This is a genomic window from Arthrobacter sp. AOP36-C1-22 (assembly GCF_052377515.1).
Classification (GTDB): domain Bacteria; phylum Actinomycetota; class Actinomycetes; order Actinomycetales; family Micrococcaceae; genus Arthrobacter_H.
This window is the reverse complement of the sequence record NZ_JBQSWW010000003.1, coordinates 112,775-168,083: the sequence shown is the minus strand read 5'-3', so window position 1 is coordinate 168,083 and position 55,309 is coordinate 112,775. Positions and strand designations below refer to the sequence as shown.

Below are 55,309 nucleotides of genomic sequence, written 5' to 3'. Positions count from 1 at the left end.
TGCCCAAGACCAAGAGCTCGGCGGACTCCGAGATTTCCACCAGAGTTTTGGCGGGGTGCCCACGTTCCGTGCGTTGAAGCACTCCGGAATCTGCGCCGACGGCTTCTTGAACTGCTTCGTTGAGGACCTTGCTGGTGCGTTCCTCAACTTGTGCGCCGGTCTCTGGGTAGGTGGCCATATTCCCGAAGGCCAACGGAAGTTCCCAGACCGCCACAGCGTAGACCGGAAGGTCGAAGCGCTTCCCATACTCCACGGCCCACTGAAGAGCTGCCTTGGAGTCGTTGGAGCCATCGATGCCGACGACTACTGGTTTGGTTGCCATGTGTTCGTTCACCACCTCCGGTGTGCTCCAAGCACACCTTCGAAGATCACGGTCGCTGTTGCAGAGGACGTGCCGGATGGCAGGACCGTTTCGTCCACCTGAGGCCAGCTTAGCAGCGGGTACGGAGGGGTCAGCCGGCTGCTGGAGGAGCGTCCTGTGGTGAGAGTTCGGTGCCCGGAAGGAGGCCTTCCATCGGTTCGCTCTCCAGCTCGACTTCTTGGGAAGTCACCCAGTGGGTGGGTCCGTTGGAGCCGGCGGGGTATTCCTCCATCGGGACCTCGTCGTTCGACCAGGCGGCCAATACCGGCTCGATGATCCGCCAGCATTGTTCGGCGGTGTCATCACGAACCGACAGCGTCGGGTCCCCGGCCAGTACGCCCGCCAAGACTTCACCGTAGGGCAGCAGGTCGGGGGTGTTGAGCTGGGCTGAAAGACCGACACGGTCCAGGTTGTACATGTCCCCGGGGCCATTGACGTCTAGCTCGAGTTGAAGGATGTCCGGGCCGAAACCGATGCGCAGGCGGGTGGGGGAGTCGTTGCCGGTGAAGCCTTGCGGTAGGTGGGCGACCGGTTTGAAGGTGATGACGGCTTCCTTGCGGGGTTGGGCCAGGGCCTTTCCCGAACGCAGGATGAACGGTACGCCAGACCAGCGGGAGTTGTTGATCTCGACTTCGATCTCCGCCAGGGTTTCGGTGTTGTTGGTCCGATCCACACCGTCTTCGGAGGTGTAGTCAGGCACATGGTGTCCGCGGCTCGTCCCAGCGGTGTAGCGGGCACGCCGGGTGCTTTTGGTGTAGTCGGTGGGGACCTTCGTCGCCCGAAGGACCGAACCGATGTGGTCGCGTAGATCCCGTTCGCCCAAAGTGGCGGGGGCGTTGAGGGTCAGCAGGGCCAAGATCTGCAAGAGGTGTGACTGGATCATGTCCCGTAGGGCACCGGCATGGTCGTAGTATCCTGCCCTGGACTCCAGGGCCAGGTCTTCGTCGTAGAAGATCTCCATCTTCGCCACGTGTTCGCTGCTGAACAGCGGTTCTAGGAAGCGGTTGGCGAAGCGTAGGCCCAGGATGTTGAAGACCGTGGCCTTGCCGCGGAAGTGGTCCACACGCTGGATGGATTCCTCGGGCACCAGGCGGGTGAGTGTCTTGGTCAGGGCGTGGGCTGATTCGGCGCTGGAACCGAAGGGCTTCTCCATGACCAGCGAGGTACCCTCGGGGACTTCTTCCGGTGTCAGGACTTCGCAGGCTTTCTGACTGACCGTCGGGGGAAGCGCGAAATACAGGGCGATCGGGCCCTCGCACGTGGCCAGTAGTTTGCCGAGTTCGCCCGGTGCGGTGACGTCGAGGGCCGTGTACGTCGTCTGCCGGGCAATGCGGTCCAAATGTGCGGCACCGTCTCCGGAAGCCTTCGTCCGTGCGTCGGCGAAGGCCTCGGTGACGCGGTTGGACCAATCTTTGGGGGTGAAATCCGGGGAGCCGGCCCCGGCGAGGATCAAGTCAGGCTGATCTCCCTTGGAGATGAGGGCAGCCAGACCGGGCAGCAGCAATCTCCCGGTCAGGTCCCCTGAGGCGCCGAGGATGAGTAACGTCTTGACATGGGATTTCTTTGCTTCACTCACCTGCCTAGCTTGCCACCATTGCGCCCACCGTGTCTGCCCCCGCTGGCCGATACCGTTGGGCACGTTGGACCTTGGTAACCTTGGTAGTCGAGTCCAGCGGGGTTTCCCGCAGCCACCCACACGAAAGTAGTTCAGCTCACGTGTTCAATTCTCTCTCCGACCGGCTGACAGCGACCTTCAAGGGCCTGCGCGGCAAGGGACGCCTTTCCGAAGCCGATGTCGACGGGACCGTCCGGGAGATCCGGCGCGCCCTACTCGACGCCGATGTCGCCGTCCCGGTGGTGCGTGCCTTCACCGCCCAGGTCAAGGAACGTGCGCTGGGCGCCGAGGTCAGCGGTGCGCTGAATCCGGGCCAGCAGATCATCAAGATCGTCAACGAGGAACTGGTGGGCATCCTCGGCGGAGAGACCCGCCGGCTGAACCTGGCCAAGGTTCCACCGACGGTCATCATGCTGGCGGGCCTGCAAGGCGCCGGTAAGACGACGCTGGCGGGCAAGCTGGCCAAGTACCTCAAGGCCCAGGGGCACACCCCGCTGTTGGTGGCTTGTGACCTGCAGCGGCCCAACGCCGTCAAACAGCTCCAAGTCAACGGCGAACGCGCAGGCGTCCCGGTTTACGCCCCACACCCCGGTGTCTCCTCCGAATTCGAGGAGGCCACCGGGGACCCGGTCGTCGTCGCCCGCAACGGTGTCTCCGAGGGACGACAGAAGCAGCACGACGTGGTCATCGTCGATACCGCCGGTCGGCTGGGTGTCGATGAGGAGCTGATGCAGCAGGCTGCCGACATCCGCTCGGCAGTGAATCCGCATGAGGTCCTGTTCGTCATCGACGCGATGATCGGCCAGGACGCTGTCAACACGGCCCAGGCCTTCAACGAAGGCGTCGGCGTTACCGGTGTCGTGCTCTCCAAGCTCGATGGCGATGCCCGCGGTGGCGCCGCTCTCTCCGTTGCCTCAGTGACCGGCAAGCCGATCATGTTCGCCTCCACCGGTGAGAACCTCAGTGACTTCGAGGTCTTCCACCCGGACCGGATGGCCAGCCGCATCCTGGACATGGGCGACATGATGACGCTCATCGAACAGGCTGAGCAGAACTGGGATAAGGGCGAAGCCGAACGGATGGCGCAGAAGTTCGCCGACCGTGAGGACTTCACTCTGGACGACTTCCTGTCGCAGATGCAGCAAATCAAAAAAATGGGCTCCATGAAGAAAATGCTCTCCATGATGCCCGGAGCCGCCATCTCCAAACAGCAGCTCGAGCAATTCGACGAGCGTCAGATCGACAGGATCGAAGCCATCGTCCGCTCGATGACCCAGCACGAACGCGTGGCGCCGAAGATCATCAACGGTTCTCGTCGAGCCCGTATCGCCAAGGGTTCAGGCGTGAGCGTTTCCGAGGTCAACCAGATGCTCGAGCGCTTTGGTGAAGCACAAAAGATGATGAAGCGCATGGCCGCTGGCGGTGGGATGCCGGGCATGCCAGGTGGTGGTGGCCGGGGTGGTGCCAAGAAGGGCAAGGGCTCGAATAAGAAGAAGCAGAAGTTCGGTAACCCGGCCAAGGCCGCCCAGGCGGAGTTGGATTCCAAGAACCGCAAGTCGGCTGCTCCGTCGGCCCCGACGGGTGCCTCCTTCGGGCAGCAGGGCGGGCAGGACTTCAATCCCTCGGACCTGAACTTGCCCAAGGGCTTTGATAAGTTCCTAGGCAAATAGGTCGGCGGCGGTAGCGGCTGATGACTGTTGTGCAGGGACTTGACGGATTCCTCGGCGCCCGGTGGAAACATCAGGCCTATGCTTCGACATTGGTACGGCGCTCCGATGGCGCCGTCCTGACCGTCAAGGACGCCGTGGGGGTTAATGAGTCCCGTTACGGCGAAGACTCGGAGCCGGACTGGGTGCTACCGACCGCCCAGGTCAGGTCAGGGGCGACACCGCGCGGGGCTGCCGCCTCGATCCTGGCCCGGATGGCTTTGGAACCCTCGATGGGCCGGATGCTGGTCCATGATTTCCGCCCCGCTACCGGAGGAGCGCACTCGGCCGGGGGGAATGACACGGGCCAAGAGTTCTTCGTGTACGACGGGGGCACCTGGGTCACCGATGTGGAACGCTTCACCGCCGACGGCGGGCTGCTCCAGGTTAGATTCTGCCCGCTGGATCAACTTCCGGTCCTGTTGCCACCCGGGGACGCGGAACGCGCCGCAGCCGGTGTCCGTGCCCTGGAGCTCGGGGGAGTGACCGAACTCGAGCACGGCAGGGACATGACCCCGCGCCATGTGCCGGGCAATCGGCAGCCTCCGCGCGGCCTCATGCCCGAGTTGCCGGCGACCGCGCCGGTGCCCGGACTGCGTCAAGGGCGAGGATAGGCAATATCCGGGGCAGGCCGGAGGGATGGAAGTCGTCCACGGCGGTTGAGGCCCTAGTAGATCTGTAGCGACTCGGGTGAGGACGGAGGAGTGAACAGCTGATCGAGGGTGGCTAGATCCTCGGTCGTGAGTTCCAGTTCGAGTGCACTGGCGTTTTCGATGACGCGCTCCGCGTGGGACGTCTTGGGGATGGGGATGACCTGGTCCTGGGCCGATAGCCACGACAGGGCGATCTGTCCCGCCGTGGCCCCGCGCTCCCGGGCGAAATCCGTGAGCCCTGCATGGTGGGCCAAGTCGCCCCGGTCGAAGGGAGAATAGGCCATCATGCCGAGTCCCTTTTGCTGCAGCCACGGCAGGAGATCCCATTCGATGCCACGCTGGTTGAGGTTGTAGAGCAGCTGCTGGACCTGGGTCTGACCGCCCCCGGGCAGTGCATGGAAATACTGCATTTCCTCGAGGTCGAGGTTGCTGACGCCGAACTGGTCGATCTTGCCGGCATCCACGAGATGGTCGAAGCCCTCGAGTGTCTCCTCGAACGGGGCCGGCCCGACACCGTGGAGCAGGTAGAGATCAAGATGGTCGGTGCCCAGGCGTTCCAGGCTCTTCTCGCAGGCTGCGATGGTTTCTGCGCGGTTGGAGCCGGGCAGGACCTTGCTGACCAGGAACACGTCGTCACGGTAGCCGGAAATGGCCTCCCCGACGAGGTCCTCCGAACGACCGCCGCCATACATCTCCGCGGTATCGATCAGTGTCAGACCACATTCGATCCCCGCACGCAGCGCGGCGATCTCTTGGGGGCGTCGGGTATGGTCGTCGCCGAGGAACCAGGTGCCTTGGCCCATCGCCGGCATGGTCGATCCATTGGGCAGTTGAATGGTTCGCATGAGTGGTCCTTTCGTACGGGCCTTCGTCGGAGGAAACCATTCAACGCTACCGTCCGTCGCCGGAATCCGGCCTCCTGCGCAGCGAAATATTGCGGCACCGAATCGGCGGCTCGCCGGATCCCGGAGGGGAGTCGCGCCGACCTGCGGGATCTGGCATAATGGCAAGGTACTCGATCGACGTGGCCCCTCTCTCCGCGTTAGCATCTTGTCCTCAGACCCCACGCAGTATGACCCGCCCCACGGGTGCAGAAACATGGGATCGCACATGTATCAGATACAGGAGTGACCACTACAGTGGCCGTTAAGATTCGACTCAAGCGTCTCGGCAAAAAGGGCGCACCGTCATACCGCATCGTCATCATGGACGGCCGCGCCAAGCGCGACGGCTACGCCATCGAAGAGGTCGGCAAGTACCAGCCCACCGAGGAACCCTCGTTCATCGAGGTCAACTCCGAGCGTGTCGGCTACTGGCTCTCCGTCGGCGCCCAGCCGACCGAGCAGGTTGCCGCACTGCTGAAGATCACCGGTGACTGGCAGAAGCACAAGGGCATCGAGGGCCAGGAAGGCACCTTGAAGACCAAGGCGGAGAAGGAAGCGTTCGTCGCTCCCGAGAAGTCTTCGGTCATCCTGCCCGAGGCCATCACCAAGAAGGCCGACAAGGCCGAAGAGGCACCCGCCGAGGAAGCCGACGCCGAGAAGGCAGAAGCCACCGAGGCCGAGTAAAAATGCTCGTTGAAGCTCTCGACCACCTGGTCCGCGGCATCGTCGACTCCCCGGAGGACGTCGCCGTGGAACAGAAGGCCAACCGCCGGGGCGACACCCTCGAGGTCCGGGTCAACCCCGACGATCTCGGGCGGGTCATCGGCCGTCAGGGACGTACCGCCCGTGCACTGCGCACCGTGGTTGCGGCACTGTCGGACGGCGAACCCGTTCGCGTCGACGTCGTCGACACCGACCGACGCCGCTAGGCCCGGTCGCAGAGTTTCACCCCGCCGGCCCCGCACCGTTCACCGGTGCGGGGCCGCGCGCTTTAATCACATCGTAGGATCGTTGCAGAACGTCCCCGTCTCAAGGAGTCACCATGCGCCTCCAGGTCGCACGCATCGGCAAACCCCATGGCATCCGTGGGGAGGTCACCGTCCAGCTCATGACCGACGACCCCGACGCACGGTTCGAACCGGGCACCGTCTTCGACGTTGAATCCTCCCCGGTCAAGAAGCTGACCGTTGAAGGAGCGCGCTGGAACAAGGAAATCCTGCTGGTGGCCTTCGACGAGGTCCCGGACCGCAACAACGCCGAAACGATGCGCGGATCGCTCCTCTTCCTTGAAACCGCGGAACTCGAAGAAGACGATGACGACGCCTGGTACGAACACGAGCTCGTCGGGCTGAGTGCCCGCATCGGCACCGAGATCGTCGGCAAGGTCACCGGCCTGCGCACCAACGACGCCCAGGACCTGCTGATCATCGAAGACACCGAGGGCGCCGAAGTCCTCGTCCCCTTCGTTGAAGCCATCGTCCCCGAGGTCGACCTCCAGGCCGGCCATATACGACTCACCCCGCCGGAGGGTCTCTTCACGCTCAACCGCGCCCAGGGCGCCGAGGACGGTCAGGCCTAACCACATGCGCATCGACGTCGTCAGCATCTTCCCCGAATACCTGCAGGCACTGGACATCTCGCTGATCGGCAAGGCCCGGCGCGAGGCACTGCTCGACGTGCGCATCCACGATCTACGCGATCACACCCACGACCGCCACCGGACCGTCGACGACACCCCCTACGGTGGCGGGGCGGGCATGGTGATGAAGCCCGGTCCTTGGGCCGAAGCACTGTCGGCGATCGCCGGTGCCGACACCGACACCCGGCCCGCGGACATCGGACGCCCGCTGCTGCTGATCCCGTCCCCGGCGGGGGAGGTCTTCACCCAGGCCATGGCCCGGGAGCTCTCCGAACGTGACCATCTGGTCTTCGCCTGTGGGCGGTACGAAGGCATCGACGAACGGGTCTACGAATTTGCCGCCGAACACTATGAGGTCCGCCCGGTCAGCCTCGGGGACTATGTCCTGAACGGGGGGGAGGTCGCCGTGCTGGCGATGGTGGAGGCCATCGGGCGTCTGGTGCCCGGGGTGGTGGGCAACCCCGAATCCCTGGTGGAGGAATCCCACTCCGACGGACTGCTCGAATACCCCGTCTACACCAAACCGGCCAGCTGGGAGGGCCGCGAGGTCCCCGAGGTGCTGCTCAATGGCAACCACGGCCTCATCGGCCGCACCCGCCGTGCCTGGCAGCTCGAGCGCACCGCCGCACGGCGCCCGGACCTGATCCGGGCATTGGACCCCGGGACCCTGAACCGCCGCGACCGCGACACCCTCTGGCATGCCGGTTTCATGCTCGAGGACGGCCGCGTCGTGGAGAAGCCCGAGGCCTAGCACCACCGGGGCCCCGCCCCACGGAATGGATCGGCGCGGGATTAACCCCTGCACGGATGCGTGTGGCAAAATAGGAGCTTGCGTCTACTGGGTGCGCCCCTGCCACAGGGGGAGCGCGTCAACAGTCAGAGCGCCGGACGGCACAGACGTGCCGGCCGGTTCACCACATTCCGTCCCAGCGGTTTCCGCGTCCCTCGTGGCGCGGCCGTGAGGACGTGTCGAAGGTGGGTGACCTGTGGCATCCGCCCAAGGAGAAGCACCAGATGCATATTCTCGACTCAGTCAACGCAGCCTCGCTGCGTAACGACGTCCCGGACTTCCGGGCCGGTGACACCCTCAAGGTGCACGTGAACATCGTTGAAGGCAAGAACACCCGTGTTCAGGTCTTCCAGGGCTACGTCGTGGGCCGTCAGGGCTCCGGCGTCGCCGAGACGTTCACCGTGCGCAAGGTGACCTTCGGTGTCGGCGTGGAGCGTACCTTCCCGGTGCACTCCCCGATCGTCGACAAGATCGAGCGTGTCTCCCGCGGTGACGTGCGTCGCGCGAAGCTGTACTACATGCGCGATCGCCACGGCAAGGCCGCACGCATCAAGGAAAAGCGCGAGTTCGGCTCCAAGTAGAGCCGTGCGTCGGGACGAATCCGTCCCGTCCATGATCGTGAACAGACACTCCGTCCCGCACGCTTCGCCGAGCGGGCGGAGCAGGCGCCGGTCCCGTTTTCGGGGCTGGCGCCTTGTCGTGGGTGCACTGCTGCTGGCCGCCGTGGCGGCGATCATCGTGCGGGCCACCCTGGTGGACTTCTACTACATCGGCTCCGACTCCATGGAGACCACCCTGGAACCCGGCGAGGGGCTGCTGGTGAACCGGACCGCCTACCAGGGCCACCCGCCCCAGCGCGGGGACGTCCTGGTCTTCGACGGGCGCGGATCCCTGTTGCCCTACCAACGGCCCAGCCCCCTGGACGACGTCCTGCGGGCTCTACGGGTCACCGGCGACGACACGGCCTTCGTCAAACGTGTCATCGCCGTCGGCGGGGACACCATAAGCTGTTGTGACGAGGACGGACGACTACTGCTCAACGACGAACCACTGCACGAGCCGTACCTGTTCGAGGGGCAGGCGCCCAGCGAGCAGGAGTTCACCGCCGTCGTCCCGGAGGGCAGGATCTGGGTCATGGGCGACCACCGCTCGGTTTCGGCCGATTCCCGCTCCCTGCTGGGGGCCCCCGGGGGAGGAATGATCCCCGAGGACCGGGTCATCGGACGGGTCGAACGGATCATCTGGCCCCTGGACGCGGCGCGACATATCGATCGAAAGGCACCAAGTGAGTGAGCAGCAGGGGGTTGGCCCGGCCGAGGACGACGGCGGTGGCCCCGCCCAGCGTCCCCGGAACCCCCTCTGGGGGTGGGTCCGCGAATTCCTCATCGTGGTCGGCATCGCCCTGGTGCTCTCCTTCGTGGTCAAGACGTTCTTCTTCCGCGCCTTCTACATCCCCTCGGGATCGATGGAACAGACCCTGGAGATCAACGACAGGATCTTCGTGAACCTGCTGATCCCCGGCCCCTTCGACCTGGAGCGCGGGGACGTCGTGGTCTTCAGCGACGACCTGGGCTGGCTGGGGGAGGCCCCGGAAACGCCCACCAACCCGCTGACCGAGGTCATGACCTTCGTCGGACTGGTCCCCAACACCGCCGACCAACATCTGGTCAAACGCCTCATCGGGCTTCCGGGGGACACCGTGGAATGCTGCAATGCCGACGGGAAGCTGCTGGTCAACGGCGTGCCCATCACCGAGCCCTACCTCTATCCCGGGGCCGCCCCCTCCGAGGAGACCTTCAAGGTCACTGTGCCCGAGGGCAAGGCCTGGGTCATGGGTGACCACCGCAACGCCTCCGCCGATTCACGGTTCCACCCCGACATCCAGGACGGGTTCATCGACCTGGACTCCGTGGAAGGCAAGGCGGTGCTGCGTGCCTGGCCACTGGACCGGTTCGGAACCATCGACGGACACCACGAGGTCTTCGCCGACGTCCCCACTGAAACCGGGAAGTAGCTCATGGCAGCCCGCCCCCGGACCCCCGCCCCGACCCTTCAGACCGAACTGGAACTGGCCGCCTCGGTGGGCGCCGACCGCAGGGCGCTGATCGGCGGCTGCGACGAGGTCGGCCGCGGGGCCCTGGCGGGACCGGTGAGCGTGGGCCTGGTCGTCATCGACCCCGCCGACGCCGAACTGCTCGAGGACGTCAGGGACTCGAAGCTGCTCAAGGTGGCCACCCGCGAAGCTCTCGTGCCGGTCATCCGTGACTGGGCCGCCGGCTGGGGGGTCGGCCACGCGGCGGCGGACGAGATCGACGCCCTGGGTATCGTGGGCGCCCTCCGTCTGGCCGGGAACCGCGCCTGGGCCGATCTTGCCGCTCCCGCCCGACCGCACGCCGTCCTGCTGGACGGCAACCATGACTGGCTCTCGGCCCCCGGCCAACCGGCACTGCCCGGAGCAGGCGCGGGAGCAGCATCGCCCTCCTACCCCTTCGACGCCTCCGGCACCCCGGTGAGCACCCGGATCAAGGGCGATCTGCAATGCCTGTCGGTGGCCGCGGCATCGATCCTGGCCAAAGTGGAACGGGACACCCTCATGGCCACCTATGATGAACTGGAACCCCACTACGGATGGGCGATCAACAAGGGCTATGGCACGGCATCCCACCGCCAGGCCATCGGGGAGCACGGTGCCACCGACTACCACCGTCGCAGCTGGCGGCTCACGACACCGGCGGCAACCCGCTAGAGACAGGGAGGAACCATGAGCGCCGACGATCTCGAGAACTACGAGACGGATATGGAGCTGCAGCTCTACCGCGAGTACCGCGATGTGGTGAACCTGTTCACCTATGTCGTGGAGACCGAACGACGGTTCTATCTGGCCAACGAGGTCGACCTGCAGATCCGGTCGGCCGATGGGGAAGTCTATTTCGACGTCACCCTCAAGGACGCCTGGGTCTGGGATGTCTACCGTTCGGCCCGGTTCGTGAAGAACGTCCGGGTCATCACGTTCAAGGACGTCAACGTCGAGGAACTGGCCGAAACCGGAGAACTGACCACCAAGGACGCCGGCCTGGGCGAGTAGGCCGCCGCCATGGAAGACAACCCCACCCCCGACCCCTCCGATCCGGGGCACCCCGCACCCCGGCTGCTCAGCTGGGACGACGACGGAACCCCCCGCACCGCCCGCTGGTACGGCACCGGCCCCGTCCCCACCCGGATACAGGTCGTCGACGATACGTTGAAGGCTGCGGACGCCTACCGGCTGGCCACCCGGGGCACCACGATGCTCTGGAGCGGCGACTACCATAACGCCCGCCAACTGCTCAGCGCGCTGGGCCGCCGGATCCCCGGCGCCCGCCCCGCGAAACGGTCCGCGGGCCAGAAGGCAGAATCCGGGCCCGACGTCGGAGCCGACTTCTACCGGCACCGCCAGGCCCGCTCCCGCCGCTCGCGCCTGCTGGCCTCCATCCTGGTCCCGCTGACCCCCGGCCCCGCGGTGGACTTGCGCCGGGCCCCGGATATCGTCCAGGCCTGGACGCACGCCCACGGCCGGCTCCCCGAGGCCGCCGTCGTCCCGCTGCAGGACCTGTTGGGGGTGCTGGGCGCCGACCAGTGGAGGATCCGCGGAGTGACCGTGCCCGCACTCCAGGACACCATCCACCCGCACTACGGCGCCTTCGCCCCGGTGCGCGGGGAATACCTGGACCTGGTCGCGGAGCAACCGTTGCCCGAGACCACCACGGCCTTCGACATCGGCACCGGGACCGGGGTGATCGCCGCGATCCTCGCCCGACGCGGCATCAACCACGTCATCGCCACCGACCTTTCCGACCGGGCCATCGCCTGCGCCGGGGAGAACCTGGCCCGGCTCGGGGTCGGCGACATCGTCGAGCTGGAACAGACCGATATGTTCCCGGCCGGCCGCCGGGCAGGACTGGTGGTGTGTAATCCGCCCTGGTTGCCCGGCAGTGCCAACACCCTGCTGGATCAGGCGGTCTACGACCCCAAATCCCGGATGCTCCGTGCTTTCCTAACCGGGCTGCTTGCCCATCTGGAGCCCGGGGGAGAAGGCTGGTTGGTGATCTCGGATCTGGCCGAGCAGTTGGGACTGCGCAGCCGCGACGAGCTGTTGGGCTGGATCGCCGACGCCGGACTGCGGGTGGCCGGGCGCCGCGACGTGAAACCCACCCATCGTCGCGCCGTGGACCCCGACGACCCGTTCCATTCCGCCCGCTCAGCCGAAATCACGTCCCTCTGGCGGCTCACTCCCGCTTAGCACCGAGTGCTTGGGTGCCCCGCATCGGCTGTGATGTCTGCACTGCGGTTGCCAAGGATTTGAGGCATCTCCTGAGCCTTCTTTGCTCCGGCCGGGGTCTGCTATCCGGTGAACTCGTGATCAGGGAAGAGCTGTTCGCGTCCCCTGATGGAGGAAAACAAATCGGGCTCCATCGGAAGGTCATCGGGACCGTGCACCAGGACGGATACGACTCCCGTCGCCTCCATGACCACGGCTCCGACCTGGTCGTACCGGGTGACGCCTGCCTCGCGAAGCTTCCCCCGCAGATCATTCTGTGTAACTTGGGCCATCGCGAGATGTTCGGGTATGAAGCGGCCGCCCTTCATCAACAGCAAGGGGCCACTGTCCACGACCCGATCCGCCCCGCGGATGCGTCGCACCTGAGCGAGCAGCCACTGGATGGCGAATAAGACGGCGAGCCCTACGGCACCAGACAACAGCGACGTACTGGTCGTCACCGCGGTCGTTGCCATGATCGAGCCGAAGGCCACTGTGGCAGCCATATCGAAGTTGGTCATTTCGGAGAAGGATCTCAGGCCCGCCAAGCGGGAAAATACGATCAAGGCAACGTAAATGCCGATTGTGGCAATGGCAACCAGGAGGAGCGTCTGCCACGACGCACCCAGAGCGTTCATGAACATTGAAGACACCTTTCAAGGGAAAGCTTAGGTAAAAAATATGGTCGGCTGCACGATGCCGCCCAATAAGTTGTGGGGGAATCATCAGGAGGGGTGGGCAGGAATTGACGATCGCGGGTAGTGGACACCATCCCACCCGTGGCAAAGAAACGCCGCGGGGAGACTCGCCGATCAAGCCCAGGGGCACCTATATGATCCTACCGTCCAGCTGATCTACGAGCCTGGACTCGCAGTCTTTAATAACGGCAGAGAGGATTCGGACGCCCTCCGGGTGGCCGATCGTGCCCGCGGGTGACGTGCGTCCGCCAATCACCGGCCAGGGGAACCCCTCCACAGCCCGAAGGAGTGCTCACGGGTCCACAGTCGGATACCGGTCCGAGCTACGCACTGCCGTAGCCGCGGAGAGTGGAGGCGGAGGTGGCAGATGGGACATAACCAGGAATTGGGTCGACGCGGGGAACTGCTGGCCGCGCAGTACCTGACCGGGCGGGGGATCAGCGTGCTGGCCCGCAACTGGCGGTGCCCCCTCGGGGAAATCGACCTCGTGGCGGACGACGCCGGCACGCTGGTGGCCGTGGAGGTCAAGACCCGTTCGGGGCTGGGCTTCGGGCATCCCGCCGAGGCGGTGGATGCGGTGAAGCTGCGCCGGCTGCACCGTCTGGCCAGCGCCTGGTGCCGGACGGCGGGCCAACCGGGTCGACGCCGCCGCGTCGATGTCATCGCGATCGTCGCCGCCCCGGGCCAGGAACCCCGGATCGCCTACTTCAAGGAAGTCACCCCGTGAGCCTGGGACGGGCCAGCGGGGTGTCACTGGTCGGGCTGAACGGGCACATCATCGATGTCGAAGCCGATATCGGGGGAGGGCTGCCGGGCTTCATCCTGCTGGGACTGCCGGACGCCTCCTTGATCGAAGCCCGCGACCGGATCCGCTCCGCCGCCCGCAACTCGGGCGTTCCCCTGTGTCCGCGGCGCATCACCGTGAACCTGGTCCCTGCCTCGCTGCCCAAACGGGGGTCCTCCTTCGACCTGGCAATCGTCGTCGCGGCACTTGCTGCCGCCGGGGAGATCGAGAATCCACCCGAGGTCGTCCATCTGGCGGAACTTGGCCTGGATGGCACCCTGCGTCCGGTCGCCGGGGTCCTCCCGGCGGTGATGGCGGCCGTGCGGGCCGGGCGACCCCGGGTGGTCGTCGCCGAAGCCAATGCCGCCGAGGCCCGGTTGGTCCCCGGTGCCCGGATCAGCGCCTACCGCCATCTGGGTGAAGTCCTCTCCGACTACGGCTGCCTCGATACCGTGGTTCCCCCCAGGAATGAGGCCCAGGTCGTCACACCGGCCGCCGCCACGGACTACGTCAGCGAACCCGCGCAGCGAGCCGACCTCAGCGACGTGATTGGGCAGCCGCTGGCCCGTTTCGCTCTGGAGGTCGCCGCGGCCGGCGGACACCATCTGTTGCTCGTGGGCCCGCCCGGCGCAGGCAAGACGATGCTGGCCGAACGGCTGCCCGGTCTGCTGCCCGACCTGGATCCGGTCGAAGGGATGGAGGCCACTGCCATCCACTCACTGCATCGCGGCACCGCAGGGCTGGACCACCTGCTGCGCAGGCCGCCCTTTGAGAGTCCACACCACACCGCGAGCCAGGTAGCCCTCATTGGGGGTGGGGTGGGACTCCCGCGGCCCGGGGCCGCGTCCCGGGCCCACCGTGGGGTCCTGTTCCTGGACGAGGCACCGGAATTCAGCGCCAAGTCGCTCGACGGGCTACGCCAACCGCTCGAATCGGGATATATCACGTTGCACCGTGCCGCCGGCATGGCCACCTACCCCGCCCGTTTCCAACTGGTGCTGGCGGCCAACCCGTGCCCCTGCGGGCAGAACACGGGCAAGGCGCTGGACTGTCGGTGCACGCCCACCCAGCGCCGCCGCTACTTCGACCGGCTCTCCGGCCCGCTGCTGGATCGGATCGACCTGCAGATCGAGGTCCCTCGCGTGAACACGGTCCAGCTGGGCACCGGTCGCGGTGAGGAAACCTCCGCCGTCGTCGCGGGGCGGGTCTCCGCGGCCCGTCAGGTCCAACGCAGCAGGCTCCGGGCCCTGGGGTTCCGTCGCAACGCGGATCTTCCCGGAACGGTACTGCGGCACGAGCTGGCCCTGCCCCGGCATGTCACCGCCACGGCCGACCGACAGGTCGAACGCGGCCTGCTCACGGCCCGGGGGTATCACCGGGTCCTGCGGTTGGGCTGGACCATCAGCGATCTGGGCGGGCAGGAATGCCCGCGGCAAGGGGACATCGAAGTCGCCTTGCAACTACGCCACCACGCACGAGGAGGAAGACCATGAGCATCGACGCGGAAATACTCGTCGCCCGCGCCGGATTGGCGCGTCTGATGGAACCCAACGACCTGACCGGAACCGCCCTGGTGGCGGTGAGTGGTCCGGTCGAGGCGTACCGGCTGATCACCACCACCGCCGGCAAGGCTCCGGCCGCCGAACAACAAGCCGTGGCTGAACTCCTCGGTGGGGACGCCGGAACGCGGGGCGCCCACCGGCTCGACGCGGGACTGGAGCGGTGGAGGCCACGGGTGGACGCCCAGGGCCCGCCCCGGGATCTCGAGACCATCCGTCGATTCGGTGGGGGTCTGCTCGTCCCCGAGGATCCTGCGTGGCCGGGACAACTGGATGACCTGGGTCTGGGGGCGCCCCTATGCCTGTGGTGGCGGGGCTCGGTCCCTCCCCAGGAGTTGCCGGCCACGGACGCGCTCATGGCCGTGGTGGGAAGCCGGGATGCCACGGAGTACGGCAGACAGGTGGGCAGCCAGATCGTCTCCGAGCTCTTCACCAGGGGAGTCACCATCGTCTCCGGCGGCGCCTACGGCATCGACGCACGCGCCCACGAAGCCGCACTCCAGGTCGAACATCACGGGCAGGCGCCGCCGACGTTGGCCATCATGGCCGGGGGACTGGACCGCTTCTATCCCGCCGGCAACGACGAACTACTGCGCCGGGTCGAAGCCAACGGGCTGTTGTTCGCCGAGGTCCCCCCGGGGACGGCGCCGACCCGTTGGCGCTTCCTGCAACGCAACAGGTTGCTCGCTGCGCTCTGTGGGGCGACCCTCGTGGTCGAAGCACGGTGGCGCTCGGGCGCCTTGACCACGGCCCGGCGTGCCAGTGAGCTCGGCCGGGACGTCGGCGCGGTCCCCGGTTCGGTGTTCTCCGCCAATTCGGCAGGCTGCCACCGGCTCCTGCGGGAGGGCTCTGCCATCCCCGTCACCGACGCCGCCGAAGCCATCGAACTGGTCGGCCTGCCGACGGGGGCCCCGACGACCAGCGGACCCTGGCACGGGAACGGATCCACGGCGGCGGATACCAGGCCCCATGACGGCTTGGATATCCAAGACCTGCTGCTCATGGATGCCCTGCCCATCCGCCAGCCGGCGACCCCGGATAAGTTGTCCACGGTCTCCGGCCTGGGCATCGGTGCCGTCCTGGGCGGACTCAGCCGACTGCAGGCCCGCGGGCTCGCCGAATCCAGTACCGATGGCTGGCGACGCCGCCGTGGAGGCTGAACCAATCCTCTCCAAATCGCGCCCTGTCCTCTCCGGACCGCGGCGTGGCAGTACCGGTTACGGGACAATCCAATCCACACTGAGAGTATGAGTAGCAGGCCCGATTCCGCGGACCCCGCAGCGGCACAGCCGCCTGCCGGGGCCGGGGACGCGAGCCGTCTTCCTGCCGGGTACGAAGCGGCACTGGATCGCTTCGAGCGGTATCTGGCATGGGAACGTTCCCGGAGCGAGCACACCCGCAGGGCCTACCTGGGGGATGTCACCTCACTGCTCGAATTCGCTGCCAGCGAGCACGGTCTCAAGGCCTTGGCGGAAATCGATCTGGCCGTTCTGCGCCTCTGGCTGGGACAGCACCAGGCCAGTGGCAAGGCCCCGGCCACCCTGGCCCGACACGCGGCATCGGTGCGGACGTTCATGGGGTGGGCCCTGCGGGAGGAACTGATCGCCACGGACCCCTCGCTCCGGCTGAAGTCTCCCAAGAACGCCAAACGGCTCCCGCACGTCCTCCAAGGCACCCAGATGCACCGGCTGCTCGACGACGAACCGGCGGCGGACCCCGAAGCGACGCCGGCGCCTGTGACCACGCCACGCCAGCAGGCGGTGGCCGACCGTAACCGGGCCATACTCGAATTGCTGTATGCCACGGGGATCCGTGTGGGGGAACTGACCGGACTGGATGTCGATGACATCGATCACGACCGGCGAACCCTGAGGGTACTAGGCAAAGGCGATAAGGAACGCACGGTTCCCTTCGGACAGCCGGCCCACCAGGCCCTGAGCGACTGGATCAGCCGCGGTCGGACACGGTTGGCGATCGATAAATCCGGCCCCGCCTTGTTCCTGGGGGAACGAGGGGCACGCATGGGAGCCCGCCAAGTCAGGTCCATGGTCCAACGGGCCCTGGAAGGACTCGGCGACACCGCTGCCCGGGGGCCCCACGCCCTACGCCACACCGCAGCAACCCACCTGCTCGATGGCGGTGCCGACCTGCGTACCGTCCAGGAACTGCTCGGACATAGTTCCCTGGCCACCACCCAGCTCTACACCCACGTCTCGGTGGATCGGCTGCGCAACAGCTACCAGCAGGCCCACCCACGGGCCTGAGGCGTCCGAACGGGACCAAAACGTGCCCTTGGGCAGGTCACGGTGGAGATTCGGCGAATAATCGGGCACAATGAAATCAGGCAGCATGTGCTGGCCTCCAAGAGTGACTGTGGTCGTTGGGGAAGACGTACCAACAGGAACTGGAGGATGGCATGTCTGTACCCATGACCCGGGGCGTACTCTTCGTACACTCAGCCCCGACAGCGTTGTGCCCGCATATCGAGTGGGCCATCGGGTCCGTCGTCGATGAGCGCACGGACCTCAGCTGGGTGCCGCAATCCGCCGCGCCCGGAATGTACCGCACGGAGATCCACTGGTCAGGTGCCCAAGGCACCGGCGCGCAATTGGCCTCCGCCCTGCGTGGCTGGGCCCACCTGCGGTACGAGGTCACCGAGGAACCCAGCCGGGGCGTCGACGGAAGCCGTTGGTCCCACACTCCAGAACTGGGCATCTTCCATGCCGCCACCGATTCCGCCGGCAACATCATGGTCGGCGAGGACCGGATCCGCTTCGCCTATGAGCAAGGTGCCGGGGACCCTGCCGCGGTGTACCAGGAACTCTCGTTGGCACTGGGCGAGGCGTGGGACGAGGAACTCGACCCCTTCCGCCACGCCACCGAAGGTGCCCCGGTCCGCTGGCTGCACCAGGTCGGTTGAGCCCCTGCCCTGTGCTCGGGTCCACCGTTCTTTCGATCATCCTGCCGACCAGTTCCCGGCAGCAATGATTCAGGAGAGTATGTCCATAGTCGATCTAGCAGTCAGTCGACTTCTCTAATAGTTAATTGTTGATATTAAAAACCAAGGCCCGCACCAACTGGTGCGGGCCTTGGTGTGGTGGGTGACGTCGTTAGACGCTGCGGATCGCCACCACGGCGTTGTGGCCGCCGAAACCGAAGGAGTTGTTCAGCGCCACGATCTGCCCGGAGGGCAGCTCGCGCGGACTGCCGGTGACGACATCGAGCGGGATCTCGGGATCCTGGTTTTCCAGGTTGATGGTCACCGGCGCCTTGCGCTCCTGCACGGCAAGGACGCTCAGCACGGATTCAACGGCACCGGAGGCACCGAGCAGGTGACCCATCTGCGACTTCGTCGCCGAAACACAGACCTCATCGAGGCGGTTGCCCAAGGCGGCCCGCAGGGCCGTGTACTCGGGCTTGTCGCCCACCGGGGTGGAGGTGGCGTGCGCGTTGACGTGCACCACGTCCTCGGGCTGGATGAGGCCATCGAACATGGCCGCCTTCAGCGCCCGGGTGGCGCCGAGGCCTTCGGGGTCGGGTGCGGTGATGTGGTAGGCATCGGCAGTGACCGAGGTGCCGGCCAGCTCCGCATAGATGTGGGCGCCACGAGCCAATGCGTGCTCCTCTGCCTCGAGGACCAGCGCGCCGGCGCCCTCACCCATGACGAAACCATCGCGGTCGATGTCATAGGGGCGTGAGGCATGCTCGGGATCGTCGTTGCGCTTGGACAGCGCCTGCATGGCGGAGAAGGAGGCCATCGGCATCGGGTGGATGGCCGCTTCGGCGCCACCACACATCACGACATCCGCCTTGCCCGAACGGATCAGTTCCAGCCCCATATGCATGGCCTCGGTACCCGAGGCGCAGGCCGAGACCGGGGTGTGGGCGCCGGCGCGTGCCCCGAGATCGAGGCTGACGGCGGCCGCCGGCCCGTTGGGCATCAGCATGGGAACGGTCATGGGCAGCACCCGGCGCGGTCCCTTTTCCTTCAGCGTGTCCCAGGCGTCAAGCAGGGTCCATACCCCACCGATTCCGGTGGCGAAGGTGACGGCGAGGCGGTCGTGGTCGACATCCTCGATCCCCGAGTCCTTCCAGGCTTCCCGCGAGGCGACGACGCCGAACTGGGTGGAGGGATCCATGCGTTTGAGCTCGACCCGGGACAGGACATCCGCAGCCGGAGTAGAGGCCTTCGCGGCGAAGTGGACCGGCAGGGAATACTTCTCGACCCAATCGGCGGTCAAAGTGTGGGCGCCGGATACACCCTTGAGGGCGTTGGCCCAGAGGGTGGGGACGTCCCCACCGATCGGCGTCGTTGCGCCGAGGCCGGTGATTACTACTTTGCGAGCCATCAACATACTCTCTGTGCTGGATTGCTGGTGGCGTGGAGCAGGTTGCTCCACGCCCGAGTGGTGGGTGGGGTGGTCCGCCGACCTCGGTGGACCACCCCGAAGACCATGGCTTCCCGGCGAGGATCGCCTTCAGCGGCGCCCGCGGGAAGAACCGGAATCGATCAGGCCTGGGCGTTCGCGATGAAGTTCACGGCGTCGCCGACGGTCTTGAGGTTCTTGACTTCCTCGTCCGGGATCTTCACATCGAACTTCTCTTCGGCATTGACGACGATGGTCATCATGGAGATGGAGTCGATGTCGAGGTCGTCCGTGAACGACTTGTCCATCTGGACTGCGTCGGTGGCCAAACCGGTCTCTTCGTTGACGATCTCGGCGAGGCCGGCCAGGATTTCTTCGTTGCTAGCCATGAGGCTCCCTTTCTTTTGTGCCGGGACTCTCCCGACGATTTTTCCCGTCCGGCGGACGGTGAACTTAGTGATGTCCGGTCAATAGCCTAGGGCAGGACGATGACCTGGGCACCGAAGACGAGGCCCGCGCCGAACCCGATTTGCAGGGCCAGGGTTCCCGAGAGCTCGGGGCGTTCCTGCAGCATGCGGTGCATGGCCAACGGAATCGAGGCGGCGGAGGTGTTTCCGGTATCGGCGATATCCCGGGCGACGGCGACGGTGTCGGGCAGTTTGAGCTGCTTGACCATCTCGTCGATGATGCGCATGTTCGCCTGGTGGGGGAGGAAGACCGAGAGGTCCTCGGCGCTGATCCCGGCGGCATCCATGGCGCGTTTGGCTTCCTTGGCCATGCCCCAGACGGCCCAGCGGAAGACGGTCTGGCCGTCCTGGCGCAGCGTGGGCCACAGCTTGGCTTCGGTGCTGGCGACCAGGGCGTCACCCTGGGGGTCCTCTTCGGCCTGGACGGCGACATCGCGCAGGTCCAGCATGGAGTGGGTCATGCCGATGGCATCCCATTTTCCGCCGTCCGAACCCCAGACCGACGGGCCGATGCCCGGTGTCTCGGAAGGGCCGACGACCACCGCGCCGGCGCCGTCGCCCAGCAGGAAGGAAATGGTGCGCTCGTGGTTGTCGATGATGTCCGAGAGCTTCTCGGCTCCGACGACCAGGACGTACTCGGCGGCACCGGATTTCACCAGTGCATCGGCCTGGGCCACGCCGTAGCAGTAGCCGGCGCAGGCGGCGGAGATGTCGAAGGCCGGGGCCGGGGTGGCGTCGAGGCGGTGGGCCAAGGCGGAGGCCGCCGAAGGGGTGGCATAAGGGGAGGTCACCGTGGAGATGATGACCCCGCCGAGCTGGGAGCCCTCGATGCCGGCATTCTCCAGCGCCTGGCGTGAAGCGGTCTCGGCCAGATCGACCAGGGAGGTGTCGGCGTCGGCCCGGCGACGGGTGATGATGCCGGTACGCTTCTGGATCCACTCATCGGAGGAATCGATCCACTGGCAGACGTCTTCATTGGTGACGACGACGTCGCCACGGGCGGCGCCCACCCCCATGATGCGGGTGTACTCCCGCGGCGTGTTCTGGGAAAGTACTGCGCTCACGTTAGTTCCTGTCCTCTGCGGTGGCCGTCCGGCCATGTTCGTTGATGAATTCGCGGGCTGCCTCGAGGTCCTCGGGGGACTTCAGGGCCATCGTGGGCAGTCCCTTCAGACCGCGACGGGCCAGACCGACCAGGGTCCCTGCCGGGGGCAGTTCCAGCAGGCCGGTGACCCCCTGGGCGGCCATGGTCTCCATGCACAGGTCCCAACGGACCGGACGGGACACCTGGGCGACCAGGCTGGAGAGGTTGGCTTCGCCGTCGGCGACCACCGCACCGTCGTAGTTGCTCAGCAGGGACACCGACGGGGCTGCGGGGTGCAGGGAAGGGACCAGATCCTGGAGGATGCCCGCTGCGGGGGCCATGTGTTTGGTGTGGAAGGCGCCGGCGACCTTCAGCGGCATCACGCGGGCCTTGGTAGGCGGTGAGGCGACCAGGGCGTCGATCTGCTCCCAGGTCCCTGCCGCGACGGTCTGTCCGCCGCCGTTGGCGTTGGCTGCCGTCAGCCCGAAGGCGGCCAACGTGGCGGCCACCTCCTCGGGGTCGCCGCCGAGGACCGCGGCCATCCCGGTGGGGGTCACGGCGGCGGCGTCGGCCATGGCGTTGGCCCGTTCACGGACGAAGGTCATGGCGTCGGCCTCGGGCAGGGCCCCGGCCAGTGCGGTGGCGGTGATCTCACCGACGGAGTGTCCGGCCAGGATGGTGGAGGCGGGCAACTGGCCGAGGCCCGAATCACCCAGCAGGGCGCGGGCCGCGATCAGGCCGGCGGCGACGATGAGCGGCTGGGCCACTGCCGTGTCCTTGATGGTTGCCTCGTCGGAGACGGTTCCGTGGGCCACGAGGTCGCGGCCGGTCAGCTCGGAGAGCCGGGCGAGATGGTCGGCGACGCCGGGCACCTCGAGCCAGGGTTCGAGGAATCCGGGGGTCTGGGAGCCCTGTCCTGGGCACACGATAGCTAGCACTGTTCCAGCTTTCCAAAGATCGGGGACATGACGGGTGTCTTGCGGCACGAAGCTGCGCAAAGGGCTTTAGAGGAATCCTACAACGACTCGCTCGCTTCCAGGCGTCCCACCACGAGGGCCGTCTGCAGGACGAAGGCCTCCCGGGGGACCAACGGGTCCCATCCCGAGACGTCGCAGACCCGCTTCAGGCGGTACCTGACGGTGTTGGCATGGACGAAGAGTTCACGGGCCGTCCCTTCCAGTGAATGGCCCAGGGCCAAATAGCTGGACAGGGTCTCCACGAGGCCGTTTCCGGCCTTGACGAGGGGCTTGTGGATGTCGTTGATCAGGGCGGTGCGGGCCGCGACGTCACCGTTCATCACCCGTTCGGGCCAGAGGTCGTCGGCGGCCACCGGACGGGGGGCCAGCGGCCAGGCCCGGGCGGCGGCGATGCCCTCGAAGGCGGCATGGGCGCTGGCCGCGGCGTCGCGCAGGCTGGCGGCCTCCGGGCCGTAGACGATGGGACCCGGGCCGAAGTATTCGGCGAGCCGGGAGAACGTGGTTTCCAGTTCACGCACCCCGCCGAGCATGAGGATCAGCCGGTCGCCCTGGATGCCTACGAGGCAGTCCTTGGCGACCCGCTGGCCGGCCCGGCGCAGGTCACCGACGAAGGTGGCGCCGGCGTCCTCGGGGGAGCTGCCGACGATGACGTGGATCCCCGACTGCGAGGTCCAGCCGACCGCGGCAATACGCGAGCGCAGGGCGTCGGGGCTCTCCCCGCGCAGCACGGCGTCCACGACCAGGGCCTCCAGCCGACTGTCCCAGGCCCCGCGTGATTCGGCGGCCCGGGCATAGACATCCGCCGCGGCGAAAGCCACTTCGCGCGAATAACGCAGCACGGCCTCACGTAGCTGCATCTGTTCGGAATCGGGGGCCAGCTCGGGGACCTGGTTCTCCACGACCTCCACGATGGTGCGGATCAGCTGCAGGGCCTTCTGCAGGGAGATGGAGCGGGTGAGCTCGGTGGGGGCGGTGCCGAAGACATCGGTGAGCACCCACTGCGGGGAACTGGGACGTTCATACCAGGAGACGAAGGAGGCGATGCCCTTCTGTGCGACCAGGCCCAGTGCGGCCCTCTCCTGCGGGCGCAGACCCCGGTACCAGGGCAGCGACTGGTCCAGGTGCTTCAGGGCGACCGTGGAGAGGATTCCCAGATGGGACTTCAGCCGCTTCAGCGTTTCCGGGCTGGCCTTGGGCTGACGCACGGGGCGGATGCGGGGGGATCCGGTGCCCGGACGTTCGTCTGTCATGGCTCCACCCTACGCACAGGTGGCCCGTGGCTCCATTTTGGAGGAACACTACAAAAGAAGAAGTCCCCCGGACACCTGCCTGGGCAGGTGTCCGGGGGACTGCCGGGACCGGGAACGATGGCGGGGAGGTCCTCGCCATCGTCCTCGGTGGCCGGGGGTTAGGAATCGCCCCCGGCGGTGCCGGAGGTACCGGCGTTCACATCGTCGAGCTGGTATTTCGTGAAGGCCTTGGCCGAGGTGTCCTTTTCGACCTCGCCCCGGCGTTCGAGCATTTCCAGGGTCCTGACGACCATCGAGTGGGCGTCGATCCTGAAGAAGCGACGGGCCGCGGCACGGGTGTCCGAGAAGCCGAAGCCGTCGGCCCCCAGGGTCGCGAACTCGTTGGGGACGAACTGGCGGATCTGGTCCGGCACGGCCTTCATGAAGTCCGTGACCGCGACGACGGGCCCGGTGGCCCCGGCCAGCTTCTGCGTCACGTAGGGGACGCGCGGTTCGCTGCCCGGGTTCATGAACGCCTCCTCCTCGGCATCCAGCCCGTCACGGCGCAGCTCGTTCCAGCTGGTCACAGACCAGACATCGGCGGAGACGCCCCACTCCTCGGCGAGGATCTGCTGGGCCTCCAGGGCCCAGGGCACCGAGACGCCCGACGCCAGCAACTGGGCCCGCGGGCCGTCGACCTTGGCGGGGGAGAGCAGGTAGATGCCCTTGAGCAGCCCCTCCACATCCAGGTCCTCGGGCTCGGCAGGCTGCAGCATCGGCTCGTTGTACAAGGTGATGTAGTACATGACGTTGGGGTCTTCGTGCTCGCCCCCGTACATGCGCTTGAGCCCGTCCTTCATGATGTGCCCGATCTCGTAGCCGTAGGCCGGATCGTAGGAGACCACTGCGGGATTGGTTGCGGCCAGGACGGGGGAGTGCCCGTCGGCGTGCTGCAGCCCCTCGCCGGTCAGCGTGGTGCGCCCGGCGGTGGCGCCCAGCACGAAGCCGCGCGTCATCTGGTCCCCGGCAGCCCAGAAGAAGTCTCCGGAGCGCTGGAAACCGAACATCGAGTAGAAGATGTAGATCGGGATCAGTGGTTCGCCATGCGTGGCGTAGGAGGTTCCCGCGGCGGTCAGTGCCGCCACGGAGCCGGACTCGTTGATGCCGGTATGCAGGATCTGCCCCTGCGGGGATTCCTTATAGGCCAGGATCAGGTCACGGTCCACCGACAGGTAGTTCTGCCCCTTGGGGTTGTAGATCTTCTTCGTCGGGAAGAGCGAGTCCATGCCGAAGGTGCGAGCCTCGTCCGGAATGATCGGGACCACGCGATCGCCGAATTCCTTATCGCGCATGAGGTCCTTGAGCAGACGCACGAAGGCCATCGTCGTGGCCGCCTGCTGCTTGCCCGAGCCCTTCTTCGCGACCGCGTAGGCCTTGTCGTCGGGCAGGTGCAACGGCGTGTGCTTGGTCCGGCGTTCGGGAAGCGAACCGCCCAGGGCCGCCCGGCGATCCATCATGTACTTGATCTCCGGGGCATCCATGCCCGGGTGGTAGTACGGCGGGGTGTACGGGTCGGCTTCGAGCTGCTCATCGGTGATCGGGATCCGCAGGTGGTCGCGGAAGCCCTTGAGGTCATCCAAGGTCAGCTTCTTCATCTGGTGGGTCGCATTGCGCGCCTCGAAGCTGTTGCCCAGGCCGTAGCCCTTGACCGTCTTGGTCAGGATGACCGTGGGCTTGCCCTTGAACTCGGTGGCGGCCTTATAGGCGGCATACATCTTGTTGTAGTCGTGGCCGCCACGCTTGAGGTTCCAGATCTGGGCATCGGTCAGATCCGCGACCAGTTCCTTGGTCTGCGGACTCTTGCCGAAGAAGTGCTCGCGGATGAATCCGCCGGACTCGGCCTTATAGGTCTGGTAGTCCCCATCGGGGGTCTGGTTCATGATGTCCACCAGCGAGCCGGTGTCGTCCTTGTCCAGCAGATCGTCCCATTCGCGGCCCCAGACCACCTTGATGACGTTCCAGCCGGCACCGCGGAAGAAGGCCTCCAGCTCCTGCATGATCTTCCCGTTGCCCCGCACGGGGCCGTCGAGGCGCTGCAGGTTGCAGTTGATCACGAAGTTGAGGTTGTCCAGCTGTTCGTTGGCCGCCAGCTGCAGGAAGCCACGCGATTCCGGCTCGTCCATCTCGCCATCGCCCAGGAAGGCCCAGACGTTCTGGTCGGAGGTGTCCTTGATGCCGCGGTTGTGCAGGTAGCGGTTCAGCTGGGCCTGGTAGATCGCATTGGACGGACCGATGCCCATGGAGACGGTGGGGAATTCCCAGAAGTCCGGCATGGAATGGGGGTGCGGGTAGGAAGGCAGCGCATGGCCTTCCTTGGACTTCTCCTGGCGGAAGCCGTCGAGGTCCTCTTCGCTCAGGCGGCCTTCCATGAAGGCGCGGGCGTACATGCCGGGGGAGGCGTGGCCCTGGAAGAAGACCTGGTCGCCGCCGCCGGGGTGGTCCTTGCCACGGAAGAAGTGGTTGAAGCCCACTTCATAGAGCGTGGCCGCGCCGGCGTAGGTGGAGATGTGTCCGCCGACGCCGATATCGGGGTGCTGGCCGCGGTGGACCATGATGGCGGCATTCCAGCGCATCCAGGCACGGTAACGGCGTTCGGTTTCTTCGTGTCCGGGGAACTCGGGTTCCTGGTCCACGGGGATGGTATTGACATAGTCGGTGGTGGTCACCATGGGGACACCGACGCTCTGGGCACCCGCGCGTTGCAGGAGGGAGCGGACGATGAACTGGGCCCGTTCGGTGCCCTGGGCCTCGACCAGACCGTCGAAGGATTCAATCCATTCGGCGGTTTCCTCCGGGTCGCGGTCCGGCAGTTGGCTGGTCAAGCCACTGCGAATGTGGGAAATGTGTTCCTCTTCAGCCACGTCCAACTTCTCCTCGGTACGGGTTACAGCGTGGGGAATGCGACGTTCCCGTTGTTGGAGCGGGGCGCGTCGCGGCGGCAAGGCCGCTTGACGATGGACGCACACCGGGTGGGTGCGAGTCCATCCCGTCTACTGTAGTTGCCTTTCTCTGGTGATGCGTAGCCGGGAGAGGTGTCCGTGACCTCGGTGACCGGAAGAACAGACGTACGGGGGCCGTGAACGACCGTACGTTCGGTGCCCAGATCCGGGCCCGGGTGGTGCGTTTTTCGCCGCTGGGGCGTGTTTGCGGGCTCTGCGCTTGATGGGAAGTGTTTAAAGGTGTTGGCTTGAGAGGTGTATATGCATCTAGTGGGAGGAGAAACGTGAGCGACGCCGGAGCGGCTAAGACCGCAGCCGTGGAGAAAATGGGCTTCAAGGATGGAGACCTGATCCAGGAGCTGGGTTATGACGACGACGTTGACGACGGTCTCCGTGACACGTTGGAAGAAGTTACCGGCCACGCACTGCTGGCCGAGGACGAGCATGAAGTCGTCGATGGCGTCCTCCTCTGGTGGCGCGATGGCGAGGGCGACCTCGTGGACGAACTTGTCGATTCGCTGACCACCTTGGATGAAGGCGGCGTCATCTGGTTGATGACCCCCAAATCGGGTCGTGACGGCTTCGTCGGCGTGCCCGAAATCCAGGAAGCCGCCCCGACGGCCGGGCTGCACGTCACCAGCAGTGAAGGTGTATCCGAAGACTGGACGGCGACCAGGCTCGTGGGTCGTCGAAAGAACTAATGACGGCTGAGCCGGGAACCCACGCGCTGCTGGGTTCACCGATTCCTGCCTTCAGCCTCCCGAACCAGTTCGGTGGGCCGGTCTCGCTGGAGGGCATCGGCGCCGCACGGGCTTTTCTCGTGTTCTACCCGTTTGCCTTTTCCCGGGTCTGCACGGGGGAACTGGTTGGTCTGGAACGGGTGCGTCCGGAACTGGAAGCCTCCGGGGTTTCACTGCATGGAATCTCCGTCGACCATAAGCACGCCTTGCGGGCCTATGCCACCGAGCAGGGCCTCGGATTCGATCTGCTGGCCGATTTCTGGCCCCACGGAGAGGTGGCCCGGGCCTTCGGTTGCTTCGACGAGGAGCAGGGCCGGGCCCTGCGTTCAACGTTCCTGCTCGCCGGCGGACGCGTGGTGGATCATTTCAGCAGCGGCATCGGCCAAGCGAGGCAGGAACAGGATTACTTCGACGCCATCGCCCGGCTGCGCCGCTGACGTAGGCGTCGTGACCCCGAGTTGGTGGCGGGGCCGATTGCCGGTAAGCTCGATCCCCACAAGGGCCTTTAGCTCAGCTGGTAGAGCGTCACGTTTACACCGTGAATGTCATCGGTTCGATCCCGGTAGGGCCCACGCCATGAATCCCCGTCATCCTTCAGGCACCGCCGCGAGGACGACGGGGATTTTTCATTCCCACCGCGGTTCCGCGAGGCGCGGGGGCGCCATTGTATGGTGCGCCACCGCCGTGTGGATGCCGCCTAATCCGACACGATCTAGGCTGTCCCCATGCAGATGCGACTTGCCGCCGACTGGACCCCGTGGCGATGCGAATCCCCGCTGGGTGGAAAACGGCCCACGAAGACGGACGTGGCCCACGCGGCGCACTCGGGCCTGGGGCGCGAAGACGTCCTGCCCTACCCAGCGGACCGATTATCGGCTGGAATGCTCCGATTGCTGATCGTCGGGATCAACCCCAGTCCCTGGACGGCAGCGGTCAATGCGCCTTTCGCCCGGCCGGGAAACAGGTTCTGGACGTCCCTGGCCCTGGCGGGAGTCCTCGACCGGAAAGTCGATGCCTCACGAGGACTCGCCGCGGTGGACGAACGGATGCTGGCGGAGCGCGGCCTGGGGATCACCAACATGGTTGAGCGCACGTCGGCACGGGCAGACGAACTGACGACCGAGGAACTGCGGGCCGGCGGGGCCCGACTCGTGGAGCGGGTACGCATCCTGCGGCCCCGGGCAGTGGGCGTCTTGGGGGTGACAGCGTACCGGGTGGCCTTCAGCCAACCCCGGGCCACGCTGGGCTTGCAGACCGACACGCCACCGGAAGGGTGGCCGGAGGACGTGCAACTGTGGGTCCTTCCCAACCCCAGCGGGCTCAATGCCCATGAAACGGCCGGGTCGTTGGCCCTGAAGTGGGAGGATGTCTGGCACGCCAGCGCCTGAGCCGGAACCGCCGGCGGGCCGGGGGTAAGGATGGTCCCCGGGTGGAACCTACTCCGCGGAGGGCCGGCGGCGCTGCTGTTTGACGTCGGATCGTTGCTTCTTCGCGGCCCGGTGACGGCGTTTGGAGCCCCGGGTCGGTTTCGTCGGACGCCGCTTGGGTCCCGCCGGGGCCAGGGCCTCGCGGATGAGTTGGGCCAGTTTCTCCAGGGCCCTCTCGCGATTTCGGCGTTGTGAGCGTTGTTCGGAAGAGGTGACGGTGAGGGTCCCTGCGACCAGCCGCGGACCCAGACGGTCCAACAGCAGTTCACGGTCCTCTTCACCCAGGGTGGGGGAGACGGCGATGTTCCAGAACAGTTCCACCCGGCTATCGGTGGTGTTCACGTGTTGCCCGCCGGGACCGGAGGCCCGCGAAAAACGCCAGCCGAGCTCCGAAGCCGGGATCGTCAGCACCGGGGATACCTGCAAGTCCATGTCCTGATCGTCCCACGACGCAGGATTCCCTGGAGCCCCGCCGTCGTACTGGCCCCTGTGGGCGGGACGCCGGAACCTTGTGCGCAGCCGCCGGGTGATCCGAAGCCAGGGCAGATCGTGGGGCCAATGCAGGAACACCGTATGGAACCCGCGGCGCAGGCGCAGGACCGCCCCGCCATCGTGGAAGGGGCGCATCGAGATGCCGGTGCGCAGGGTCGGTACGAAACGGAGCACATGCTTGACGCCCAAATGGAACGAGAGATCGAAGTCGTCGTGGACCAGCCAACGATCGGTGTGGAGGTGATCGCTGACCTCGTGCCAGGCTCGACGTCTGAAGGCCATGTTGGAGCCGAAGAGCGGCACATGCCCCAAGGCCAGGGAAGAGAGCGCAAAGTAGGGCAGGAGGTAGGCCCACAGGGCCGGTCGGCGCAGGGCGGAGGGGCCGTCATTGAAGTGGGCTGGGCCGGTGATCGCATCCACGCCGGCATCGGCATGGAAGGACGCGACGATCGTGGCGATCCAGTCCGGGGCCGGCACCGAATCGGCGTCCAGCCGGGCCAGGATGTCTCCACGCGCCCGGTGGTAGCCGGCAGCACTGGCGACGCCGATTCCGGGGCGGGGTTCGAAGAGGACCTGTGCCCCGTTGCCTCGGGCCACGCCCGCGCTGTCGTCGCTGGAGCCGTTGTCCACGACGATGATTTCGAGGGGGGCCACCTGCTGCCCGGCCAGCGCCTCCAGGCAATGCCGCAGTTTTTCGGCGTCGTCCTTGACCGGGATCACCACACTGACCGTCGGGCGGTTCATGGCAGCTCCCGGGGGCCATGCGGCGAGGCTGCCTGCCCGGGGGAGCATGGCGGGGCGGCAGGTTCCGGGGGATCAGCCGTCAGGGAGGGAAGGAGGAAACCCCCGATCAGGGCCCCCAGGCCGTCGGCCGCCAGATCGCCCATGGTGTCCTGGTAGCCCACGTGTACCCCCGGGTCGATGAGGGTGTGTCCGGCCCACTCCAACAGCTCCCAGACTGCTCCGGTGGCCAAGCCGAGAACGAGGGTGGCCACGACCAATGCGCCGGGCCGCTGAATGGTCGGCGGCAGGATGCCCGCCCGCTGGGCGATCACCACTGACAAGACGGCAATCAGTCCGCCCAATACTGCGTGCATGAACTTATCCCACCCCGGCAGGAGCACATACAGGTCGAAGACGTTGCTCCAGGCGGCTGCCAGCGAGGCGATGCCGACGCAAAGGTCCAGGCTGGCCCGTAGTCCCAGCGCGCGAGGGATCAAGGTCGCCAATACGGCGAGCATGAAGACAGCTACCTGGATCCAGCCCCACCCCACCCCGGCGACCACGACGCTCATGAGCATGGCTGCCCGCACGACGTCGGCCAGGAGCACCACCCGGCTCACGGGAGGCCGGAAGAGGGCGTGTCTCACCGCTTCCATGACGGGCCCCCTTCGGGGTGGGCCGAATGCTTCGGGCCGAGGTTCAGCACTGCGTGGACGGGTTCGTGGTCTGAGACGGCGGCTCCGCCCAGGCGCAGTGCATTCACTCCCGCCGACTCGACCTGAAGGCCGGGGGAGACGAGGATCCAATCCAACCGGGGGCCGGTGCTGGTGGGGCTGCCATACCGGGTGAACGTCGAACAGTCGGCGCCGACCTGTCGCGTTGACACCTCTAGGGCATCGGCCAGGACCCGACCGTCGACCAGGTGACGGTGGGCCGGGGAGCCAGTGCCTGCGTTGAAGTCCCCCAGCAGGATGACCGGATCGGGAAGATCCGCCACCACGCGGTGCAGTAGTTGGGCCGAGGCCCGGCGCGACGGGGCGGAAAACGGATCCAGATGCGTGACCAGGACATGGAAGCGTGCGCCGGTGCCCCGATCGCTGAAGTGTCCCTGGACGACGAAGCGGGGTAGTGGGTTGCCGAAGGAACGCGAACCGGGACGTTCCGGGTGCTCCGAAAGCCACCAGAACCGGGAATCAAGCAGGTGAAGTCGGCGGCGGTCGTAGTGCAGTTCGCAGCGTTCCCCGCGGCCACCGGCGGACCGCCCGGTCCCCACGGAGGCGTAGGCAGCGCCGAGCATGTCCCGGATCTGCCGGGATGGGCCCGGCATCACTTCCTGCAAGGCCAGCACGGTGGGTTGCTCGGCGGCCAGCAGTTGCTGCAGAAGGGGACGGCGGCGGGCCCATCGGTCCGCCGCCGGAAACCAGAACGGTGGCATGCGCCGCCGGATGTTCAGTGTCATGACGTGCAGCAGGGGAAGTGCTAAGGGGCCGATGAGGGGTGTCGGAGGAGAATGGGCGGGAAAAGAGCGCAATGCGGTGTCCCCCTCGTTCGTCGGCCAGCCCATATCGTCACGCTACCAGCGAGCCCCGGCGCAGAACTCCCTTCGCAACAATACCGTGTCTTTGTATGTTTCTATACAAACTCTCCAGTTGGTGAATCGTTGACTTGTTACTGTCGGCAGCAGGCAACAGCTTGATCGGCTTTCCGCCGAGGGGCGGGCGAACTAGACTGGGAACCAGTCACGGAGCCGTGTCCGGCACCGTCGTGTGCCGGGGCACCAGCTCGTCTTGTTTCCAATGGATGGAGTCCTGATGAAGGCACAAATCGGCGTCACCGGCCTAGCGGTCATGGGCGCGAACCTCGCCCGCAATTTCGCCCGCAACGGCTACACGGTGGCCCTGCACAACCGCTCGATCGAGAAGACCGACGCCTTGCTCAAGGACCACGGCGATGAGGGCGATTTCATCCGCACCGACACCATGGAGGAGCTCGTCGAGTCGCTGGAGACCCCGCGCCGCGTGCTGCTCATGGTCAAGGCAGGCGCCCCGGTCGATTCGGTCATCGACAAGCTCGTTCCGCTGCTCGAAGCCGGTGACATCGTCATCGACGGCGGCAACTCGAACTTCCAGGACACCCGCCGCCGGGAGGCGGCCCTGGCGAAGAAGGACCTGCACTTCGTGGGCATCGGCGTCTCCGGCGGTGAAGAAGGAGCCCTGTGGGGCCCCTCCATCATGCCCGGCGGCTCCGAGGAGTCCTACAGGGCCCTGGGCCCGATGCTCGAGAAGATCTCCGCGCACGTCGACGGGGATCCGTGCTGCGCCTGGATCGGCACCGACGGCGCCGGCCACTTCGTGAAGATGGTCCACAACGGCATCGAATACGCGGATATGCAGGTCATCGGTGAAGCCTTCGACCTGCTGCGCTCCGGCGCCGGCATCGAACCGGCGGACCAGGCCACGATCTTCACGGAATGGAACGAAGGAAACCTGGCTTCCTTCCTCATCGAAATCACCGCAGAGGTCCTGGCCCACCAGGACGCCAAGACCGGCAAGCCGCTCGTGGATGTCATCGTGGACTCCGCGGGACAGAAGGGCACCGGCCGCTGGACCGTGCAGTCCGCCCTGGACCTGGGATCGCCCACCTCCGCGATCGCCGAATCGGTGTTCGCCCGGGGACTGTCCTCCCAGCGCGACCAGCGCGCCATCGCCCAGGAGGTGCTGGCCGGACACGAACAGGACGTCACCCTCGGCGACGACTTCGTCGAAGACGTCCGCCAGGCGCTCTTTGCCTCCAAGCTCGTCTCCTACGCCCAAGGCCTGGACATGCTCACCGCGGCAGCCACCGAGTACGACTGGGATCTGAAGCTCGACGAGATCGCCTCGCTTTGGCGCGGTGGCTGCATCATCCGCGCCGAACTACTCGGCGACATCATGAAGGCCTACGCCTCCGACGACAAGCCGGCCAACCTGCTCTTCGCCCCGGCCTTCTCCGAGGCCATTGCCGGGGCCGTCCCGGCCTGGCGCCGCGTGGTCTCCAAGGCCGTCGCCCTGGGCATCCCGGTCCCGGTCTTCTCCTCCTCGCTGGCCTACTACGACGGCCTGCGCCGCAAGCGCCTGCCGGCCGCCCTGACCCAGGGATTGCGCGACCTCTTCGGCGCCCACACCTACAACAGGATGGATGCCGAAGGGACCTTCCACACCCAGTGGAGCGGCGACAAGACCGAGATCGAAGCAGTCTCGACGCACTAGCGACCACGCCGGCGGGGCCACCCCCTGCCGACACGCTCCTGCGGGCACGACGGCGGAACCATTCCAGGTTCCGCCGTCGTGCCCTGTTTTGGCTCAGGCCCGCGGGCATAGGCTGAGGGCATGGACTATAGATTTCTCGGGGCCTCGGGGCTCAAAATTTCCGAAATCACCTACGGCAACTGGCTGACCCACGGTTCTCAGGTGGAAAACGACGTCGCCACCGAATGCGTGCAGGCCGCCCTGGACGCGGGGATCACCACCTTCGACACCGCTGACGTCTACGCCAACGGGGCCGCCGAAGAGGTCCTGGGCGCCGCGCTGAAGAGCCAGCGGCGTGAATCGTTGGAGGTCTTCACCAAGGTCTTCGGGCTGGTGGACCCCAAGGGGCCCAACGATTGCGGGCTCTCGCGCAAACACATCATGGAAGGCATCAACGGGTCACTGAGCCGCTTGGGGATGGACTACGTCGATCTGTATCAGGCGCACCGCTACGACCACCAGACGCCGTTGGAGGAGACCATCCAGGCCTTCGCCGACGTCGTACGGGCCGGCAAGGCCCTCTATATCGGGGTCTCCGAATGGAGTGCGTCCCAGCTGCGCGAGGGTCAGGCGTTGGCCAAGCAGGCGGGATTCTCGCTGGTGTCGAACCAGCCGCAGTACTCCGCGCTCTGGCGGGTCATCGAGGCCGAGGTCGTCCCGGCTTCGAAGGACCTGGGTATGTCCCAGGTCGTCTGGTCGCCCATGGCTCAGGGCGTGCTCTCCGGCAAATACCGCCCGGGGCAACCGGCGCCGGAAGGCAGCCGGGCCACGGATGAGAAGGGCGGCAAGAAGACCATCTCGGGCTTCATGACCGATGACGTGCTCGGCCGGGTGCAGCAGCTGGAACCGATCGCCGATGAACTGGGGTTGAAGATGTCCCAGCTGGCGATTGCCTGGGTGTTGCAGAACGAGAACGTGGCCACCGCCCTGGTCGGGGCCTCACGCCCCGAGCAGGTCGCCGAGAACGTGAAGGCCTCGGGGGTGGAGATCCCCACGGAATTGATGACCCGCATCGATGAGGCGTTGGGGGATGTGGTCGAGCGGGATCCGGCCAAGACGGTCAGTCCCGAACAGCGCCCCGCCTAGCACGGACGCACACGAACGGTCCGGGACCGGCAGCAAAGAACTGCCGGTCCCGGACCGTTCGTCGTGGGAGGCCTTGGCCGCCGGTCAGATCCACATCGCCGGGTCGATGTATTCGGCTGGATCCACGGCCGGCTGGTGCTCCTGGGGTCGGCGTGGCCTGTTGGTTGCAGGGATCCCGGTGATGATCGAATCCTCGGGAGCGTCCTTGACCACCACGGCGTTGGCTCCGATCGCCGAATCGGCGCCGATGACGATCGGCCCCAGGACCTTCGCCCCGGCACCGATGACCACCCGGTCACCGATGGTGGGGTGTCGCTTGACCTTCGCCAAGGACCGGCCCCCGAGGGTCACCCCGTGGTAGATCATCACGTCGTCGCCGATCTCGGCGGTCTCGCCGATGACGACGCCCATGCCGTGGTCGATGAAGAACCGGCGGCCCAGGGTCGCCCCCGGGTGGATCTCGATCCCCGTGGTGAAGCGCGCCAACTGCGAAATCAGCCGCGCCGGAAGGCGCAGCGCCGGGGTCTGCCAGAGCCGGTGGGTCAGCCGGTGGGCCCAGATGGCATGCAGGCCCGAATAGGCCAGCGCGTTCTCGGCGTTGCCGCGTGCCGCCGGGTCATGGGCGCGGGCCCCTTCGAGATCCTCTTTCAGGCGGGATAGGAACGTCACACGAAACCTTTGCTGGTGGTTGTCCTTCAGGTGCTGCCGCTATCCGCGGATGTCGTCGTACAACAGGGTGGAGATGTAGCGTTCGCCGAAGTCGGGGACCACGGCCACGACCAGCTTCCCGGCGTTCTCCGGGCGGGCGGCGACCTGCAGGGCACCCCAGACGGCGGCACCGGCGGAGATGCCCCCGAGGATGCCTTCCTTGGTTCCCAGGTCACGGGCGACCCGCACGGAATCCTCGATCGTGGCGTCCAGGACCTCGTTGTAGATTTCGGTGTCCAGGACCTCGGGAACGAAGTTCGCGCCCAGGCCCTGGATCTTATGCGGGCCGGGGGCGCCACCGTTGAGGATGGCCGAATCCTTCGGCTCCACCGCGACGATCTGCACCTCGGGCTTCTTCCCGCGCAGCAGCTGGCCGGCCCCGGTGATGGTGCCGCCGGTGCCGATGCCGGCGACCAGGACGTCCACCGCCCCGTCCGTGTCGTCCCAGATCTCCTGGCCCGTGGTGGTGCGGTGGATCTCGGGGTTGGCCTGGTTGGCGAACTGCTGGGCCCAGATGGCGTTCTCGGTATGGGCGACGATTTCCTTGGCCTTCTCCACGGCGCCGCGCATGCCCTCGGACCCGGGGGTCAGCACGATCTCGGCACCGAAGGCGCGCAGCATGACCCGGCGTTCGGTCGACATGGTCTCGGGCATGGTGAGGATGACCCGGTAACCGCGGGCGGCCCCGACCATGGCCAGGGCGATCCCGGTGTTGCCGGAGGTGCCCTCCACGATGGTCCCACCGGCTGTCAGCGCGCCGGCCTTCTCGGCGGCGTCGACGATCGCCACCCCGATGCGGTCCTTGACGCTATTGGCGGGGTTGGCGAATTCGAGTTTGACCGCGACCTGCGCCGGCAGGCCCTCGGCCAAGCGGTTCAGGCGGACCAGGGGAGTGCGTCCGACCAGTTCGGTCACGTCGTTGTAGATCTGTGCCATCAGCGGCCTGCTTTCGGAAGAGTTTGTGGGGTTGATCGGTGGTCCAGCTTATCGAGGTGCCGAATCACGGTTTATTCGGCCAGCCACCGGGAGTAATATTTCCTGGCTTTGGCCAACTTGGGGTTGATGATGACCTGGCAGTAGCCCTCGTAGGGGTTCGCGGCGTAGAAATCCTGGTGGATCGGTTCGGCCTCGTGGAAGTACGGGGCGGGGACGATCTCGGTGACGATCGGGTCCCCCCAGTTCTCCTGGTTCCGCCGCAAGGACGCCTCGAAGAACTCCTTCTGCCGGACATCGGTGTAGAACATGGCCGAGCGGTACTGCGTCCCGACGTCGTACCCCTGGCGGTTCAACGTCGTGGGGTCGTGACCGGTGAAGAACATGTCCAATATGACGTCGGCCGGGACGATCGCGGCATCGAATGTTACTGCGACCGCCTCGGCATGTCCGGTGGTTCCGCTGCACACTTCGCGGTAGTGCGGGTCCGGGGTGTGCCCGCCGATGTATCCGGAGACCACCGAGGAGACGCCGACGGTCTTGCGGTAGATCGTGTCCATGCACCAGAAGCATCCGGCACCGAGGATGAAGGTCTGGATGCCGTGGTCGGGTAATCCGGCGGAATCGGACGTGCCGAACTGCGCCGCTGACGTTGGGATTGCTGACTTGCTACTCACATCCATGGTCAATGCCCGCAGGCTCCCATTCATTCCCGGACGACTTCGCGATCAGGGTCGAAGGTGCACTTGACGCCCGGTTGACTCCCCGCGGACTACGGTAGGAGCATGCGCAATGACCAGGACAAGACGCCGCAGGACTCCCCCCAGGGCGAGACGACCGTGACGGACGACGCCCCAGGACGTGACGAGGCCGTGGAGGCCACCGATGGCGGTGCCCGGGATGCCCGCGCCGCCGTGGCCCCCGGTCCCCGCCCCGGGGCCACCGTTCCCACGCTGGGTGAGGTCCTGGTGGCGATCGAAGAGCTCTGGCCGGCCTCGCTGGCCGAGGAGTGGGACGCCGTCGGCCTCGTCGCCGGACGGGTCGAGCGTCCGGTGAGGCGCATCATCTTCGCCGTGGACCCCACCCTCGAGGTGGTCCGCGACGCCATCGCCCGGGGAGCGGACCTGCTGATCACCCACCACCCCCTGCTGTTGCGTGGGGTGAAATCGGTGGCGGCCGACCAGTTCAAGGGCGAGGTCATCCACGAGCTGATCGAGAACCACTGCGCCTTGGTCACCGTCCACACCAATGGCGACTCGGCGGTGGGCGGGGTCAACGACGTGTTGGCCGACATCCTCGGACTGACCGATGTCACCCCGTTGGTCGCGGCCTCCGAGGGGCTGCCCGAGGAAGGGCTCGGCCGGGTCGGCACCCTGCCGGACGCCCTGGCGCTCTCCGACTTCGCCTCCCGGGTCTTCGGCGCGCTGCCCGCGGTCGCCGGGGGAGTCCGCGTGGCCGGTGACCGGGACGGGATCGTGAGCACGGTGGCGATCTGCGGCGGCGCCGGGGACAGCCTCTTCTCCGCCGTGCGGGCCGCCCGGGCCGATGTGTTCGTCACCGCCGACCTGCGTCACCACCCGGCCTCCGAAGCACGCGAGGCAGCCGTGGAAGACCGGCCCTATCTGGTGGACATCTCCCATTTCGCCGGGGAATGGCTGTGGCTGCCGGCCGCCGCCGAAGGGCTCTACAACGTGCTGATCGACCAGAACTTCGTCCTGGAGATCGGGGTCAGCTCGATCAACACCGATCCCTGGGATTTCATCCTCACCCCGGGGGACTGATCGGCGACGGCGGGCAGTAGGCTGGGGAACCACCGAGCAAGAGGAGAAACACCGATGGCCAAGGCATCACCCGCCGACCAGCTGCTGCTGTTGGACCTGCAGGGACTGGACTCGAAGATCGTGAAGATCGACCGGGCGGTGAAGGCCCTCGACTCCGATCCCGAGATCATCGCCGCCGGGGAAGCCGTGGCCGACGCCGAAGCAGCCCGCCGCGAAGTGGCGGAGGAATCAGCGGCGGCCCAGCATGCCTTGACCGACATCGAACACCAGGGCGAGAAGATCCAGGGCCGGATCGATAAGGACCGCGCCCAGATCGAGGCCGGTCGCGGCACCGCCCGGGACATGATGGCCCTGCAGCACGAGATCGACTCCTTGCTGCTCAAGCGCGGGGAACTCGAAACCACCGAACTGGAACTGATGGAAACGGCCGAAGAGGTCGCCGGCAGGCTCGAAGGCGTCACCGCCTCCGCCGACGGCACCGCGGCCCAACTCGCCCAACTCGAACGCGCCCGCGACGGGAAGGCCGCGGAACTGGCCGCCGAACGGGCCACGCTGGTGAACGAGCGCACCGAGCTGGCAGGAGGCATCGACCCGACCCTGGTGGGGATGTATGAAAAGCGGCTGGCCCAGCGCGGTATCGGCGCCGCCCGGCTTTTCCACGGCACCTCGGAAGGATCGGGCATGCAACTGGCCGCCGGCGATCTGGCGGAGATCCGTGCTGCCGCCGAGGACGACGTCGTCTCCTGCCCCGACTCGGGAGTCATCCTGGTCCGCTCGCCCGAGTGGAACTAGAACAAGAAGCCCGCGAGCCGGTTCCGCGCGGGCGGCTGCACCATCTCGAAATCGCGGCGCTGCATCCACATGCCGGCGGAGCCGACCATGACGCCGCCTATCTGCAGAACACGGACGGCTTCGAAATCGAACTGGTGACAGACCATGGGGCCTCCAGGCCCTGATCCTGCCTGTTTCGGGATTATTTGGTGGCGAAGCTATGGTCCTCGGGCAGGATGATGTTCAGCTGGTGGGCCTTCTTTGCGGTGGCGGGCACCAGCTCCGCATCCCATTTCTCCTGGACGGCCTTCAGCAGAGCCTCGGGGCTGCCGGGTGCGCTCCGCCGAGCCAGGACGTGACGGGCCACCTCACCCCGGGTGTGCTTGGCAAAATGCGAGACGACCTTGCGCCGGCCTCCGCGGAGCTGGAACACCGAGACGGCCACCGTGTTCTGCGGCGGGGGAGTGAAGGCGGCGGCATAGGTGCTCGAGCGGCAGTCGATGACCAGCCCGTCGCCGGCCCGCTCACCCAACACGGGATTGAGCCTGCTCTTCCACCAGCTGGCCAGCTTCCCGATCCCCGGCAGCTTCACCGACATCGACAACCGGTAGGCGGGAATCCGGTCGGCGAAGCCCACGGCGCCCCATAAGGCCGAGACCACGACGACGGAGGCATCCGCCGTGCGCCGCTGGGCCGCAGTGAGGCTGTGGTAGCCCAACGCCTCGAAGAGCACCCCGGTGTAGACCTCGTGGGCCGGGGCCGCCGGCTCCTGGTGGAGGGCGATGTTGCGGGTCACTTCCCCGGCCAACGAGACGCCCACCCCCAAGACCTCCAGAGCGTCCTCCTGGCCGGAAACAGCAGCCAGTGCCTGGAGCACTTCGGCGCGATCAGCCGAGAGCTCGGGGAACGCCAGAGTCTCGGCGTCGTAGGCGGGGCCCGCGGCGGCAGGCTTCTTTCCTTCGGAAGGGGGCAGCAGAATAAGCACCCATCGATCCTAGCGGCGCCCCGAGGGCCCCGGAGCACGTTAGACTGCCGGGGCGGGTATGGCTGCACGGCCTTGCCTCGCACGATCGGTCCATGGAACGTCCGGGTTCCACGGATCAGTGGGGGGGGTAATGCCCAACCGGAGCTCGTCAGGAATATGTAGTACATGATGGTTACCCCACGAACCCGTAGAGATCCCGTCTTGGACGCCGCCAAGGGGATCTTGATCCTGTTGGTGATCCTGGGCCACCTGCTGGCCCGGTCCCATCCAGATGATGGATTCATCACCAAGGCCCTGATCACCGGCATCTACGCCTTCCATATGCCGGCTTTCGTCTTCCTCGCCGGAATCACCTCCAAACCGCGGGGGATCCTCCAGCGCTGCACCCAGTTCCTGACCCTGCTGGTCGTTTTCCAGGGCGCGTATTTCGCGGCCCGGTGGGTGATGGGTTCCGACGCGAAGTTCTCGTGGGAGAGGCCCTACTGGATCCTGTGGTTCCTGCTTTCCATGGCGGTATGGACCGCGCTGACCCCGCTGATCGCGAAGATTCCGCGCACGAGCCTGGCCCTTTCCGTCCTGATCTCCTTGGGATCGGGCATGGTCGACGTGATCGACTACCCGTACAGCGCCTCCCGCACCTTGGTGTTCCTGCCGTTCTTCGTGCTGGGCTTCACCTACGGCAAGGCCATGCTGGCTTTTGTCTCCCGCTTGCGGCTCCGGGGCCGGTCCGCAGTGGTCGCGGCCGCCCTGCTGGTGTTCGGCTTCCTGCTGTATTGGGCCCCCGACCACAGATGGTTCTACGGGAGCAGGGGCTACGACGTCCTGGACGTTTCCGACCCCACGGGCGTGGTCTACCGACTCGTGCTGCAGATCTGTGCGGTGGTTCTGACCGTCGGCCTGCTGGTCCTGGTGCCCCGTGAACCCGGCCTGCTGGTCAGGTTCGGCCAGCGGAGTCTTTCCATCTTCCTGCTGCACGGCTTCGCGGTCCTGGCCGTGGCGCGCTACGCGAAGATGATGGCGGAGGACAACAGGTACGTCGCCGTGGTGATCTATCTGATGCTCATGACGGGGATCGCCTTGCTCGCCTCGATGAAGCCGGTCCACCAGGTGGTCGGACGCATCGGCACCGTCTTGGTGCCGTTGGTCGACAGGATCGTCCCGCCGAAACCGGGATCACCAGCCGTGGCCCCGAAGACTGGACCGGCCGACGCGTCGACGGGGGACGAACGGGCCGAGCAAGGACCCGTAGGGGTGGCTGACCGGACGCCGCCCGGAGCACGCTAGACTGGTCAACGGACGGGATGGCTGGACGATCGCGTGTCGCGCAAGCGGCCCGAGGAACGTCCGGGCTCCACAGAACAGGGTGGTGGGTAACGCCCACTCGGGGAAACCCGCAGGCCAGTGCCACAGAAAACAGACCGCCCGCCGAGTGCGGGTCAGGGTGAAAAGGTGGTGTAAGAGACCACCAGCGCCCCAGGTGACTGGGGCGGCTCGGTAAACCCCACCCGGAGCAAGGCCAGACAGGCTGCGTATGAGGGCTGTTCGCCCCAGTAGTCGGGTAGGCCGCGTGAGGGCATCGGCAACGGTGCCCCTAGATGGATGATCGTCACCGGCAGCCGGGCAACCGCTGCCGGTACAGAACCCGGCGTACAGGCCATCCCGTCCACTCACCTTCCACTGCGGACCCGGTGTCACCTCCCGGTAGGGCTCACGGGGGTTGGAGTGGACCACGATCGGTTTCGTCATCCGGTTCCCAGTCATCCGGGTGGACCTGCGGCGGGTAATCCCCCGGCATGAGGCTCCGCTTCACCCGAGGTGGCCGGCCCCCGCTGGCCAGATCGGCGTTGAGGGTCTGCAGCGCCTGGGCGACGTCGACCTTGTTGATGGTGTCCTCCCCGGTGGTTGGCGAGGTTTAACCATAGTCGAACATACGTTCTACTGTGAGCGGTGGCGGTCCACCGCGAATTCGGTTACACGGACGACTTGCCGTCTGTCGGCGGGGTGGGGTCGGGCTCGTGGACTTCGATCTCTGCATCCAATGGCAGGGGAGGTGAAACCCATCCGCTGATGGTCAGCACCTGCCGATATTCGCTGCCGACCCAGATGGCCCTGAAGTAATCCAGCGTCCCGTTGATGGCCATCGTGTCGCAGAGGAAGACGATCCCCAGGTGTCGATGCTCGCGGGACAGGTCCCCAATCCTCATGTTTCCCCAGTCAGTAGCCGGTCGACGGCGGCGTGCCGAACCTCCAGCCAGTCTAGCGGCACCCGGTTCTGTTCCGGCCTGGATGACGGACCGGATGCGCGGATGACCAGGGGGTGCGGGATGCGTCGGGGCGGCAACCGGCCCCGCCCGAGGTGAAGGAGCGGGGCCGGTTGATGGGCACGGCCTGGGGGAGCCGTGCCGGCGGCGCAAGAGACGGGGCGCCGCCAATTCAAGTATAATCGAAGATGTCTTCGAATGCATGGTTTTGGGGCGGCGTGGCGCTGCGGCAGGTCATGTGAGTGAGTTCACCGGTATCAATGCGGTGATCGGGGGTCAACAACCTAGAATGGAGGTGGGCGCAGCCCCGGGGGCGAGGAATCTCAGACCCCAACCAACCGTATCTGCAATGGTGCTTTCGCGGTGCCAACCGGCTAGTGGATCCCGGCCGGCTGAATTGGAAGGACAAGAAGTGACCCAGCAGTCTGTCGCCGCCCAGAACGAATGGAGCGGCCGCGAGGAACTCGCCGAGGCCATGATTCCCCTGATCGGGCGTCTCTACCGCAAGAACAATGTGGTGACCTCCATCTACGGGCGCAAGCTCATCAACAAATCCCCGATCGACATCCTCAAGGCCCACCGGGTGGCCCGCCATATCGACGGCGTGGAACTCTCCCCATCCCAGACGTTGCCGCTGCTCCAGGGACTGGATGCCTTGGATCTCGGGGCGGTATCGGTGGATCTGGCCCGGCTGTCCCGCAAATTCAACGAGCAGGGCAACGACGCCGTGTTGGCCGACTTCCTAGTCGCCGAATTCGCCGAAAAGGCCGGTGGCGCGGGACGCACCGAAGCCGAATCACGCGATATCGTGCTCTACGGCTTCGGCCGCATCGGCCGCCTGCTGGCCCGCATCCTCATCGAGCGCGGTGGCTACGGCCTCCGGCTGCGCGCCATCGTGGTGCGCAAGAACGGTGAGAACGACCTGGTCAAGCGCGCCTCGCTGTTGCGCCGCGACTCGGTCCACGGACCCTTCGAAGGCTCGATCACCGTTGACGAGGAAAACAACACGATCCTGGCCAACGGAACGCTGATCCAGGTCATCTACTCCAACGACCCGACCGCCGTGGACTACACCGCCTACGGCATCAACAAGGCGATCGTCGTGGACAACACGGGCCGCTGGCGCGATCGTGAAGGACTGGGCCAGCACCTCAAGGCCAAGGGCGTGTCCCAGGTGCTGCTCACCGCCCCGGGCAAGGGCGATGTGAAGAACATCGTCCACGGCATCAACCACGGGGACATCGCCGCCGACGACACCGTCATCTCCGCCGCGTCCTGCACCACGAACGCGATCACCCCGGTGCTCAAGGCCATCAACGACGAGTACGGCGTGGCCCACGGCCACGTGGAAACCGTCCACTCGTTCACCAACGACCAGAATCTCACCGACAACTTCCACAAGGGCGACCGCCGTGGACGTTCGGCGGCATTGAACATGGTCATCGCCGAGACCGGAGCAGCGAAGGCCGTCGCCAAGGCCCTGCCCGAATTCGAGGGCAAGCTCACCGGAAACGCCATCCGGGTCCCCACCCCCGACGTCTCCATGGCCATCCTGAACCTGAACCTGGAAAAGGACACCACCAAGGAGGAACTGAACACGTTCCTGCGCCAGACCTCGCTGGGTGCCGAACTGCATAAGCAGATCGACTACATCGACTCCCCGGAGATCGTTTCCACCGATTTCGTCGGCTCGCGCCGGGCCGGCATCGTGGACGGGCTGGCGACCATCGCCAACGGCCGCAACGCCGTCGTCTACGTCTGGTACGACAACGAGTTCGGATACTCCTGCCAGGTGGTTCGCGTCATCGAGGAACTCGCCGGAACCCATCCGGCAGCCTTCCCGGCCGTCGACAGGACCGAAGACATCACGGTCGAGGCAACCGCCACCGTGTAGCAACCACCGGAGCCGACGACGGCGCCGGACAACCAGCCCAAGCCAGGGCAGGAAGCAGGACCACAGCATGGATCGTAGGATCGATAGCCGAGCACGCCGCGCACTGGGGGTCACCGCCGCCGGGTTCGCCCTGTTGCTGGCAGCCACCGGATGTTCCTCCACGGGCAGCTCCGACGACTCGTCGTCGGCGCCCGCCACCCAGGAATCCTCGGCGGCAGCCTCCAGCTCGGCGCCGGCGAGCAGCAGCGCTGCCTCCTCGGCCACCGAAACCGCGAGCCAGTCGAAGACCACCCAGACCAAGAAGTCCAAGAAGGCCGCCCCGGCCAAGGACAAGCTGGCCCTGGATACCGTGAAGAACAAGGAGCACAAGATTGCCGTGGTCTCCACCGGCAAGTCCGCTTCCGGCAATGATTCGCTGAACACCAAGCTGATCATCGCCGATCACGGCTGCTTCCACGCCGTCAATAAGCAGGGGCCCCCGACGCTGCTCGTGTTCCCCGAGGACACCACGCTGAACAGCAAGGGCAAGCCGACCGTGACGGTGGGAGGAACCTCCATCCGCGTCGGCCAGCAGGCCGAATTCACCGGCAAGAAGATCACCCTGAGCTCGGATCAGGCCTCGCAGGCCAAGCCGTGCTACGCCAAGGGCGACGTCTTCCAGGTCGCCTCGGCGAAGTAGCAGGACTCCTGCCCGGAAGAGCCGGTGCCCACCCCGATCCGTCGGGGTGGGCACCGGCTCTTTCATGTTTGTATCGTGGATCCGCTGAGTGCTAGTGGCCGAAGGGGTCCGGATCGACCCCGGGCAACCATGTGTTCCCCGCAACGCCCCAGCCCAGGGACTTCTTGGCCTTCTTCCACCGCTTCGCCCACTTGGTGTTGAGCCTATCGACGTAGAGGTAGCCGTCCAGATGGTCGTATTCGTGCTGCAACATCCGGGCAAACCATCCGGTCGCCTCGAAATCGAGCGGGTTCCCGTCGCCGTCGTAGCCCATCACCCGGGCGTAGTTCGCGCGTTTGAGCGGGAAGGACAAGCCGGGGGCCGACAGGCAGCCCTCGGCTTCCTCCTCGGGGTCCGGTTGCGCGCCGGAGACCTTGCCGAGCACGATCCGCGGATTGACCAGCACCCCCTCTGCGGGGACCCCGTCGTCGTTCTCCATCGTGTAGGTGAACAGCCGCAGACCCACCCCGACCTGGGGTGCTGCCAGACCCACCCCGTTGGCGGCGTGCATCGTCTCGGACATGTCGGCGATCAACGCCCGTAGCTCATCATCGAATTCGGTGACTTCGGCGGCTCGGGCGTGCAACACTGGTTCGCCGTAGACGACGACGGGACGGACGGGCATCTGGGCCTCCTGCTGGTGATGCTGATAGCGAAGAAAAAGCCGCCCCGGACGGATCCGGGGCGGCTGCTGGGGTGAGTAACGGGGCTTGAACCCGCGACCTTCTGGACCACAACCAGACGCTCTGCCAACTGAGCTATACCCACCATCGCGTCTCTCAACGCGGTGCCCGCACCTTTGGTATTCCTACCGTGGAGGTCCGGGCAACGAGTACTAGTTTACACACTTTCGGCAGGCCTTGCGACACCACGACATCTCCGCGTCGAACTGTGGCAGGGATCACCTGGCGGCGGGTGGTCAGTCGGCGCTGGACCCGGCGGTGGCTCCGGTCCCGGAACCCTGCGCGGCGGTGTCCTCGGCGGCCAACGAGCGGGCGACCTCCTTGGCCGTCTTGCTGTCCGGGCCGGGGGCCGGGACCATGATGGCCTTGCGGTAGTAGCGCAGTTCGTTGATCGAATCACGGATGTCGCCCAGGGCGCGGTGGTTTCCGGTCTTCGGCGGGGACTGGAAGTAGGCCCGGGCGTACCAGCGCCGGGCCAGCTCCTTGAGCGTGGAGACATCGATGACCCGGTAGTGCAGGTGGTCGATGACCCCCGGCATGTCGCGGGCCAGGAAGTTCCGGTCGGTGCCGATGGTGTTTCCGGCCAACGGGGCCTTGCCTGGTTCGGGGACCCACTGGCGTATGTAGGCGAGGACCTGCTCGGTCGCGGTATCCAGATCGACGCCGCCGTCCAGTTCCTCGAGCAGCCCCGAGGAGACATGCATCTGGCGTACGAAGTCATTCATCTGTTCCAGCGACTGGGCTTCGGGTTTGATGACGACATCGACACCCTCGCCGAGGATGTTCAATTCCGGGTCGGTGACCAGGACGGCAACTTCGATCAACGCGTCGGCTTCCAGGCTCAGCCCGGTCATCTCGCAATCGATCCACACAATGTTTTCAGCTGAAATAGGCACGATCCCAATCTACCGGATTCGGCGGCCCGATCGATCAGCAGCCGGGGTGGGGAAGTCCTACGTCGTCACGCCACTGAGGAAATACAACACCACGAAGACGACCGCTGCGGTCACGCCCAGGGCGGCGGCCCCCAGGGCGTGCAGCCCGAGCATGGGGGAGACGACCACCACCAGCACGGCGATGAACAAGCCCCATCCGAGCAGGGCCGTCTGCCGGGTGCGGGTACTGCCTGCGGTTGATGCGTGCCGAGCCACTGAAGTCCCTTTCGTCAGCCACGTGCGACGCCGGGGCCTCCCGGCGGCAGATCCCACTGTAGGTCCAGCCGGCCGGCAACCCCGGGACCCGGCGTCGTGCCGCCAGTTGGGGCGGGCGCGATGCTAACATCGGGTGGGTATTTGAGCGGGCCGCCGGCCCCGGAGCCCGGTCGTCTCAGCGTCCGTGGCCACGGGCCGGACGTGGAGCCCCGACGGGCAGACAACGGAAACGAGCCGATGGCGATGAGCAGGGTCGAGGCGGGTGCGGGGTCCGCTCGGGTGGACCACGGACCCCGGGCGATCCTGGTCCAGGGATTCATCGGGGCGATGCTGGTCCTGCTGGGCTCCTACGGCATCGGGTGGCTCGCCAGCGTCTCGCCGCTGAACCGCGAACATCTGCTCATCGCCGTGCGCACCGAGCAATGGGGGGTGATCACCTCAACGGTCGTGCTGACGGTGGGCTGTTGGATCATGTTCCGTGCCTGGCTGCGACTGGGGCAGGAACTCGCCGGCTGGGCCGAAGGCTCCTTGCGCACCGTGCGGCAGGCCTGCTGGGCCTGGGGCGCGCCGCTGCTGCTCTGCCTGCCGATCTTCAGCCGTGACGTCTTCGCCTACATCGGACAGGGCCGGCTGGTCACCGCCGGGCAGGACCCCTACGTGGATGGCATCTCCACGCTGTCGAACTGGTTCCAGCTCGGCGCCGATGTCACCTGGGCGGAATCCGAAACCCCGTATGGCCCGCTGTTCCTGACGATCGAACGCCTCGTGAACATGGTCACCGGGTCCTCCCCGGACGCCTCGGTGCTGCTCTACCGTCTCGTGGCCTTCGCCGGGGTGCTCCTCTGCATGGTCTACGTGCCCAAGCTGGCCGGGCTGCACCAGGTGCCCGGGGCCAAGGCCCTGTGGATCACCGTGTCCAACCCGCTGTTCTTGATCAGCTTCATCGCCAGCGCCCACAACGACGCCCTGATGGTCGGGTTGGCCGTGGCCGGGACCTACTATGCAGCCACCCGCCGCGGTGTGCTCGGGGTCGTGCTGGTCACCGCCTCCATCGGCATCAAACCGATCACCATGGTCATCCTGCCGTTCATCGGCTTGCTCTGGGCCGGGCCCGGCTCCTCCTGGAAACGCCGTTTCCTCTATTGGGCCTATACGTTGGGGCTGTGCCTGGGCATCATGGCCCTGATCGGCTGGGTCAACGGCTACGGTTTCGGCTGGCTGAAGGTCATGCTGGGCACCGGGACCGGAACGGTCTTCTTCGCCCCCGTGGGGATGTTCACGAACTTCTTCAGCGGGATCCTGGACACCTTGGGCCTGGAATACGCCTGGGTGCTGCCCGTGGTGAAACTCATCGCCCGGCTGGTCTCGGTGGCGGTGGTGGTGTTTTTGATGTTCCGTGGCAGCCACTCCCATCTGGTCCAACGCCTTGCCCTGGCCTTCGCCGCGCTGGTGGTCCTGTCACCGATCATCCAGCCCTGGTACCTGCTCTGGCTGCTGCCCTTCTTCGCGGCCACCGGCATCCGGGACGACTGGCAACTGATCTGGGTGTACTTCACCGTGGCCTTCTTCGTCGCCTTCGGGGCCGCCGACCAGATCTTCATCTGGCAGTTCCTCGACGGGCTGGACCCCTGGGTGAAGCATCTATCCACCGGCATCTCCTGGGCCGCCATGGCCTACCTGGCGTTCCTGGACCCCCGGACCAAACGCATCTTCCTGGACTTCCGCGATTCCCTTCGTGCCGCATGGACCGTGCTGCGGCGGCCCAAGGCAGCCAACTGAATGGCTGCAGGAAACCCCGGGCGGACGCGGGCCCGCACCGCAGTGCTCACCGACGCGGTCCGGGGGCTGCGCCACTACATCGAGCATCTGCCGTTGCTGCACCGGCTGGCCGGCGGCGACGAGGCCAAACGCGGGGTGGCCATGGCCCAGGGGTTCCTGGCCTCGCTGATGATCATGGTCGGCTCCTGGGGGGTGGGCTGGTTGGCCCAGTCCCAGGACTCCCTGTTCGCCCGCACCACTTTGCTGAACCCGTTGCGCGTGGAAACGGCAGGGGTCATCGTCTGCACCATCCTGCTCGCGCTGGGTTCGATGATCATGTGCCGTGCCTGGTTGCGCTTCGGGCAGCGCGGGGGGCCGAACAACCGGGCCTCCGTGGTGACGGTGCGCAACACCGTCCTGCTCTGGAGCGGGCCGCTGCTGTTCTCCTTCCCGATCTTCAGCCGGGACGTCTATTCGTATCTGGGACAGGGCCGGCTCATGCACGCCGGCCTGAGCCCCTACGAGAACTGGATCTCCCAACTCCCGGGCTGGTTCGCCCAGGGGTCGGACAGCCTCTGGGCGGAATCCGCGTCCCCGTACGGACCGCTGTTCCTGCTGGCGGCCCAGGGCGTCTATTTCGTCACCGGCGGCATCCCGGAGCTGGCGGTGCTGCTCTTCCGCGTGCTGGCCGTGGCGGGGGTGCTCCTCTGCCTGTATGCGGTGCCCCGGCTGGCCGACCGGTTGGGCTCGGATCCGACCTGGGCGGTATGGATCTCGTTGGCGAACCCCTTGTTCCTGCTGACGATGATCGGGGGCGTCCACAACGACGCCCTGATGATGGGTGGGGTGCTCCTGGGTTTCCTCTGGGTCTACCAGGGCCGCAGGTTCGCCGGGGTGCTGGCCGTCAGTGCCGCCATCGCCATCAAACCGGTCGTCGTGCTCGCACTGCCTTTCATCGGGCTGGCCATGCTGCCCGCCACGGCACGCCTCGCCCTGCGGCTGCGCGCCTGGGCCTATACCGCCCTGGTCTCCGGGGCGACGCTGACGTTCCTGGGCTGGGTCTCCGGCCTCTGGTTCGGGTGGATCAAGGCGATGGCCTCCGCGGGGTCGGCCGCCTTCCCCTACGCCCCGGTGGGGCTGCTGGGGTTGGGCATCGGCTGGCTGGTCGAACAAGCCGGGGGGAACCTGTCCGCCACGGCCAATGGCGTCTACACGGGGTTCAAGGTCCTGGCCCTCGCGCTGGCCATCTGGCTCGCCTTCCGTCATCCGGCCAGCTCGCCGGTGCTCTATAGCGCCCTGGCCCTGTTGGCCACGGTGCTGCTGGCACCGATCATCCAACCCTGGTACCTGCTGTGGCTGATCCCCTTCTTCGCGGTCACCCGCGTCCATGAGGGCCGGTGGGCCCGCTTCTGGTACCTAGCCAGCATGGTCCTGGTCCTGGTCGGGGTCGTCGACCAGCTCAGCGTCGCCCAATGGATCAGCCTGCTCTGGGTCCGGGTGCTGGCGGCCGTGATCGGGCTGCTGTATCTGGGGTACCTGGTCTTCTCCGACCCCAGGACCTCCTTCATCTTCACCCGGGGCACCGGCCCCGATCCCACCGAGAACAGAAACGAGGCCACCGCGTCGTGACTTCACCACTGAAGACCCTGCGCAACTCCCGCGAAGCCACCCGGCCCGTGATCGGTTGGTTGCTGGTTGCCACCGTGATCGGCGCCGTGCTGGCCGTCCTGAGCAAACAGTGGTGCCGGGTGAACGGCTGGTCGGGGGCCGATCAGCATATCCACATGTGCTATTCGGACTTCGCCGAACTCTTCGGCACCCGCGGGCTGGCCGATAAGCTCTTCCCCTTCTACACCGGGCTGCCCCAGGAACAGGCGCTGGAGTACCCGGCCCTGCTGGCCGTCATCGCCGGGGTCACCGCGTTCATGATCCCCGGAACCGGCTTCAGCCTGGAGCGGCAGCTGGCCTACTTCGACCTGAATTCCCTGGGCTCCTTCCTGTGCTGGGGGATCATCGTCGTGGCGGTCGCCTACAGTGCCCGCAAGCGCAGTCGGGACGCCCTCATGGTCGCCCTGGCCCCGGGCATCATCCTGACCAGCCAATTGAACTGGGACCTGTGGGCCGTGTTGTTCGCGACCCTGGGGCTGTTCGCGTTCTCGCGACAACGGATCTACCTGGCGGGGATCCTATTGGGGCTGGGCGCCGCGGCGAAGCTCTACCCGTTCTTCCTCTTCGGGGCGATCCTGGTCGTGTGTTGGCGCAGCGGAAGGATGTCGGCCTTCTGGAAATCACTATCCACCGCGGTGCTTGCCTGGCTGGTGGTCAACGTCCCGTTCATGCTCACCGCCTTCGATGAATGGTCGCGTTTCTACACCTTCTCCTCCGAACGGGAGATCAGCTTCTCCTCGATGTGGCTGGCGTTCACCTGGACCGGGCTGGACGGGGAAGGGTTCTCGTTGCTGTCCAACGGCCTGTTCGCGCTCGCCTGCCTGGGGATCGCCTACCTGGGCTTCACCGCCCAGCGCCGGCCCCGGGTGGCCCAGCTGGCCTTCCTGATCATCGCGGCGTTCATCCTGCTCAACAAGGTCTATTCCCCGCAGTTCGTCATGTGGCTGATCCCGCTCTACGTCCTGGCCCGCCCGCGCTGGCGCGAATTCCTGCTCTGGCAGGTATTGGAGGCCTACCACTGGGCGGCCGTCTGGCTGATGAGCGCCAAGATCGTCAGCGGGGGGAGCTTCGGTGAGGGGACCGCGTGGATCGAAATCGCCTATGGCACCGGCATCGCCGCGCATATGGCGATGGTCATCTACCTGTGTGTGAAGATCATCGGGGACATCAGGCACCCCACACGGGATCTGGTCCGCGCCGACGGGGACGACGACCCGCTCGGCGGTCCGGTGGAAGATACGCCGGACCGGTTCACGCTGCCCGTGCGGCGCTGAGCGGGCCGGGTCCGAGGCCCTAGCCGGCCAGGCTGGAGCCTTCGGAGAGCCGGTGGTAGGTGCGGTCGTGGTAGACCAACGGCCCGTGGCCTGAGGCTTCCCCCTGGATGTCCAGGACGGAGGCGATCACCACCCGGGATGAGCCGACCTCGACCCGGTCGGTGATGGAGCAACGCAAAGCCCAGGCGCTGTGGTGCAGCAGGGGTTCCCCGGTGGGAAGGAACCTCCACTCCAGGTCCTCGGTGAAACGCGGGCTGCCCGGGGTGGCGAAGAGCCGGACGGTATCGGCCTGTCCGGCATCCATGAGGTGGACCAGGACCGTATCGGCGGCGGCCAGCAGCGGGGCCGTCGTCCGGCCCGAAAGCGAGAACACCAGGGCCGGGGGATCGGCGGACACCGAGGAGACCGAGGAAGCAGTCAGGCCGATCGGCCCCGTCGGGCCGGTGGCGGTGATGACGGCCAGCCCGGCCGGATGGCCGCGGAAAGCCTCCCGGAAGAGGAGCGAATTGGTGTGCGCTGCGGGCACGGACTGGGCGGGGGCGGTCATCGATGGTCTTTCGTCGGCGGGTTCACGACGTCCTCGGGAACACCCCGAGCCTAAAACCTAAACCTAGGTTCAGGTCAAACCGGGGGTCGTGATGGACCGCCGGTTCACTGGTCCAGCCGGGGCGCCCCGGTGGTGTCGGTGCCCAGATGGTCATCGGCATTGACGAAACCGCAGGTCGACAACGAGAGGCAACCGCAGCCGATGCATCCGTCCAGCCGGTCCCTCAGATGCTCCAACATGGTGATGCGGGCATCGATCTCACCGCGCCAGGCCTCGGAGAGATGCTGCCAATCGGATTGGTCGGGCACCCCGTCCCGCGGCAACTGCTCGAAGACCTCCAACACCGAGGCCAAGGGGATGCCGGCGCGCTGGGCGGCCCGGATGACGGCCACCCGGCGTAGCGTCGATCGGGGATACCGGCGCTGGTTGCCGGTGGTGCGCCGGCTCTGGATCAGCCCCTTGCGCTCATAGAAGTGCAGGGCCGAGACCGCGACCCCGCTGCGGGCGGACAGCTGTCCGACGCTGATCCGCGAATCGTCCTCCGACGGCATGGTTCCCTCCGGCTACTCTGGATGGTGGCCCCGGGGACGGGGGCCGCTTGGAAGAATACACCGGATCGGCTGCCGGGGACCGGGCGATACGCTGGGGTCATGACACAAACACAGCACGACGCCGGGTGGTACCTCTTCGACTACGGGATGGTCATCGCCGCCGCGCCGGCCGCCGGGGACTGGGACCGTCTGGAACAGACCGCCGGCCGGGAACTGCGGGCGCCGGGCAGCACCTATTGGGCCCATCGCCACTCCTTCGACGCCGGCGCCCTGGATTCGCCGTCGTACTGGAGCGCCGTTCTGGAACGGCCCGTGGAGCCGGCCGAAGCGGAGAACCTGGACCGACTCGATACCGCCCTGTGGTCCCAACCCGATCCGCGGACCCGGGAGGTCCTCCGGTCACTGGAATCTCGCGGGGCGTCGATGGCGGTGCTCTCGAATATGCCGGCGCGGATGTCGCAGATCTTTGAGGCAGAAGGCTGGTGGACCGGCTACTTCGAGCACCTGATCTTTTCCGGACCCCTGCGCCTGGCCAAACCCGATCCGCGGATCTACGAACACGCCCTAGCGACGATGGGCGCCGAAGCCTCCGACGTCGTATTCATCGACGATAAACGCGAGAACATCGACGCCGCCGCGGCCCTGGGTCTGGAGACCGTCCACTACACCGCCGACACCGATCTGGCGGCGGAACTGGGACTCTGAGCCGACCCGTGAGCTTGCCGGCCCCCTCCGGACGGAACCGGCTCAGTCGTGGGGCAGGTAGTTGCTGCAGACCGGGTTGACCGGGATATCGCGATGCAGGACCCAGATGCCGTGATCGTCTTCGGTGACGACCTTGAAACCCAGCTTCTTGCCCCGCTTCAGGGCCTCCTGCGGTGAGAGCGGATCCCAGCCACCGAGTTCGTCGGTATTGAAGTCGATGATCATCCAGCTGGACAGGTCGTCGCCGATATCCCCGTGCAGGCCCACATAGGTGCGCTGGACCAGATGCGGAACGGCGGTATCCGCGGCCTCGACACAGACCCCGTCGGGAATCAGGGCCACCGCCCGGGCCTGGGCCTTCGCGGTTTCGGGCATCGTCCAGTTCTGCCCGGTCAGCGTCCGGCCCAGCGGGAAGACCGCATGGATGAACAGCGTGCAGACGAACGCCAGGATCAGCAGATAGGCGGGGGCCCCGACGGCTAGTTTCCTCCTGCCGGTGCGGGCGATGATCTTCGACAGCACATGCACCGAGGCCATGAGCAGCACCGGGGCGAGCATGGCATCGTATTGGTAGACCGGGGCCCAGGTGTTCAGCCGGTCGTTGAACAACCGGCTGAGCAGGCTCGGGGCCACCAGGATCACGTAGGGGGAGAGGAAGGGCAGCAGTGCCAGCGGGACGAAGGACATCAACCAGAGCAGGACCTTCAGCTCGTGGTTGAACAGCAAGGCGATGGACTTCAACGGGTGGGACAGGATGAAGACGATCGCCGCCCCCGCCGTGGGGCCCAATGCGGTGTATTGCCAATAGGACATGGCATCGGGGGGAGCGAAGTGCGGGACCAGTATTTCGGTGACCACCAGATAACCGGCCACACCGACGACGGCCATCAGGATCGCCTTGCCCCATTGGCGGTGGAAGGCCAGGACGAGGCCCACGGCAATGAGCGTCACGCCCATGTCCTCACGGACCAGCAGAAGCACCGAGGACAGGCCCACGACCAGCCAGTACCGTCGGGCATCGAAAGCCCAGACGATCCACGCCATCAGGGGCACCGCGAAGGCCACCTCGTGGAAATCCCAGTTCACCATCGACTGGAAGGGCCACCACAAAAGCAGTGCCGCCGCCGTGAGCAAACCTCCGCGGTGACCCAGATGTTTGCGGGAGAAGAGGTAGACGGGGATGGCCGTGACCACCAGCAGGGCGATCATCCCGAAGTTGAGCATCCGCGGATCAGGCCAGATCCAATACAGCGGGGCGAAGAGGGCGATGATCGGGTGGAAGTGGTCCCCGAGCAGATTGAAGTCCACGCCCTTGATCGGCACGATCGGCGCCTTGAACAGCGAATACTGGTGGACCGCCTGGTCGAAGATGCCCAGGTCGTAGCCCTTGGCCTCGAAATTGCGGTAGCGCAGCAGCGAATGGGCGACGTACAGGATGGTCGCACCGACCATGACCGCAGCCAGCTGTAGCTTATGGGCTCGGCTGACGGGCGTCACCGCGGCTTCGGCGGCGGGTGGGGCTTCGGGCATGGCTACGAGTTTAGCGGGGTATCGGGGCCCTCGCTGGACCAGCGCCCCGGGGATTCGGTGCGGTATGGCTCACAAAAAACGGTGCCCACCTAAGCGGTGGACACCGTCCTGAGGATTCCTGCCGCAGCCGGCAGGGAGCCGGACTAGCGGATGGAAGCCAATCCGGTGCGGGCCATCGCATCGGCGTAGGCGGTCTGCATCTGGTCCAGGTGGCCCTGCTGGCGCTCGGCGGAGCCGGCGAAGGCCCGGCCGTCGAGGGACTTGACCTTATAGGTCTTGAAACCGCGACGCCACAACAGCGGGTTCTGGGTCTTGGCCAGCTGATCGGCCAGACGGTGTGCCTCGGTGCCGTGGGCGACCAGGACCGACGCACGTGGAACCTGCTTGAGCATGCGCAGCAGCGGCTTCAGGCCCGAAGTGATCTGGGCCGGTTCGAAGCGGCCATTGGCTTCACCGGGGGTATGCCACGGGGAAACGTTCCAGGGCATGACGTATTCCGGACGCAGGCCCAGCTGCCACTGCAGGGCAATCATGCGCTCGGCGGCGTCGGAGTCGCCCGGGGTGATGAAGCCGCTGTCATCGGCGATGCCGATGTTGGAGAACAGGGAGATGATCTTGACCTGGTCGACGTCGTGCTGGGGGTCGACGTAGCTGACCGAGGAGCCGGGGCGCAGCAAGGCGGTCTCGTCCAGAAGTCGGTTGACGGGGGCGATCTGCTCCTCGTAACGGCGGCTAAACAGCGTGTCGGTCGATAATTCCGGGGCAGATGCGGTCATGAAGGGGTGCTTCTCCTGGGGTTGCTGCTGGTTGCGGATAGCTGGTCCGCCGGTGATGACCGGCGCACTGGAGGACTTGCCCCCTGGGGCGCCGAGGTGAACGGGAAACGCGTCGGAAAATGCCGTTGCGTGCTTCCCACACTACTCCTTCTGGCTTTTGGACACGCCGAGGCGGCCTCCTGGTCTTCGGTGATCCATGGCACGGAGGGCCTGGAACCGGAGGATTCTCAGCGTCCACGCCGCTTGATAGTGTGTGGTGCGGTAGACAACGAGGCGAGGGAGCGACCTTTCATGGGAGCAGTATTCGACCGGCTGGATGACCAGTTGAAACCCGGGGTCGACGCAGTGACCCTCGACTACGAGCGCCTCCGCCCCCATCTGGAGCGGGTGACCGCCGACGTCACAGCACGGATCCGGGAGATCTTCGAAGGCGTTGACCTGCAGCCGCTCTTCGTGACCGGCCGGACCAAAACGGTGGACTCCTTCCGCGATAAGGCCTCACGGACGATCGAGCCCGACGAGCCCGGGGGCGATCGCCAACTCGAATTCCCCCATCCGCTGCGGGACCTCCACGACCTGGTCGGGGTGCGGGTCATCGTGTCCCTGCCCCACGAAGTCCGCGAAGCGGCCAACCTGATCAAACGCCGGCGCCACGAATTCGATTGCCGCGCCGACCGGGAGAAGGACATCGGCTCGGTGGAATCGGGGACCTACGGCTATTCCAGCCGGCACCTGATCCTGCGCACCCGGC

The 55,309-nt window shown here is 66.4% G+C and carries 58 protein-coding genes, 2 tRNA genes, 1 other RNA gene and 1 pseudogene (2 of these 62 cut by a window edge); 35 read left to right on the top strand and 27 right to left on the bottom strand.

Annotated features, from left to right (window positions below):
- Window positions 1–322, bottom strand: the 5' portion of a protein-coding gene (locus ACT3S6_RS03465) for a universal stress protein (protein ID WP_218778260.1). Its footprint begins 122 nt before the window's first position; only the first 322 of its 444 coding nucleotides appear in the window; its start codon is at window positions 320–322; its stop codon lies off the left edge, out of view.
- A 130-nt stretch (window positions 323–452) separates the two neighbouring features.
- Window positions 453–1,937 carry a glucose-6-phosphate dehydrogenase gene (locus tag ACT3S6_RS03460; RefSeq protein ID WP_444553760.1) on the bottom strand — a complete coding sequence of 495 codons (1,485 nt, stop codon included), beginning with the start codon at window positions 1,935–1,937 and terminating at the stop codon, window positions 453–455.
- A 140-nt stretch (window positions 1,938–2,077) separates the two neighbouring features.
- Here ACT3S6_RS03460 and ffh point away from each other — a divergent pair, with 140 nt between their 5' ends.
- On the top strand, window positions 2,078–3,646 hold the full coding sequence (ffh, locus tag ACT3S6_RS03455) for a signal recognition particle protein (RefSeq protein WP_443390251.1): 1,569 nt from the start codon (window positions 2,078–2,080) through the stop codon (window positions 3,644–3,646).
- 20 nt (window positions 3,647–3,666) lie between these two features.
- Window positions 3,667–4,296 carry a hypothetical protein gene (locus tag ACT3S6_RS03450; RefSeq protein ID WP_444553759.1) on the top strand — a complete coding sequence of 210 codons (630 nt, stop codon included), beginning with the start codon at window positions 3,667–3,669 and terminating at the stop codon, window positions 4,294–4,296.
- A 53-nt stretch (window positions 4,297–4,349) separates the two neighbouring features.
- On the opposite strand, the gene ACT3S6_RS03445 is transcribed toward ACT3S6_RS03450, so the two are convergent.
- Window positions 4,350–5,180, bottom strand: a complete 831-nt coding sequence (locus ACT3S6_RS03445; protein ID WP_444553758.1) for an aldo/keto reductase — start codon at window positions 5,178–5,180, stop codon at window positions 4,350–4,352.
- Between the two features lie 294 nt (window positions 5,181–5,474).
- Between ACT3S6_RS03445 and rpsP the strand changes: the two genes are divergently transcribed.
- The 10 genes from rpsP (at window position 5,475) to ACT3S6_RS03395 (ending at window position 11,927) form a co-directional block, all read left to right on the top strand.
- The gene (rpsP, locus tag ACT3S6_RS03440; RefSeq protein ID WP_444553757.1) at window positions 5,475–5,903 is read left to right on the top strand and encodes a 30S ribosomal protein S16; all 429 of its coding nucleotides are present in this window, start codon (window positions 5,475–5,477) and stop codon (window positions 5,901–5,903) included.
- 2 nt (window positions 5,904–5,905) lie between these two features.
- Complete coding sequence (locus tag ACT3S6_RS03435; protein WP_444553756.1) at window positions 5,906–6,148, top strand: RNA-binding protein; 243 nt, start codon at window positions 5,906–5,908, stop codon at window positions 6,146–6,148.
- A 113-nt stretch (window positions 6,149–6,261) separates the two neighbouring features.
- A complete protein-coding gene (gene rimM, locus ACT3S6_RS03430) occupies window positions 6,262–6,798 on the top strand; it encodes a ribosome maturation factor RimM (RefSeq protein WP_444553755.1) in 537 nt (178 codons plus the stop codon).
- Between the two features lie 4 nt (window positions 6,799–6,802).
- Window positions 6,803–7,609, top strand: coding sequence for a tRNA (guanosine(37)-N1)-methyltransferase TrmD (gene trmD, locus ACT3S6_RS03425; RefSeq protein ID WP_444553754.1), 807 nt, complete (start codon window positions 6,803–6,805; stop codon window positions 7,607–7,609).
- Between the two features lie 263 nt (window positions 7,610–7,872).
- Complete coding sequence (rplS, locus tag ACT3S6_RS03420; RefSeq protein ID WP_444553753.1) at window positions 7,873–8,229, top strand: 50S ribosomal protein L19; 357 nt, start codon at window positions 7,873–7,875, stop codon at window positions 8,227–8,229.
- Window positions 8,230–8,347: 118 nt separating this feature from the next.
- Window positions 8,348–8,941 carry a signal peptidase I gene (lepB, locus tag ACT3S6_RS03415; protein ID WP_444553752.1) on the top strand — a complete coding sequence of 198 codons (594 nt, stop codon included), beginning with the start codon at window positions 8,348–8,350 and terminating at the stop codon, window positions 8,939–8,941.
- Window positions 8,934–9,662 (top strand): signal peptidase I, encoded by a 729-nt coding sequence (gene lepB, locus ACT3S6_RS03410; RefSeq protein WP_444553751.1) that lies wholly within the window; start codon window positions 8,934–8,936, stop codon window positions 9,660–9,662. The genes lepB (ACT3S6_RS03415) and lepB (ACT3S6_RS03410) overlap by 8 nt, the downstream gene beginning before the upstream one ends.
- Before the next feature lie 3 nt (window positions 9,663–9,665).
- Window positions 9,666–10,394, top strand: a complete 729-nt coding sequence (locus ACT3S6_RS03405; RefSeq protein WP_444553750.1) for a ribonuclease HII — start codon at window positions 9,666–9,668, stop codon at window positions 10,392–10,394.
- 15 nt (window positions 10,395–10,409) lie between these two features.
- Window positions 10,410–10,733, top strand: coding sequence for a DUF2469 domain-containing protein (locus ACT3S6_RS03400; protein WP_444553749.1), 324 nt, complete (start codon window positions 10,410–10,412; stop codon window positions 10,731–10,733).
- Window positions 10,734–10,742: 9 nt separating this feature from the next.
- On the top strand, window positions 10,743–11,927 hold the full coding sequence (locus ACT3S6_RS03395) for a methyltransferase (protein ID WP_444553748.1): 1,185 nt from the start codon (window positions 10,743–10,745) through the stop codon (window positions 11,925–11,927).
- Between the two features lie 101 nt (window positions 11,928–12,028).
- On the opposite strand, the gene ACT3S6_RS03390 is transcribed toward ACT3S6_RS03395, so the two are convergent.
- Window positions 12,029–12,589, bottom strand: coding sequence for a DUF421 domain-containing protein (locus tag ACT3S6_RS03390; RefSeq protein WP_444553747.1), 561 nt, complete (start codon window positions 12,587–12,589; stop codon window positions 12,029–12,031).
- A 421-nt stretch (window positions 12,590–13,010) separates the two neighbouring features.
- Here ACT3S6_RS03390 and ACT3S6_RS03385 point away from each other — a divergent pair, with 421 nt between their 5' ends.
- The 5 genes from ACT3S6_RS03385 to ACT3S6_RS03365 all read left to right on the top strand — a co-directional run bounded on the left by ACT3S6_RS03385 (window position 13,011) and on the right by ACT3S6_RS03365 (window position 17,906).
- On the top strand, window positions 13,011–13,370 hold the full coding sequence (locus ACT3S6_RS03385; RefSeq protein ID WP_444553746.1) for a YraN family protein: 360 nt from the start codon (window positions 13,011–13,013) through the stop codon (window positions 13,368–13,370).
- Window positions 13,367–14,920, top strand: coding sequence for a YifB family Mg chelatase-like AAA ATPase (locus tag ACT3S6_RS03380; protein WP_444553745.1), 1,554 nt, complete (start codon window positions 13,367–13,369; stop codon window positions 14,918–14,920). Before ACT3S6_RS03385 ends, ACT3S6_RS03380 begins: the two co-directional genes overlap by 4 nt.
- A complete protein-coding gene (gene dprA / locus ACT3S6_RS03375) occupies window positions 14,917–16,146 on the top strand; it encodes a DNA-processing protein DprA (RefSeq protein WP_444553744.1) in 1,230 nt (409 codons plus the stop codon). Before ACT3S6_RS03380 ends, dprA begins: the two co-directional genes overlap by 4 nt.
- An 87-nt stretch (window positions 16,147–16,233) precedes the next feature.
- Window positions 16,234–17,250: a tyrosine recombinase XerC gene (locus tag ACT3S6_RS03370; protein ID WP_444553743.1), complete on the top strand. Its 1,017-nt coding sequence runs from the start codon at window positions 16,234–16,236 to the stop codon at window positions 17,248–17,250.
- A gap of 152 nt (window positions 17,251–17,402) precedes the next feature.
- Window positions 17,403–17,906: a DUF3145 domain-containing protein gene (locus ACT3S6_RS03365; RefSeq protein WP_444553742.1), complete on the top strand. Its 504-nt coding sequence runs from the start codon at window positions 17,403–17,405 to the stop codon at window positions 17,904–17,906.
- 190 nt (window positions 17,907–18,096) lie between these two features.
- Here ACT3S6_RS03365 and ACT3S6_RS03360 read toward each other — a convergent pair whose 3' ends face one another.
- From ACT3S6_RS03360 to aceE, 6 genes are all read right to left on the bottom strand, one after another.
- Window positions 18,097–19,335: a beta-ketoacyl-[acyl-carrier-protein] synthase family protein gene (locus tag ACT3S6_RS03360; RefSeq protein ID WP_444553741.1), complete on the bottom strand. Its 1,239-nt coding sequence runs from the start codon at window positions 19,333–19,335 to the stop codon at window positions 18,097–18,099.
- Window positions 19,336–19,496: 161 nt separating this feature from the next.
- Window positions 19,497–19,742 carry an acyl carrier protein gene (locus ACT3S6_RS03355; RefSeq protein ID WP_444553740.1) on the bottom strand — a complete coding sequence of 82 codons (246 nt, stop codon included), beginning with the start codon at window positions 19,740–19,742 and terminating at the stop codon, window positions 19,497–19,499.
- Window positions 19,743–19,828: 86 nt separating this feature from the next.
- Complete coding sequence (locus tag ACT3S6_RS03350) at window positions 19,829–20,836, bottom strand: beta-ketoacyl-ACP synthase III (protein ID WP_444553770.1); 1,008 nt, start codon at window positions 20,834–20,836, stop codon at window positions 19,829–19,831.
- Window positions 20,837–20,885: 49 nt separating this feature from the next.
- Entirely contained in the window at window positions 20,886–21,842 is a 957-nt protein-coding gene (locus ACT3S6_RS03345) for an ACP S-malonyltransferase (protein WP_444553739.1), read from the bottom strand.
- A gap of 77 nt (window positions 21,843–21,919) precedes the next feature.
- Window positions 21,920–23,131, bottom strand: a complete 1,212-nt coding sequence (locus tag ACT3S6_RS03340) for a PucR family transcriptional regulator (RefSeq protein ID WP_444553738.1) — start codon at window positions 23,129–23,131, stop codon at window positions 21,920–21,922.
- 158 nt (window positions 23,132–23,289) lie between these two features.
- Window positions 23,290–26,031, bottom strand: coding sequence for a pyruvate dehydrogenase (acetyl-transferring), homodimeric type (gene aceE, locus ACT3S6_RS03335; protein WP_444553737.1), 2,742 nt, complete (start codon window positions 26,029–26,031; stop codon window positions 23,290–23,292).
- 362 nt (window positions 26,032–26,393) lie between these two features.
- Between aceE and ACT3S6_RS03330 the strand changes: the two genes are divergently transcribed.
- From ACT3S6_RS03330 to ACT3S6_RS03315, 4 genes are all read left to right on the top strand, one after another.
- On the top strand, window positions 26,394–26,810 hold the full coding sequence (locus ACT3S6_RS03330; RefSeq protein WP_443427881.1) for a DUF3052 domain-containing protein: 417 nt from the start codon (window positions 26,394–26,396) through the stop codon (window positions 26,808–26,810).
- Complete coding sequence (locus ACT3S6_RS03325; RefSeq protein WP_444553736.1) at window positions 26,810–27,286, top strand: redoxin domain-containing protein; 477 nt, start codon at window positions 26,810–26,812, stop codon at window positions 27,284–27,286. The genes ACT3S6_RS03330 and ACT3S6_RS03325 overlap by 1 nt, the downstream gene beginning before the upstream one ends.
- A gap of 62 nt (window positions 27,287–27,348) precedes the next feature.
- Window positions 27,349–27,421 (top strand) — tRNA-Val (locus ACT3S6_RS03320).
- Between the two features lie 153 nt (window positions 27,422–27,574).
- On the top strand, window positions 27,575–28,237 hold the full coding sequence (locus ACT3S6_RS03315) for a mismatch-specific DNA-glycosylase (protein ID WP_444553735.1): 663 nt from the start codon (window positions 27,575–27,577) through the stop codon (window positions 28,235–28,237).
- Between the two features lie 48 nt (window positions 28,238–28,285).
- On the opposite strand, the gene arfB is transcribed toward ACT3S6_RS03315, so the two are convergent.
- From arfB to ACT3S6_RS03295, 4 genes and pseudogenes are all read right to left on the bottom strand, one after another.
- A complete protein-coding gene (gene arfB / locus ACT3S6_RS03310) occupies window positions 28,286–28,708 on the bottom strand; it encodes an alternative ribosome rescue aminoacyl-tRNA hydrolase ArfB (protein WP_444553769.1) in 423 nt (140 codons plus the stop codon).
- Between the two features lie 276 nt (window positions 28,709–28,984).
- Window positions 28,985–29,512, bottom strand: a pseudogene (locus ACT3S6_RS03305) (glycosyltransferase family 2 protein); the annotation flags it as partial.
- Entirely contained in the window at window positions 29,509–30,147 is a 639-nt protein-coding gene (locus ACT3S6_RS03300; protein ID WP_444553734.1) for a hypothetical protein, read from the bottom strand. The pseudogene ACT3S6_RS03305 and the gene ACT3S6_RS03300, both read right to left, overlap by 4 nt.
- The gene (locus ACT3S6_RS03295; protein ID WP_444553733.1) at window positions 30,135–30,950 is read right to left on the bottom strand and encodes an endonuclease/exonuclease/phosphatase family protein; all 816 of its coding nucleotides are present in this window, start codon (window positions 30,948–30,950) and stop codon (window positions 30,135–30,137) included. The genes ACT3S6_RS03300 and ACT3S6_RS03295 overlap by 13 nt, the downstream gene beginning before the upstream one ends.
- 352 nt (window positions 30,951–31,302) lie before the next feature.
- Here ACT3S6_RS03295 and gndA point away from each other — a divergent pair, with 352 nt between their 5' ends.
- On the top strand, window positions 31,303–32,739 hold the full coding sequence (gndA, locus tag ACT3S6_RS03290; RefSeq protein WP_444553732.1) for an NADP-dependent phosphogluconate dehydrogenase: 1,437 nt from the start codon (window positions 31,303–31,305) through the stop codon (window positions 32,737–32,739).
- Window positions 32,740–32,859: 120 nt separating this feature from the next.
- The gene (locus ACT3S6_RS03285) at window positions 32,860–33,864 is read left to right on the top strand and encodes an aldo/keto reductase family protein (protein WP_444553731.1); all 1,005 of its coding nucleotides are present in this window, start codon (window positions 32,860–32,862) and stop codon (window positions 33,862–33,864) included.
- 84 nt (window positions 33,865–33,948) lie between these two features.
- Here ACT3S6_RS03285 and epsC read toward each other — a convergent pair whose 3' ends face one another.
- The 3 genes from epsC to msrA form a co-directional block, all read right to left on the bottom strand.
- On the bottom strand, window positions 33,949–34,533 hold the full coding sequence (epsC, locus tag ACT3S6_RS03280; protein WP_444553730.1) for a serine O-acetyltransferase EpsC: 585 nt from the start codon (window positions 34,531–34,533) through the stop codon (window positions 33,949–33,951).
- A 39-nt stretch (window positions 34,534–34,572) separates the two neighbouring features.
- The gene (gene cysK, locus ACT3S6_RS03275; RefSeq protein WP_444553729.1) at window positions 34,573–35,508 is read right to left on the bottom strand and encodes a cysteine synthase A; all 936 of its coding nucleotides are present in this window, start codon (window positions 35,506–35,508) and stop codon (window positions 34,573–34,575) included.
- Window positions 35,509–35,579: 71 nt separating this feature from the next.
- On the bottom strand, window positions 35,580–36,104 hold the full coding sequence (gene msrA, locus ACT3S6_RS03270) for a peptide-methionine (S)-S-oxide reductase MsrA (protein ID WP_444553768.1): 525 nt from the start codon (window positions 36,102–36,104) through the stop codon (window positions 35,580–35,582).
- 273 nt (window positions 36,105–36,377) lie between these two features.
- Here msrA and ACT3S6_RS03265 point away from each other — a divergent pair, with 273 nt between their 5' ends.
- Genes ACT3S6_RS03265 through ACT3S6_RS03255 form a run of 3 tightly spaced genes read left to right on the top strand, consistent with a single transcriptional unit; the run spans window position 36,378 to window position 38,242 of the window.
- Window positions 36,378–37,286, top strand: coding sequence for a Nif3-like dinuclear metal center hexameric protein (locus ACT3S6_RS03265; RefSeq protein WP_444553767.1), 909 nt, complete (start codon window positions 36,378–36,380; stop codon window positions 37,284–37,286).
- A gap of 54 nt (window positions 37,287–37,340) precedes the next feature.
- Window positions 37,341–38,078, top strand: a complete 738-nt coding sequence (locus ACT3S6_RS03260) for a zinc ribbon domain-containing protein (protein ID WP_444553728.1) — start codon at window positions 37,341–37,343, stop codon at window positions 38,076–38,078.
- Window positions 38,069–38,242, top strand: coding sequence for a hypothetical protein (locus tag ACT3S6_RS03255; RefSeq protein WP_444553727.1), 174 nt, complete (start codon window positions 38,069–38,071; stop codon window positions 38,240–38,242). The genes ACT3S6_RS03260 and ACT3S6_RS03255 overlap by 10 nt, the downstream gene beginning before the upstream one ends.
- A gap of 17 nt (window positions 38,243–38,259) precedes the next feature.
- On the opposite strand, the gene ACT3S6_RS03250 is transcribed toward ACT3S6_RS03255, so the two are convergent.
- Window positions 38,260–39,042, bottom strand: a complete 783-nt coding sequence (locus tag ACT3S6_RS03250; RefSeq protein WP_444553726.1) for a YaaA family protein — start codon at window positions 39,040–39,042, stop codon at window positions 38,260–38,262.
- Window positions 39,043–39,243: 201 nt separating this feature from the next.
- Between ACT3S6_RS03250 and ACT3S6_RS03245 the strand changes: the two genes are divergently transcribed.
- On the top strand, window positions 39,244–40,326 hold the full coding sequence (locus ACT3S6_RS03245) for an acyltransferase family protein (protein ID WP_444553725.1): 1,083 nt from the start codon (window positions 39,244–39,246) through the stop codon (window positions 40,324–40,326).
- A gap of 13 nt (window positions 40,327–40,339) precedes the next feature.
- An RNA gene (rnpB, locus tag ACT3S6_RS03240) (RNase P RNA component class A) lies at window positions 40,340–40,708 on the top strand.
- Window positions 40,709–41,012: 304 nt separating this feature from the next.
- On the opposite strand, the gene ACT3S6_RS03235 is transcribed toward rnpB, so the two are convergent.
- The gene (locus tag ACT3S6_RS03235) at window positions 41,013–41,246 is read right to left on the bottom strand and encodes a hypothetical protein (RefSeq protein ID WP_444553724.1); all 234 of its coding nucleotides are present in this window, start codon (window positions 41,244–41,246) and stop codon (window positions 41,013–41,015) included.
- Window positions 41,247–41,715: 469 nt separating this feature from the next.
- Here ACT3S6_RS03235 and ACT3S6_RS03230 point away from each other — a divergent pair, with 469 nt between their 5' ends.
- Together ACT3S6_RS03230 and ACT3S6_RS03225 are read left to right on the top strand one after the other, a co-directional pair.
- Window positions 41,716–43,197, top strand: a complete 1,482-nt coding sequence (locus tag ACT3S6_RS03230) for a glyceraldehyde-3-phosphate dehydrogenase (protein ID WP_444553723.1) — start codon at window positions 41,716–41,718, stop codon at window positions 43,195–43,197.
- A gap of 67 nt (window positions 43,198–43,264) precedes the next feature.
- Window positions 43,265–43,876, top strand: a complete 612-nt coding sequence (locus tag ACT3S6_RS03225) for a hypothetical protein (RefSeq protein WP_444553722.1) — start codon at window positions 43,265–43,267, stop codon at window positions 43,874–43,876.
- 91 nt (window positions 43,877–43,967) lie between these two features.
- On the opposite strand, the gene def is transcribed toward ACT3S6_RS03225, so the two are convergent.
- The 4 genes from def to ACT3S6_RS03205 all read right to left on the bottom strand — a co-directional run bounded on the left by def (window position 43,968) and on the right by ACT3S6_RS03205 (window position 45,749).
- Complete coding sequence (def, locus tag ACT3S6_RS03220; RefSeq protein ID WP_444553721.1) at window positions 43,968–44,540, bottom strand: peptide deformylase; 573 nt, start codon at window positions 44,538–44,540, stop codon at window positions 43,968–43,970.
- Between the two features lie 67 nt (window positions 44,541–44,607).
- Window positions 44,608–44,683 (bottom strand) — tRNA-His (locus ACT3S6_RS03215).
- Window positions 44,684–44,834: 151 nt separating this feature from the next.
- Window positions 44,835–45,494, bottom strand: coding sequence for an oligoribonuclease (gene orn / locus ACT3S6_RS03210; RefSeq protein ID WP_444553720.1), 660 nt, complete (start codon window positions 45,492–45,494; stop codon window positions 44,835–44,837).
- 57 nt (window positions 45,495–45,551) lie between these two features.
- Window positions 45,552–45,749, bottom strand: coding sequence for a hypothetical protein (locus ACT3S6_RS03205; RefSeq protein WP_444553719.1), 198 nt, complete (start codon window positions 45,747–45,749; stop codon window positions 45,552–45,554).
- A gap of 237 nt (window positions 45,750–45,986) precedes the next feature.
- Here ACT3S6_RS03205 and mptB (ACT3S6_RS03200) point away from each other — a divergent pair, with 237 nt between their 5' ends.
- Genes mptB (ACT3S6_RS03200) through ACT3S6_RS03190 form a run of 3 tightly spaced genes read left to right on the top strand, consistent with a single transcriptional unit; the run spans window position 45,987 to window position 50,449 of the window.
- Window positions 45,987–47,528, top strand: coding sequence for a polyprenol phosphomannose-dependent alpha 1,6 mannosyltransferase MptB (gene mptB, locus ACT3S6_RS03200; RefSeq protein WP_444553718.1), 1,542 nt, complete (start codon window positions 45,987–45,989; stop codon window positions 47,526–47,528).
- The gene (mptB, locus tag ACT3S6_RS03195) at window positions 47,529–49,136 is read left to right on the top strand and encodes a polyprenol phosphomannose-dependent alpha 1,6 mannosyltransferase MptB (RefSeq protein ID WP_444553717.1); all 1,608 of its coding nucleotides are present in this window, start codon (window positions 47,529–47,531) and stop codon (window positions 49,134–49,136) included.
- A complete protein-coding gene (locus tag ACT3S6_RS03190; protein WP_444553716.1) occupies window positions 49,133–50,449 on the top strand; it encodes a glycosyltransferase family 87 protein in 1,317 nt (438 codons plus the stop codon). The genes mptB (ACT3S6_RS03195) and ACT3S6_RS03190 overlap by 4 nt, the downstream gene beginning before the upstream one ends.
- Before the next feature lie 19 nt (window positions 50,450–50,468).
- Here the strand turns inward: ACT3S6_RS03190 and ACT3S6_RS03185 are convergent, their stop codons facing one another.
- Complete coding sequence (locus ACT3S6_RS03185) at window positions 50,469–50,996, bottom strand: flavin reductase family protein (protein WP_444553715.1); 528 nt, start codon at window positions 50,994–50,996, stop codon at window positions 50,469–50,471.
- Window positions 50,997–51,100: 104 nt separating this feature from the next.
- Window positions 51,101–51,547 carry a redox-sensitive transcriptional activator SoxR gene (soxR, locus tag ACT3S6_RS03180; RefSeq protein WP_444553714.1) on the bottom strand — a complete coding sequence of 149 codons (447 nt, stop codon included), beginning with the start codon at window positions 51,545–51,547 and terminating at the stop codon, window positions 51,101–51,103.
- 99 nt (window positions 51,548–51,646) lie between these two features.
- On the opposite strand from soxR, the gene ACT3S6_RS03175 reads away from it, so the two are divergent.
- Entirely contained in the window at window positions 51,647–52,252 is a 606-nt protein-coding gene (locus ACT3S6_RS03175) for an HAD family hydrolase (protein WP_444553713.1), read from the top strand.
- Between the two features lie 42 nt (window positions 52,253–52,294).
- Here ACT3S6_RS03175 and ACT3S6_RS03170 read toward each other — a convergent pair whose 3' ends face one another.
- Window positions 52,295–53,782, bottom strand: coding sequence for a DUF2079 domain-containing protein (locus ACT3S6_RS03170; protein WP_444553712.1), 1,488 nt, complete (start codon window positions 53,780–53,782; stop codon window positions 52,295–52,297).
- A 143-nt stretch (window positions 53,783–53,925) separates the two neighbouring features.
- On the bottom strand, window positions 53,926–54,558 hold the full coding sequence (locus ACT3S6_RS03165) for a uracil-DNA glycosylase (RefSeq protein ID WP_444553711.1): 633 nt from the start codon (window positions 54,556–54,558) through the stop codon (window positions 53,926–53,928).
- A 291-nt stretch (window positions 54,559–54,849) separates the two neighbouring features.
- On the opposite strand from ACT3S6_RS03165, the gene ACT3S6_RS03160 reads away from it, so the two are divergent.
- Window positions 54,850–55,309, top strand: partial view of a GTP pyrophosphokinase gene (locus tag ACT3S6_RS03160; RefSeq protein WP_444553710.1) — the 5' end (the start) only. It continues 647 nt past the right edge of the window; only the first 460 of its 1,107 coding nucleotides appear in the window; the start codon lies at window positions 54,850–54,852; its stop codon lies beyond the right edge, outside the window.

Excerpts from the sequence above, each read along its gene's own strand:
- ACT3S6_RS03355 (WP_444553740.1), bottom strand. The coding sequence starts at position 19,742 with ATGGCTAGCAACGAAGAAATCCTGGCCGGCCTCGCCGAGATCGTCAAC.
- rimM (WP_444553755.1), top strand. The coding sequence starts at position 6,262 with ATGCGCCTCCAGGTCGCACGCATCGGCAAACCCCATGGCATCCGTGGG.
- ACT3S6_RS03350 (WP_444553770.1), bottom strand. The coding sequence starts at position 20,836 with ATGGGGGTGGGCGCCGCCCGTGGCGACGTCGTCGTCACCAATGAAGAC.
- cysK (WP_444553729.1), bottom strand. The coding sequence starts at position 35,508 with ATGGCACAGATCTACAACGACGTGACCGAACTGGTCGGACGCACTCCC.
- ACT3S6_RS03445 (WP_444553758.1), bottom strand. The coding sequence starts at position 5,180 with ATGCGAACCATTCAACTGCCCAATGGATCGACCATGCCGGCGATGGGC.
- ACT3S6_RS03235 (WP_444553724.1), bottom strand. The coding sequence starts at position 41,246 with ATGAGGATTGGGGACCTGTCCCGCGAGCATCGACACCTGGGGATCGTC.
- ACT3S6_RS03385 (WP_444553746.1), top strand. The coding sequence starts at position 13,011 with ATGGGACATAACCAGGAATTGGGTCGACGCGGGGAACTGCTGGCCGCG.
- ACT3S6_RS03170 (WP_444553712.1), bottom strand. The coding sequence starts at position 53,782 with ATGCCCGAAGCCCCACCCGCCGCCGAAGCCGCGGTGACGCCCGTCAGC.
- ACT3S6_RS03450 (WP_444553759.1), top strand. The coding sequence starts at position 3,667 with ATGACTGTTGTGCAGGGACTTGACGGATTCCTCGGCGCCCGGTGGAAA.
- ACT3S6_RS03260 (WP_444553728.1), top strand. The coding sequence starts at position 37,341 with ATGGCCAAGGCATCACCCGCCGACCAGCTGCTGCTGTTGGACCTGCAG.
- ACT3S6_RS03165 (WP_444553711.1), bottom strand. The coding sequence starts at position 54,558 with ATGACCGCATCTGCCCCGGAATTATCGACCGACACGCTGTTTAGCCGC.
- ACT3S6_RS03285 (WP_444553731.1), top strand. The coding sequence starts at position 32,860 with ATGGACTATAGATTTCTCGGGGCCTCGGGGCTCAAAATTTCCGAAATC.
- ACT3S6_RS03435 (WP_444553756.1), top strand. The coding sequence starts at position 5,906 with ATGCTCGTTGAAGCTCTCGACCACCTGGTCCGCGGCATCGTCGACTCC.
- mptB (WP_444553717.1), top strand. The coding sequence starts at position 47,529 with ATGGCTGCAGGAAACCCCGGGCGGACGCGGGCCCGCACCGCAGTGCTC.
- ACT3S6_RS03340 (WP_444553738.1), bottom strand. The coding sequence starts at position 23,131 with ATGACAGACGAACGTCCGGGCACCGGATCCCCCCGCATCCGCCCCGTG.
- ACT3S6_RS03325 (WP_444553736.1), top strand. The coding sequence starts at position 26,810 with ATGACGGCTGAGCCGGGAACCCACGCGCTGCTGGGTTCACCGATTCCT.
- gndA (WP_444553732.1), top strand. The coding sequence starts at position 31,303 with ATGAAGGCACAAATCGGCGTCACCGGCCTAGCGGTCATGGGCGCGAAC.
- ACT3S6_RS03390 (WP_444553747.1), bottom strand. The coding sequence starts at position 12,589 with ATGTTCATGAACGCTCTGGGTGCGTCGTGGCAGACGCTCCTCCTGGTT.
- mptB (WP_444553718.1), top strand. The coding sequence starts at position 45,987 with ATGGCGATGAGCAGGGTCGAGGCGGGTGCGGGGTCCGCTCGGGTGGAC.
- soxR (WP_444553714.1), bottom strand. The coding sequence starts at position 51,547 with ATGCCGTCGGAGGACGATTCGCGGATCAGCGTCGGACAGCTGTCCGCC.
- ACT3S6_RS03225 (WP_444553722.1), top strand. The coding sequence starts at position 43,265 with ATGGATCGTAGGATCGATAGCCGAGCACGCCGCGCACTGGGGGTCACC.
- rplS (WP_444553753.1), top strand. The coding sequence starts at position 7,873 with ATGCATATTCTCGACTCAGTCAACGCAGCCTCGCTGCGTAACGACGTC.
- trmD (WP_444553754.1), top strand. The coding sequence starts at position 6,803 with ATGCGCATCGACGTCGTCAGCATCTTCCCCGAATACCTGCAGGCACTG.
- ACT3S6_RS03315 (WP_444553735.1), top strand. The coding sequence starts at position 27,575 with ATGCAGATGCGACTTGCCGCCGACTGGACCCCGTGGCGATGCGAATCC.
- ACT3S6_RS03360 (WP_444553741.1), bottom strand. The coding sequence starts at position 19,335 with ATGGCTCGCAAAGTAGTAATCACCGGCCTCGGCGCAACGACGCCGATC.
- def (WP_444553721.1), bottom strand. The coding sequence starts at position 44,540 with ATGCCCGTCCGTCCCGTCGTCGTCTACGGCGAACCAGTGTTGCACGCC.
- dprA (WP_444553744.1), top strand. The coding sequence starts at position 14,917 with ATGAGCATCGACGCGGAAATACTCGTCGCCCGCGCCGGATTGGCGCGT.
- ACT3S6_RS03400 (WP_444553749.1), top strand. The coding sequence starts at position 10,410 with ATGAGCGCCGACGATCTCGAGAACTACGAGACGGATATGGAGCTGCAG.
- arfB (WP_444553769.1), bottom strand. The coding sequence starts at position 28,708 with ATGGACTTGCAGGTATCCCCGGTGCTGACGATCCCGGCTTCGGAGCTC.
- ACT3S6_RS03365 (WP_444553742.1), top strand. The coding sequence starts at position 17,403 with ATGTCTGTACCCATGACCCGGGGCGTACTCTTCGTACACTCAGCCCCG.
- ACT3S6_RS03175 (WP_444553713.1), top strand. The coding sequence starts at position 51,647 with ATGACACAAACACAGCACGACGCCGGGTGGTACCTCTTCGACTACGGG.
- ACT3S6_RS03395 (WP_444553748.1), top strand. The coding sequence starts at position 10,743 with ATGGAAGACAACCCCACCCCCGACCCCTCCGATCCGGGGCACCCCGCA.
- ACT3S6_RS03370 (WP_444553743.1), top strand. The coding sequence starts at position 16,234 with ATGAGTAGCAGGCCCGATTCCGCGGACCCCGCAGCGGCACAGCCGCCT.
- ACT3S6_RS03405 (WP_444553750.1), top strand. The coding sequence starts at position 9,666 with ATGGCAGCCCGCCCCCGGACCCCCGCCCCGACCCTTCAGACCGAACTG.
- ACT3S6_RS03185 (WP_444553715.1), bottom strand. The coding sequence starts at position 50,996 with ATGACCGCCCCCGCCCAGTCCGTGCCCGCAGCGCACACCAATTCGCTC.
- ACT3S6_RS03295 (WP_444553733.1), bottom strand. The coding sequence starts at position 30,950 with ATGACACTGAACATCCGGCGGCGCATGCCACCGTTCTGGTTTCCGGCG.
- ACT3S6_RS03300 (WP_444553734.1), bottom strand. The coding sequence starts at position 30,147 with ATGGAAGCGGTGAGACACGCCCTCTTCCGGCCTCCCGTGAGCCGGGTG.